This is a genomic window from Kitasatospora sp. NPDC048298 (assembly GCF_043201465.1).
In the GTDB taxonomy this organism is placed as follows: domain Bacteria; phylum Actinomycetota; class Actinomycetes; order Streptomycetales; family Streptomycetaceae; genus Kitasatospora.
The window spans coordinates 1-54,805 of sequence record NZ_JBICYZ010000014.1 but is presented as its reverse complement, the minus strand read 5'-3'; the positions used below and the strand labels follow the sequence as shown (position 1 = coordinate 54,805).

52 protein-coding genes, 1 pseudogene and 1 riboswitch (1 of these 54 cut by a window edge) are annotated in these 54,805 nt (G+C 74.2%); of the genes and pseudogenes, 25 read left to right on the top strand and 28 right to left on the bottom strand.

The genetic code is table 11. The annotated features are described in order from the left end of the window. Nucleotides 1–1,132, bottom strand: the 5' portion of a protein-coding gene (locus ACGF0D_RS14040) for an NCS2 family permease (protein WP_392915838.1). It extends 329 nt beyond the left edge of the window; the window shows 1,132 of its 1,461 coding nt (coding positions 1–1,132); its start codon is at nt 1,130–1,132; its stop codon lies off the left edge, out of view. A gap of 177 nt (nt 1,133–1,309) precedes the next feature. Here ACGF0D_RS14040 and ACGF0D_RS14035 point away from each other — a divergent pair, with 177 nt between their 5' ends. Further along, nucleotides 1,310–1,636: a DUF2530 domain-containing protein gene (locus ACGF0D_RS14035; protein WP_392915835.1), complete on the top strand. Its 327-nt coding sequence runs from the start codon at nt 1,310–1,312 to the stop codon at nt 1,634–1,636. A gap of 52 nt (nt 1,637–1,688) precedes the next feature. Further along, on the top strand, nt 1,689–4,148 hold the full coding sequence (locus tag ACGF0D_RS14030; RefSeq protein WP_392915833.1) for an HAD-IC family P-type ATPase: 2,460 nt from the start codon (nt 1,689–1,691) through the stop codon (nt 4,146–4,148). Nucleotides 4,149–4,193: 45 nt separating this feature from the next. On the opposite strand, the gene ACGF0D_RS14025 is transcribed toward ACGF0D_RS14030, so the two are convergent. Beyond that, a complete protein-coding gene (locus ACGF0D_RS14025; protein WP_392915830.1) occupies nt 4,194–7,490 on the bottom strand; it encodes a sacsin N-terminal ATP-binding-like domain-containing protein in 3,297 nt (1,098 codons plus the stop codon). A 172-nt stretch (nt 7,491–7,662) separates the two neighbouring features. After that, nucleotides 7,663–8,544, bottom strand: coding sequence for a DUF3027 domain-containing protein (locus ACGF0D_RS14020; RefSeq protein ID WP_392882693.1), 882 nt, complete (start codon nt 8,542–8,544; stop codon nt 7,663–7,665). Between the two features lie 548 nt (nt 8,545–9,092). Between ACGF0D_RS14020 and ACGF0D_RS14015 the strand changes: the two genes are divergently transcribed. From ACGF0D_RS14015 to ACGF0D_RS14000, 4 genes are all read left to right on the top strand, one after another. Further along, entirely contained in the window at nt 9,093–10,445 is a 1,353-nt protein-coding gene (locus tag ACGF0D_RS14015; RefSeq protein WP_392882696.1) for an MFS transporter, read from the top strand. A gap of 72 nt (nt 10,446–10,517) precedes the next feature. Then, on the top strand, nt 10,518–11,048 hold the full coding sequence (locus tag ACGF0D_RS14010; protein ID WP_392915828.1) for a hypothetical protein: 531 nt from the start codon (nt 10,518–10,520) through the stop codon (nt 11,046–11,048). A 10-nt stretch (nt 11,049–11,058) separates the two neighbouring features. Beyond that, nucleotides 11,059–11,850: a futalosine hydrolase gene (locus tag ACGF0D_RS14005; protein ID WP_392915826.1), complete on the top strand. Its 792-nt coding sequence runs from the start codon at nt 11,059–11,061 to the stop codon at nt 11,848–11,850. Next, entirely contained in the window at nt 11,843–12,694 is an 852-nt protein-coding gene (locus tag ACGF0D_RS14000; protein ID WP_392915823.1) for a 1,4-dihydroxy-6-naphthoate synthase, read from the top strand. Before ACGF0D_RS14005 ends, ACGF0D_RS14000 begins: the two co-directional genes overlap by 8 nt. Nucleotides 12,695–12,722: 28 nt before the next feature. On the opposite strand, the gene ACGF0D_RS13995 is transcribed toward ACGF0D_RS14000, so the two are convergent. Further along, a complete protein-coding gene (locus tag ACGF0D_RS13995; RefSeq protein WP_360348240.1) occupies nt 12,723–13,106 on the bottom strand; it encodes a cold-shock protein in 384 nt (127 codons plus the stop codon). Between the two features lie 470 nt (nt 13,107–13,576). Here ACGF0D_RS13995 and ACGF0D_RS13990 point away from each other — a divergent pair, with 470 nt between their 5' ends. Next, nucleotides 13,577–13,816, top strand: a complete 240-nt coding sequence (locus ACGF0D_RS13990; protein ID WP_392882480.1) for a hypothetical protein — start codon at nt 13,577–13,579, stop codon at nt 13,814–13,816. A gap of 31 nt (nt 13,817–13,847) precedes the next feature. Here the strand turns inward: ACGF0D_RS13990 and ACGF0D_RS13985 are convergent, their stop codons facing one another. Continuing rightward, a complete protein-coding gene (locus ACGF0D_RS13985) occupies nt 13,848–14,480 on the bottom strand; it encodes an HAD family hydrolase (RefSeq protein WP_392882483.1) in 633 nt (210 codons plus the stop codon). Between the two features lie 99 nt (nt 14,481–14,579). On the opposite strand from ACGF0D_RS13985, the gene ACGF0D_RS13980 reads away from it, so the two are divergent. The 4 genes from ACGF0D_RS13980 to ACGF0D_RS13965 all read left to right on the top strand — a co-directional run bounded on the left by ACGF0D_RS13980 (nt 14,580) and on the right by ACGF0D_RS13965 (nt 18,566). Next, the gene (locus tag ACGF0D_RS13980) at nt 14,580–15,635 is read left to right on the top strand and encodes a FecCD family ABC transporter permease (RefSeq protein ID WP_392915821.1); all 1,056 of its coding nucleotides are present in this window, start codon (nt 14,580–14,582) and stop codon (nt 15,633–15,635) included. After that, the gene (locus ACGF0D_RS13975; protein ID WP_392915818.1) at nt 15,632–16,678 is read left to right on the top strand and encodes a FecCD family ABC transporter permease; all 1,047 of its coding nucleotides are present in this window, start codon (nt 15,632–15,634) and stop codon (nt 16,676–16,678) included. The genes ACGF0D_RS13980 and ACGF0D_RS13975 overlap by 4 nt, the downstream gene beginning before the upstream one ends. After that, nucleotides 16,678–17,496 carry an ABC transporter ATP-binding protein gene (locus tag ACGF0D_RS13970; RefSeq protein WP_392882489.1) on the top strand — a complete coding sequence of 273 codons (819 nt, stop codon included), beginning with the start codon at nt 16,678–16,680 and terminating at the stop codon, nt 17,494–17,496. The genes ACGF0D_RS13975 and ACGF0D_RS13970 overlap by 1 nt, the downstream gene beginning before the upstream one ends. 83 nt (nt 17,497–17,579) lie before the next feature. Then, a complete protein-coding gene (locus ACGF0D_RS13965; RefSeq protein ID WP_392882492.1) occupies nt 17,580–18,566 on the top strand; it encodes an ABC transporter substrate-binding protein in 987 nt (328 codons plus the stop codon). Here ACGF0D_RS13965 and ACGF0D_RS13960 read toward each other — a convergent pair. The 3 genes and pseudogenes from ACGF0D_RS13960 to ACGF0D_RS13950 all read right to left on the bottom strand — a co-directional run. After that, nucleotides 18,563–18,769, bottom strand: a pseudogene (locus ACGF0D_RS13960) (helix-turn-helix domain-containing protein); the annotation flags it as partial. The gene ACGF0D_RS13965 and the pseudogene ACGF0D_RS13960 overlap by 4 nt on opposite strands. Nucleotides 18,770–18,860: 91 nt before the next feature. Beyond that, nucleotides 18,861–19,661 (bottom strand): hypothetical protein, encoded by an 801-nt coding sequence (locus ACGF0D_RS13955; RefSeq protein WP_392882494.1) that lies wholly within the window; start codon nt 19,659–19,661, stop codon nt 18,861–18,863. Between the two features lie 177 nt (nt 19,662–19,838). Continuing rightward, nucleotides 19,839–20,942 carry a fatty acid desaturase family protein gene (locus ACGF0D_RS13950; RefSeq protein ID WP_392915989.1) on the bottom strand — a complete coding sequence of 368 codons (1,104 nt, stop codon included), beginning with the start codon at nt 20,940–20,942 and terminating at the stop codon, nt 19,839–19,841. 303 nt (nt 20,943–21,245) lie between these two features. Here ACGF0D_RS13950 and ACGF0D_RS13945 point away from each other — a divergent pair, with 303 nt between their 5' ends. Beyond that, nucleotides 21,246–22,016, top strand: a complete 771-nt coding sequence (locus ACGF0D_RS13945) for a hypothetical protein (protein WP_392915817.1) — start codon at nt 21,246–21,248, stop codon at nt 22,014–22,016. Between the two features lie 19 nt (nt 22,017–22,035). Here the strand turns inward: ACGF0D_RS13945 and ACGF0D_RS13940 are convergent, their stop codons facing one another. Together ACGF0D_RS13940 and ACGF0D_RS13935 are read right to left on the bottom strand one after the other, a co-directional pair. Beyond that, the gene (locus ACGF0D_RS13940) at nt 22,036–22,665 is read right to left on the bottom strand and encodes a TetR/AcrR family transcriptional regulator (RefSeq protein ID WP_392915814.1); all 630 of its coding nucleotides are present in this window, start codon (nt 22,663–22,665) and stop codon (nt 22,036–22,038) included. Between the two features lie 176 nt (nt 22,666–22,841). Continuing rightward, nucleotides 22,842–23,615 carry an SDR family NAD(P)-dependent oxidoreductase gene (locus tag ACGF0D_RS13935; RefSeq protein WP_392915812.1) on the bottom strand — a complete coding sequence of 258 codons (774 nt, stop codon included), beginning with the start codon at nt 23,613–23,615 and terminating at the stop codon, nt 22,842–22,844. Between the two features lie 193 nt (nt 23,616–23,808). On the opposite strand from ACGF0D_RS13935, the gene ACGF0D_RS13930 reads away from it, so the two are divergent. Further along, nucleotides 23,809–24,444, top strand: coding sequence for an NAD(P)-dependent oxidoreductase (locus tag ACGF0D_RS13930; RefSeq protein WP_392915810.1), 636 nt, complete (start codon nt 23,809–23,811; stop codon nt 24,442–24,444). Nucleotides 24,445–24,528: 84 nt separating this feature from the next. Here ACGF0D_RS13930 and ACGF0D_RS13925 read toward each other — a convergent pair whose 3' ends face one another. Further along, a complete protein-coding gene (locus tag ACGF0D_RS13925; RefSeq protein ID WP_392915808.1) occupies nt 24,529–25,464 on the bottom strand; it encodes a hypothetical protein in 936 nt (311 codons plus the stop codon). A gap of 168 nt (nt 25,465–25,632) precedes the next feature. On the opposite strand from ACGF0D_RS13925, the gene ACGF0D_RS13920 reads away from it, so the two are divergent. Further along, complete coding sequence (locus tag ACGF0D_RS13920; RefSeq protein ID WP_392915806.1) at nt 25,633–28,134, top strand: helicase-associated domain-containing protein; 2,502 nt, start codon at nt 25,633–25,635, stop codon at nt 28,132–28,134. A gap of 12 nt (nt 28,135–28,146) precedes the next feature. On the opposite strand, the gene ACGF0D_RS13915 is transcribed toward ACGF0D_RS13920, so the two are convergent. Beyond that, nucleotides 28,147–28,401 carry a hypothetical protein gene (locus tag ACGF0D_RS13915; protein ID WP_392882511.1) on the bottom strand — a complete coding sequence of 85 codons (255 nt, stop codon included), beginning with the start codon at nt 28,399–28,401 and terminating at the stop codon, nt 28,147–28,149. 125 nt (nt 28,402–28,526) lie between these two features. Here ACGF0D_RS13915 and ACGF0D_RS13910 point away from each other — a divergent pair, with 125 nt between their 5' ends. Further along, nucleotides 28,527–30,164, top strand: coding sequence for a DNA repair helicase XPB (locus ACGF0D_RS13910; RefSeq protein WP_392915803.1), 1,638 nt, complete (start codon nt 28,527–28,529; stop codon nt 30,162–30,164). Between the two features lie 21 nt (nt 30,165–30,185). On the opposite strand, the gene ACGF0D_RS13905 is transcribed toward ACGF0D_RS13910, so the two are convergent. Then, nucleotides 30,186–30,347, bottom strand: a complete 162-nt coding sequence (locus ACGF0D_RS13905; RefSeq protein WP_392882516.1) for a hypothetical protein — start codon at nt 30,345–30,347, stop codon at nt 30,186–30,188. Between the two features lie 382 nt (nt 30,348–30,729). Here ACGF0D_RS13905 and ACGF0D_RS13900 point away from each other — a divergent pair, with 382 nt between their 5' ends. Next, entirely contained in the window at nt 30,730–32,790 is a 2,061-nt protein-coding gene (locus ACGF0D_RS13900; protein WP_392915800.1) for a HelD family protein, read from the top strand. 54 nt (nt 32,791–32,844) lie between these two features. Here the strand turns inward: ACGF0D_RS13900 and ACGF0D_RS13895 are convergent, their stop codons facing one another. The 3 genes from ACGF0D_RS13895 to ACGF0D_RS13885 form a co-directional block, all read right to left on the bottom strand. Then, on the bottom strand, nt 32,845–33,531 hold the full coding sequence (locus ACGF0D_RS13895) for a copper homeostasis protein CutC (protein WP_392915797.1): 687 nt from the start codon (nt 33,529–33,531) through the stop codon (nt 32,845–32,847). 136 nt (nt 33,532–33,667) lie between these two features. Then, nucleotides 33,668–34,624 (bottom strand): hypothetical protein, encoded by a 957-nt coding sequence (locus tag ACGF0D_RS13890; protein WP_392915794.1) that lies wholly within the window; start codon nt 34,622–34,624, stop codon nt 33,668–33,670. Then, nucleotides 34,621–35,004: a PadR family transcriptional regulator gene (locus ACGF0D_RS13885; RefSeq protein ID WP_392915792.1), complete on the bottom strand. Its 384-nt coding sequence runs from the start codon at nt 35,002–35,004 to the stop codon at nt 34,621–34,623. The genes ACGF0D_RS13890 and ACGF0D_RS13885 overlap by 4 nt, the downstream gene beginning before the upstream one ends. A 65-nt stretch (nt 35,005–35,069) precedes the next feature. Between ACGF0D_RS13885 and ACGF0D_RS13880 the strand changes: the two genes are divergently transcribed. Beyond that, nucleotides 35,070–35,696 (top strand): hypothetical protein, encoded by a 627-nt coding sequence (locus ACGF0D_RS13880; RefSeq protein ID WP_392915790.1) that lies wholly within the window; start codon nt 35,070–35,072, stop codon nt 35,694–35,696. Nucleotides 35,697–35,739: 43 nt separating this feature from the next. Here the strand turns inward: ACGF0D_RS13880 and ACGF0D_RS13875 are convergent, their stop codons facing one another. The 6 genes from ACGF0D_RS13875 to thrC form a co-directional block, all read right to left on the bottom strand. After that, a complete protein-coding gene (locus ACGF0D_RS13875; RefSeq protein ID WP_392915787.1) occupies nt 35,740–35,913 on the bottom strand; it encodes a hypothetical protein in 174 nt (57 codons plus the stop codon). A gap of 20 nt (nt 35,914–35,933) precedes the next feature. Continuing rightward, a complete protein-coding gene (locus tag ACGF0D_RS13870; RefSeq protein ID WP_392915786.1) occupies nt 35,934–36,290 on the bottom strand; it encodes a hypothetical protein in 357 nt (118 codons plus the stop codon). A 113-nt stretch (nt 36,291–36,403) separates the two neighbouring features. Then, the gene (gene groL / locus ACGF0D_RS13865) at nt 36,404–38,026 is read right to left on the bottom strand and encodes a chaperonin GroEL (protein WP_316526858.1); all 1,623 of its coding nucleotides are present in this window, start codon (nt 38,024–38,026) and stop codon (nt 36,404–36,406) included. 323 nt (nt 38,027–38,349) lie between these two features. Then, a complete protein-coding gene (locus ACGF0D_RS13860; protein WP_030289665.1) occupies nt 38,350–38,553 on the bottom strand; it encodes a cold-shock protein in 204 nt (67 codons plus the stop codon). Between the two features lie 534 nt (nt 38,554–39,087). After that, nucleotides 39,088–39,366, bottom strand: a complete 279-nt coding sequence (locus ACGF0D_RS13855; protein WP_392882536.1) for a MoaD/ThiS family protein — start codon at nt 39,364–39,366, stop codon at nt 39,088–39,090. Between the two features lie 26 nt (nt 39,367–39,392). Next, nucleotides 39,393–40,673, bottom strand: a complete 1,281-nt coding sequence (thrC, locus tag ACGF0D_RS13850; RefSeq protein ID WP_392882538.1) for a threonine synthase — start codon at nt 40,671–40,673, stop codon at nt 39,393–39,395. A gap of 16 nt (nt 40,674–40,689) precedes the next feature. Beyond that, a riboswitch (SAM riboswitch) is annotated at nt 40,690–40,824 on the bottom strand. 111 nt (nt 40,825–40,935) lie between these two features. Here thrC and ACGF0D_RS13845 point away from each other — a divergent pair. Both ACGF0D_RS13845 and ACGF0D_RS13840 read left to right on the top strand, forming a co-directional pair. Next, nucleotides 40,936–41,973, top strand: a complete 1,038-nt coding sequence (locus tag ACGF0D_RS13845; protein ID WP_392882540.1) for a glucosyl-3-phosphoglycerate synthase — start codon at nt 40,936–40,938, stop codon at nt 41,971–41,973. A gap of 38 nt (nt 41,974–42,011) precedes the next feature. Then, on the top strand, nt 42,012–43,505 hold the full coding sequence (locus tag ACGF0D_RS13840) for a trehalose-6-phosphate synthase (RefSeq protein ID WP_392882543.1): 1,494 nt from the start codon (nt 42,012–42,014) through the stop codon (nt 43,503–43,505). On the opposite strand, the gene otsB is transcribed toward ACGF0D_RS13840, so the two are convergent. After that, nucleotides 43,492–44,331: a trehalose-phosphatase gene (gene otsB / locus ACGF0D_RS13835; RefSeq protein ID WP_392915783.1), complete on the bottom strand. Its 840-nt coding sequence runs from the start codon at nt 44,329–44,331 to the stop codon at nt 43,492–43,494. The two genes, ACGF0D_RS13840 and otsB, sit on opposite strands and share 14 nt — an antisense overlap. A 107-nt stretch (nt 44,332–44,438) precedes the next feature. Then, nucleotides 44,439–44,666, bottom strand: a complete 228-nt coding sequence (locus tag ACGF0D_RS13830; protein WP_392882548.1) for a DUF3263 domain-containing protein — start codon at nt 44,664–44,666, stop codon at nt 44,439–44,441. Between the two features lie 102 nt (nt 44,667–44,768). Here ACGF0D_RS13830 and ACGF0D_RS13825 point away from each other — a divergent pair, with 102 nt between their 5' ends. Then, nucleotides 44,769–45,119, top strand: a complete 351-nt coding sequence (locus tag ACGF0D_RS13825; protein WP_392882550.1) for a cupin domain-containing protein — start codon at nt 44,769–44,771, stop codon at nt 45,117–45,119. Between the two features lie 49 nt (nt 45,120–45,168). On the opposite strand, the gene ACGF0D_RS13820 is transcribed toward ACGF0D_RS13825, so the two are convergent. Then, nucleotides 45,169–46,449: an extracellular solute-binding protein gene (locus ACGF0D_RS13820; RefSeq protein WP_392882553.1), complete on the bottom strand. Its 1,281-nt coding sequence runs from the start codon at nt 46,447–46,449 to the stop codon at nt 45,169–45,171. Between the two features lie 325 nt (nt 46,450–46,774). Here ACGF0D_RS13820 and ACGF0D_RS13815 point away from each other — a divergent pair, with 325 nt between their 5' ends. Then, the gene (locus tag ACGF0D_RS13815) at nt 46,775–47,722 is read left to right on the top strand and encodes an ROK family protein (protein ID WP_392882556.1); all 948 of its coding nucleotides are present in this window, start codon (nt 46,775–46,777) and stop codon (nt 47,720–47,722) included. Next, complete coding sequence (gene nagA, locus ACGF0D_RS13810) at nt 47,719–48,915, top strand: N-acetylglucosamine-6-phosphate deacetylase (RefSeq protein ID WP_392915780.1); 1,197 nt, start codon at nt 47,719–47,721, stop codon at nt 48,913–48,915. Before ACGF0D_RS13815 ends, nagA begins: the two co-directional genes overlap by 4 nt. 72 nt (nt 48,916–48,987) lie before the next feature. Here the strand turns inward: nagA and ACGF0D_RS13805 are convergent, their stop codons facing one another. Both ACGF0D_RS13805 and ACGF0D_RS13800 read right to left on the bottom strand, forming a co-directional pair. Further along, nucleotides 48,988–49,986, bottom strand: coding sequence for a hypothetical protein (locus tag ACGF0D_RS13805; RefSeq protein WP_392915777.1), 999 nt, complete (start codon nt 49,984–49,986; stop codon nt 48,988–48,990). Nucleotides 49,987–50,156: 170 nt separating this feature from the next. Then, a complete protein-coding gene (locus tag ACGF0D_RS13800) occupies nt 50,157–51,944 on the bottom strand; it encodes a diguanylate cyclase domain-containing protein (RefSeq protein WP_392915774.1) in 1,788 nt (595 codons plus the stop codon). Nucleotides 51,945–52,315: 371 nt separating this feature from the next. Between ACGF0D_RS13800 and ACGF0D_RS13795 the strand changes: the two genes are divergently transcribed. Beyond that, a complete protein-coding gene (locus ACGF0D_RS13795; RefSeq protein WP_392882567.1) occupies nt 52,316–52,843 on the top strand; it encodes a flavin reductase family protein in 528 nt (175 codons plus the stop codon). A gap of 45 nt (nt 52,844–52,888) precedes the next feature. Here ACGF0D_RS13795 and arfB read toward each other — a convergent pair whose 3' ends face one another. Beyond that, nucleotides 52,889–53,323: an alternative ribosome rescue aminoacyl-tRNA hydrolase ArfB gene (arfB, locus tag ACGF0D_RS13790; protein WP_392915771.1), complete on the bottom strand. Its 435-nt coding sequence runs from the start codon at nt 53,321–53,323 to the stop codon at nt 52,889–52,891. 135 nt (nt 53,324–53,458) lie between these two features. On the opposite strand from arfB, the gene ACGF0D_RS13785 reads away from it, so the two are divergent. Then, nucleotides 53,459–53,956 (top strand): hypothetical protein, encoded by a 498-nt coding sequence (locus tag ACGF0D_RS13785; protein ID WP_392882572.1) that lies wholly within the window; start codon nt 53,459–53,461, stop codon nt 53,954–53,956. Nucleotides 53,957–54,090: 134 nt separating this feature from the next. Next, a complete protein-coding gene (locus ACGF0D_RS13780) occupies nt 54,091–54,666 on the top strand; it encodes a TerD family protein (protein ID WP_392882574.1) in 576 nt (191 codons plus the stop codon). Nucleotides 54,667–54,805: the final 139 nt, after the last annotated feature.

Genomic DNA, 54,805 nt, shown 5'->3' with positions numbered 1-54,805 from the left:
AGAGCAGGCCGGTGACGATCGAGGCGAAGCCGGTCCTGGCGCCCTCGCCGACACCGGCGGTGGACTCGACGAAGCAGGTGTTGGCGGAGGACGAGGTGGCACCGCCGGCCGCGGTGGCGATGCCGTCCACCATCAGGACCTTGTTGATGCCGGGCAGGTCGCCCTTCGCGTCCAGCAGGTGGGCCTCGTCGGCCACGCCGAGGATGGTGCCCATCGCGTCGAAGAAGCAGGACATCAGCACGGTGAAGACGAACAGCACGCCGGTCAGCACGCCGACCTTCTCGAAGCCGCCGAACAGGCTGACCTTGCCGACCAGCCCGAAGTCCGGCGCCGAGACCGGGTTGCCCGGCCAGGTCGGGACGGTGAGGCCCCACTTGAGCGCCGGGATGTCGGCCACCTTGTCGATGATCGCGGCGAGCGCGGTGGAGACCGCGATGCTGATCAGGATGGCGCCGGGCACCTTGCGGATCAGCAGGATCAGGGTCAGCAACAGGCCGACCACGAAGATCAGCACCGGGAAGCCGAGCAGGTGCCCGTTGCCGCCGAGCTGGAGCGGGACCGTGGTGTGGGCGGCGTCCGGGATGCGGCTGACGAAGCCGGAGTCGACCAGGCCGACCAGGCTGATGAACAGGCCGATACCGATCGCGATCGCCTTGCGCAGACCGAGCGGCACGGCGTTCATGACCCGCTCGCGCAGACCGGTGGCGACCAGCAGCATGATCGCGAAACCGGCCAGCACGACCATGCCCATGGCGTCCGGCCAGGTCATCTTGGGGGCGAGCTGGAGCGCCACGATCGTGTTGACGCCGAGGCCGGCGGCCAGGCCGATCGGGACGTTGCCGACGACCCCCATCAGCAGGGTGGTCAGACCCGCGGTCAGGGCGGTCGCGGTGACCAGCTGGCCGCTGTCCAGGTGGGCCCCGGTGACGTCGGTGCCGCTGGCCAGGATGATCGGGTTCAGCACCAGGATGTACGCCATGGTGAAGAAGGTGGCGACACCACCGCGGATCTCGCGCGGCAGGGTGGAACCCCGCTCGCTGATCCGGAAGAAGCGGTCGACGGCGCTCGTGGGGGGCTTCGGCGCGGCGTCGGCGGGTTCGGGCGACTCGGTGGTCGGCTGGACCACTGGCATGTGCGTGCGTCCTCTGTGGGGGAGCTGAGGAGAGGGAGTGGACGCCCGGGGCGACGGTGGCCGGGCGCAGATCTTTAAGTATGGTTTCCGGATCGCACACGCGCTATCTTCGCGCGTAGAGCTCGCATGGGGCCGAGGGGCCCGCACAGCCGCCCGCCGCACCGTACGCTAGGCCCCATGCCCAAGACGCCACTGCACCCCTCGCCCCCTCCGCTGGAGGCCAACGACGTCGCCATCGTCGGCGGCGGCACGGTGCTGTGGTTCGTCGCCTTCCTCGCCCTGCTCCCCTTCCAGGGCACCCTCTCCGCGCACGGCCACGGCACCTGGCCGTGGATCTGCCTCTCCGGCGGCCTGCTCGGCCTGATCGGCCTCTGGTACTGCCGGGCCCGACGGGACGCGATCGCCCGCGGCCGCGCCGCCGAGGCGGCCGCGCACACGGCCGAACACACGGCCGAACACACGGCCGAGGACAACGGCCAGAACCCGGCCACCCGGTCGGACTGAATAGTCCTTTAGTAGCACGCATCGGGCATAAGGCACCCGTAGAGTCGGTGCCATGACGCAGCCTGCCCAGCCAGCGGAAGAGCGGCCGACCGACCGAGACCGACCGGACGGAGCGCACCCCCTCGGCCTGCTGCCCGGCCGGCGCGGCGGCCTGACCGCCGCCGAGGTGGCCGAGCGGGTCGCGAAGGGCCAGGTCAACGACGTCCCCGTACGGTCCAGCCGGTCCACCAGGGAGATCGTCCGGGCCAACGTCTTCACCCGCTTCAACGCCATCATCGGCGTGATGTTCGGCATCATCCTGATCGTCGGTCCGCTCCAGGACGGCCTGTTCGGCCTGGTCATCGTGGCCAACACGGCGATCGGCATCATCCAGGAGCTGCGCGCCAAGAAGACCCTGGACAGTCTGGCCCTGATCGGCGAGGCCCGCCCGCAGGTCCGCCGGGACGGCGCCGTCCAGCAGATCGGCGTCTCCGAGATCGTCCTCGACGACACGGTGCTGCTCGGCATCGGCGACAAGGTGATCGTGGACGGCGAGGTCACCGAGGCGGACGGCCTGGAGATCGACGAGTCGCTGCTGACCGGCGAGCCCGACCCGGTCCTCAAGCAGCCCGGCGACCACGTGATGTCCGGCAGCTTCGTGGTGGCCGGCGCCGGCGCGTTCACCGCCACCAAGGTCGGCCGCGAGGCCTACGCGGCCCAGCTCGCCGAGGAGGCCAGCAAGTTCACCCTGGTGAAGTCGGAGCTGCGCACCGGCATCGACAGCATCCTGCGGATCATCACCTACCTGCTGATCCCCACCGCCCTCGGTCTGATCATCAGCCAGCTGGCCGTCGAGGGCCGGGACTGGCAGGAGGCCGTCCGGCGCATGGTGGCCGGCATCGTGCCGATGGTCCCCGAGGGCCTGGTGCTGCTGACCTCGGTCGCCTTCGCGATCGGCGTGGTCCGGCTCGGCCGCAAGCAGTGCCTGGTCCAGGAGCTCCCGGCGATCGAGGGCCTGGCCCGGGTGGACACCGTCTGCCTGGACAAGACCGGCACCCTCACCGAGGGCGGCATGGACGTGATCGACCTGCGGGTGCTCTCGAACGGGGAGCCCGCCGCCGTCGCCCCGGAGACCGTCAAGCACGCGCTGGCCGTGATGGCCGGCGCCGACGCCCGCCCCAACCCGTCCATGCAGGCGGTCATCGACGCGTACGGGCGCGGCGACGGCGGCGCCTCCTCGGGCCGCGACGGCTGGCGGGTGATCGAGGCGATGCCCTTCTCCTCCGCCCGCAAGTGGAGCGGGGTGCAGCTGCTGGAGCCGCAGGGCGGCGAGGCCAGCTGGCTGCTCGGCGCGCCCGACGTGCTGCTGCCCGCCGGGCACCCGGCCCTGGCCGAGGTGGACGAACTGGGCGCCCGCGGCCTGCGGGTACTGCTGCTCGGCCGCACCACCGTCCCGCTGGACGCCCCCGACCCGGCGGCCGACCTCACCCCGCTCGCCCTGGTGGTGCTCCAGCAGCGGCTGCGCTCGGACGCCGCCGAGACCCTGCGCTACTTCGAGGGCCAGCGGGTCCGGGCCAAGGTCATCTCCGGCGACGCGGCGGTCTCGGTCGGCGCGGTGGCCGGCCACCTGGGCCTGCCCGGCGCCGACCACCCGCTGGACGCCCGCACCCTGCCCGCCGACCCGGAGGAACTCGCCGAGACCGCCGACCGGACCAGCGTCTTCGGCCGGGTCACCCCCCAGCAGAAGCGCCAGCTGGTCGGGGCGCTGCAGTCCCGCGGCCACACCGTGGCGATGACCGGCGACGGCGTCAACGACGTGCTCGCGCTCAAGGACGCCGACATCGGCGTGGCGATGGGCACCGGCTCGGACGCCACCAAGGCGGTCGCCCAGATCGTGCTGCTGAACGACTCCTTCGCCTCGCTGCCCTCCGTGGTGGCCGAGGGCCGCCGGGTCATCGGCAACATCGAGCGGGTCGCTTCACTCTTCCTGGTGAAGACCGTCTACTCGGTCCTGCTGGCCCTCCTGGTGATCTTCACCCATTCGCCGTACCCGTTCCTGCCCCGGCACTCCACCGTGCTGTCCTCACTGACCATCGGCATCCCGGCGTTCTTCCTCGCGCTCGCCCCCAACAACGAGCGGGCCCGCACCGGCTTCGTGAAGCGGGTGCTGCGGCTGGCGATCCCCGGCGGCGTCATCGCCGGCACCGGCACCTTCGTCGCCTACACGCTCGCCCGCACCGACCACGCGACCGACCTCAAGGCCGACACCAGTGTGGCCACCCTGACGCTCTTCCTGATCGCCATCTGGGTCCTCGCCATCGTCGCCCGCCCGTACAACTGGTGGCGCCTGCTGCTGATCGGCAGCATGTGCGGCGCCTTCGCGCTGGTGCTGGTGGTGCCCCCGCTGAAGACCTTCTTCGACCTCTCGCTGGTCGGCTACCGCGACCCGCTGACGGGCGTCGCCATCGCGGTGGTCTGCGGCATCGCCCTGGAGATCACCTGGCGCGTCATGAAGCGCCGCGGCATGGAGTGACCCTCCCGTGGGCCCGCCGCCCGGGGCGGGCCCACGGGGCGCGGCTCAGCCCTCGAAGTCCCGGGCGGCCGAGAGCTCGTAGGCGCGGTCCGGCTCGCTGAGGGCGGCCAGCACCTCGAAGCGGCGGTGCCACTGCCCGACCGACCAGGCCAGCCCGGCGGCGAGGCCCTCCGGGGTGGCCGCGTGCAGCAGCCCGGGCACCGGCGGGACCTCGAACTCGTCGTCCTCGTCGCCGGCCTCGGCCAGCTCCGGGTCGTACGGCGGCTCCGGGGCCCGCGCCCCGGTGTCCCAGCGCCAGTCCACCGCCGCCTCGCCGCCGTCCGGCCCGACGACCAGCAGCTCCTCGTGCTCCTCGTACGCCACCGGGCAGCCGGGCAGCAGCTCCCGCACCACCGCCGGCACCCGGTGCAGCACGCCCTCGGACAGCACCCGGCCACCCGCCACCTCGCTGGCCAGCGACACCTGCAGCCGCTCGGCGAGGTCGGCGGCCAGCGCCGGGGCGACCGGCAGCAGCGGGTACGGGTGCAGCAGCTGGACCAGGTCGGGGGCGTCGGCGACGACCGCCTCGGCGGCGTCCACCACCACGGTGTGGGCCGGCCGGCGCCCGGTCTCCGGGTCCAGCGGCGGCAGCGCCCGCACCACGTCCAGCGGCTCGATCCGGTCGCGGTCCACCCGGGCCAGCGCGGTGTGGATGCCGTACAGCTGGCGGTGGCCGACCTCGGCGTCCGGGTCGGTCATCCGGTCCAGCACCTCGTCAGGACCGTGCGGCTCGGCGAGCAGCGCGGCCAGCGTGGTGCGCACCCCGAGCGCGTGCAGGAACTGCTCGTCCAGGGTGGTGCGGGCCTCGTCGTACAGGCCGCGCAGCAGCGGGTCCGCCCCGGCGGCGCGCAGGCCGGCCGGCTCGCGGCCCGCCAGCACCGGGTGGTCGCGCAGCCACCACGCGGTGTACGGCGGCAGGTCGGCGTACGAGCCGTCCGGCAGCAGGGTGCGCACCGGGCCGACCACGGCGTCCCGGTACGGCGGGCGGGCCAGCGCGGCGAGCGCCTGGGGCCAGGCGTCGTCGTCCACCAGGTCGAGGTCGCGCACGGCCAGCAGCTCGGCGGCCACCGGCGGGACGCCGATCGCCTCGTCGGCCTGCAGCGCCTCCAGCGCGTCCTCGGCCCACTCGGCGAGCCCGTCCGGGGCCTCGTCCAGCAGGCCGGTGGGGTGGCCGCCGGCCGCGCGGTCGGCCGGCGCGGTCGGGTCGAGCCGCTCCAGGTCGTCCGGGTCGAGCACCACGTCCTCGGCGCGCACCAGCACGAAGTCGGCCAGCACGCCGACGGCGGCGAGCACCTCCGGGCCCCAGCGCTCCAGCAGCTCGTCGTCCACCCAGCCGGCGTCCTCCTCGCGGGCGAGCGCGGCGAACGGGCTTCCGGGCAGCACGAGTTCACCGGCCCGGGCGGGCTCGCCCTCGTCGTCGAGCAGCGCCAGCCTGGCCAGCCACGGGTGGGCGCCCGGCTCCGGGGCGGCGGCCTTCACCAACGCCAGGACGGCGTCGGCGAGTTCGAGCGCCGCGTCCAGGTCGTCCTCGGCCAGCTCGTAGGAGCGGGCGACGGCGGCCCGCACCTCGGGGGTGTCCAGCACCCCGGCCGGGGTGGCGGTGCCGGCGCCGAGCTTGGCCAGCAGCGGGTGGGCGGCCTCGGGGTGGGCCAGGCGCAGGTCCAGCGCGGCGAGCGCGCCCGCCAGCGACTCGGGGTAGCCGGGGAAGGCCGCCCAGTCGGCGTCCTCGGAGGGCAGCAGGACGCGCCGCGGCCCGGTGACCGTCCGCCCGTCGGCCAGCGGGACGGGCAGCGCGCCGAGCGCCTCCGGGTCGGCCGCGCCGAGCGCCGCGTAGAGGTTGCGCCACCACGCGGGCTCGCGGTCCAGGCCGCCGAGCTGGTCCACCACCTCGGCCAGCGGCACCCGGCGCACGTTCAGCACCCGCAGCTCGGTGCGGCGCTCCAGGCCGGCCGGCAGCAGCCCGGGGAAGATCGGCGAGAGCGCCTCGACCACCGAGCCGTCCGCGCCCTCCAGCAGCGTCGCGTCCCGGGGCCGCAGCGCGGGCGTGCCCTCCTCGACCGGCGCCGGGTGCGGCAGGAACGGCGTGCCCGGCAGCCGGGAGAGCACCGCGGCGCGCAGCGCGTTGTCCAGCGCGCCCTGGCCGAGCGGGGCGGGAACGAGGCCGAGCGAGCCGAGGTCGGCGCCGCGGGCGCGCAGCAGCTCGGCGTAGCTGTCGGCGGCGCGCTCGGTGAGGAAGTCGGCCAGCGGACCGGGCGCGACGTGCCGGCGGGTGGAGTCCAGCGGGTAGGAGGCGATCAGCAGCGCGGGCAGACCGACCGGCTCGTCGCTGGGGGTCGGCGCGTGCAGCACGGAGGCGATCGCGGGCCGCTGCGGGGCGCCGTCCGGGCCGACCGGGACGGCCCAGGTCACCGTCCAGTACGGGCGCGAGCGTTCCTCGGTGGGCCGGTCGAGCAGCAGCTCGGCCGCGAGCGTGCCGGAGGCGCCGACGGTCTGCCAGACCGTCCGCCGCGGCCGGCCGCCCGCGTCGTCGGTGACGGTGACCTCGGTGACCCCGTCCGGGCGGGCCTCGGCGGCCTCCCGGGTGAGCGTGCGGGTGCCGTCCGGCGTCTCCACCACGACCTCGCGCAGGCCGGGCAGGGTGAGCAGCAGCGCGTCGTCGATCCCGGCCAGCAGACGGCGGGTCAGGTCCTCGGCGGCGGCGTCCCGCAGCGGCAGCACCACCACCGTGTCGTAACCCGCCGGGGCCGGCCCCTCGGCCGCGAACGGCAGCCGCAGCAGCGGCACGTGGCCGTCCCGGCGGCGCAGCTCGTCGGCCAGCTCGGGCTGGGCCCCGGCCAGCGCCCGGGCCTCGCCGAGCGACCAGCGCACCCCGCCGGTGGCACTCAGCACGGCGGGCTCGTCGGTCACGGCGAGGACGGCCGCGAAGCCGACCCCGAACCGGCCGACGGCGGGCTCCTCGCCGCGCTTGGAGGAGGCGCGCAGGGTGGACAGCGACTCGACGGCGGCCGCGTCCAGCGGGGCGCCGGTGTTGGCGGCGGCGAGCACGCCGTCGGCGAGGGTCAGCCGCAGCCGGCCGGGGCCCTGGCCGGCCCGGACCGCGGCGTCGGCCGCGTTCTGCGCCAACTCGACCACCAGGCGGTCCCGGTAGCCGCCGAGCGCCAGCTCCTCCTCGGCGTTGGCGTCCTCCCGGAACCGGGCCGGCGAGGCGGCCCAGGCGGCCAGCACCCGTCGGCGCAGCGCGGCGCTGCCGAAGGGGTCCGCGAGGTGCTCGTCCGTGCCGCTGCCGATGATCCGAGGTTCCACTGGACCTGCCGCCTTCCGCTGCCCTGTTCGTCGTAGGGCATTCTTCCCTGCCCCACTGACTGCTCCCGACCACGCACCCCGCCGCCGCCGGCCCCGGCGGCCCCCCGCCGCCCGGAAAAGCACCGCGGCCCGCGCCGGTCGGTGACCGGGCGGGCCGCGGAGGGCACGGGGCTCAGGAGTGGCCGAGCTCCTCGGCGGGGGCGTCGGGCTCGACGGAGCCGGAGGCGCGGTCGGGGTGCAGCGGGAGCGGCTCGACCACCAGCTCGTCCAGGATCAGCTCGGACGGCGCCGGCGGGGCCGGGATCACGGCCGCCTCGGAGTGCCCGCCGCAGCCGTACGCGAAGGAGACGATCTGGCCGTCGGCCGGGCCGAACTCGTTGCCGCACACGCCGAAGGCCTGCCCGAGCGAGCCTCCGATCGGGACCAGGAAGCCGCAGCTCGCGCACGAGGCCGGGGCGGCCTGCGCCATCGCGGTCTGCGGGCCGTGGGACTTCTCCCAGCGCTCGGCGGCCAGGTGCATCCCGAGCCGGGAGAGCACCCGGCTGCGGCCCAGGCCCAGCTCCTCGGCGACGGCGTTGATCCGGGCGCGGGCCGGGGCGGGCTCGACGTGCGGGTCGGTGACGACCATGTCCTCGTCGTCCGCCAGGGCGACCGCGGAGTTCGGCGCGGGCTCGTCCTCGCCCGTCCAGCCGGGCTCCAGCCGCAGGTCGTCGGCGCCGGTGGGCAGCAGGTCGCCCGGGCCCATGTCGCCGGGCCGCAGCCGGTCGCTCCACGGCACCCACTCCGGGGCGAGCACCGCGTCGTCGCCGGGCAGCAGCACGACCTCGTCCAGGGTGACGTTCTTGGCGCGCGGCGCACGCGCGACGGTGACCGCCCAGTGCCAGCCGCGGTAGGCCGCGTCAAGGCACTCGAAGGTGTGGGTGACGACGCGGTCGGCGTCCGCGTGGGCACCCAGGTGCGGCCCGACGGCCTCCGCACCGACGGCCTCCTCGGCGGCCTGGCGGGCGAGTTCGACGGCCTCGGCACAGAGCCGGTCGGGGGTACGGCTTCGCATCGCAGCACTCACGGCGTCGATTCTCTCCCAGTTCTTCTGTCGCCCACGGCGTGTTGCCTGTTCCGTCGCGGCTTGGTGTCCCACGTCCATTCTGCGCGACCGGGAGCCCCCTCGGGTACCGGCCGCGCCGCTCGACCGGCCTGCCGGCGCCCCGGCGCTCCGGCGGGTCGACCTTGGGCAGGCTACCCGCCGGTCGGTGCCCCGGCACAGTCCGGGGCGGACACGGCCGTTCCGGGGCCGCGCCGAACGGAGCCCGGTCCCGCGTCGGCTCGGCGATTCTGGGGCAGGATGGGCTTGTGGCGGACCCCGAACCGTCGCAGCACGTACTGCGTGTCCCGCAGGCCGGCAGCCCCGACCAGACGGACGCCGTGCCGCGGCAGCAGCCTCCGGTCCCCGGCGCGGGCGAACCGCCGCCGGCGGACGGCGCCGAGGCGTCCGCCGAATCCGCGGACCGGTCCGCGGCCGGGGCCCCCGACGCCCCCGCCGCCCTCGACCTGGCCCCGGAGGAGCCGGAGGAGCCGGAGACCCCCGAGCCCCGCCGGCACTTCCTGGTCCGCACCGCCTCCGCCGCCGGCTCCCGCACCGGCAAGGTGGTGCACGGCACCGGCCGCCGGATCCGCCGGGCCACCGCCGCCGAGGGCGCGGGCGAGTCCGGCCTCGCGAAGCTGATCGAGCTGCACGCGCTGAACTCCTTCGGCGACATGCTGATCACCGTCGCACTGGCGTCCACCATCTTCTTCTCGGTGCCCACCGGCGAGGCCCGCGGCCGGGTCGCGCTCTACCTGCTGATCACGATGGCCCCGTTCGCGCTGCTGGCCCCGGTGGTCGGCCCGCTGCTGGACCGGCTGCCGCACGGCCGCCGGGCGGCCATGGCGACGGCCATGCTGGCCCGGGCCGTGCTCGCCTGGACGATGGCCGGGGTGATCGCCGGCGGCGGCATCGCGCTCTACCCGGAGGCGCTCGGCGTGCTGGTCGCGTCCAAGGCGTACGGCGTGGTGCGCAGCGTGGTGGTGCCCCGGCTGCTGCCGAGCCGGCTGTCCCTGGTGAAGGCGAACTCCAGGGTCACCCTGGCCGGGCTGCTGGCCACCGGCGTGGCGGCCGCGGTCGGCGGGCTGCTGCACCTGCTCGGGCCCGGCTGGCCGCTGCGCGGGGCCTTCCTGGTGTTCGTGATCGGCACCCTGATGGCCTTCCACCTGCCGCCCGCGGTGGACTCGGCCAAGGGCGAGCAGCGCGCCGTCCTGCACGCCGAGGTGCACGGCGAGGGCTCGCACCTGATCCACCACAGGCCGCCGCCGGTCAAGGCCTCGCTGCGCACCGTCGGCCCTTCGGTGATCCTGGCGCTGCGGGCGATGTCGGCGATGAAGTGGCTGGTCGGCTTCCTGGTGATGTTCCTGGCCTTCCTGCTGCGGGAGGAGCCGATCGGCGGGCTGCGGCCGACCGCGGCGCTGGGCCTGGTGGCGCTGGCGGCCGGGACGGGCAACGCGCTGGGCTCGGTGCTCGGCTCCTGGCTGCGCACCCGGGGCCCGGAGGCGACGGTCACCGCGATGCTGCTGCTGGCGACCTGCGTCACGGCGGCGGCCGCGCTCTGGTACGGCGTGGTGACGGTGGTTCTGGTCGCCGGGACTGCCGGGATGGCGGCGTCACTGGGCAAGCTGGCGCTGGACGCGCTGATCCAGCGGGACGTCCCGGAGGCGGTGCGGACCTCGGCGTTCGCCCGTTCGGAGACCCTGATGCAGCTGTGCTGGGTGGCCGGCGGCGCGGTCGGCATCCTGCTGCCGCTGAACGGGAAGCTGGGCCTGTCGATCGCCGCCGGGGTGGTCGGCGTGGTGCTGCTGTGGACGCTGCGCTCGCTGTTCCGGGTGGGTCTGCGGCGGCACCCGGCGGCGCCCCGGGTGGCCTGACCGGGGCCCGGGGCAACACGCGGTGCCGACCCCCGCGTCGCGTGATCGGCCAGGCCCGGTAGATTCTGACGCATGAGCCTCAATACCCGTGCCATCGCCGCCCTCAGCGTCGTCGTCGTGGTCGGCGCCGCCACGGTGGGCACCTCCGTCGCCATCGCCGCCGGCCAGACCGAGCACAGCTCCCACCGTGCCACCCTCACGGTCGGCAACTCCTCGATCGTCGCGGACCCGCTGTGCTGGAACGGCGGCAGCCCGATCACCGAGGAGCTCCAGGAGCAGTGCCAGGACAAGGCCACCGAGGCCCTGAAGAACGGCACGCTGCCCACCAAGGACGTGGTGGGCAGCGACCGGGTCGGCGTCGGGGTCTCCCCGAACGTGGCCGAGACCGGCTGGTGGGCCTTCACCAACGGCGGCTCGACCGGCCAGGGCGGGCGCTTCAGCCTGTTCTCGTACGCCAAGGGCCCGACCTGGTCGGGTTCCCAGCAGGCGAACAAGGTGCTGAACGCCAGCGGCAAGACCCTGGTCACCGTGGTCGAGGGCGACAAGAACTCGGACAACCCGGTCGCCGTCTGGTACTTCCAGCTGAACACCCAGGACAGCTGACGGTCCTGCGATGACCGCACACGCCGTCACCGACGGCCAGGGCGAGCAGTCGGGCACCGCACGGGCCCGGCTGCTCGTCGTCGTCGCGGTGGCCGCCGAGGCCGAGGCCGTGCTCCGCGGCCTGCCCGGCGGGTCCGCCGCGCTGCCGCTGCCCGGCGGCACGCTGCACCGGGCCGAGCGGGTGCCGGTGGACGTGCTGGCCGCCGGGGTCGGCCCGGCCGCCGCCGCGGCCGGCGCCGCCGCCGCGCTGGCGGCGCACCCGTACGCCCTGGCCGTCTCGGCCGGGATCGCCGGCGGCTTCGCCCCGCTCGCCCCGGTCGGCGCCACCGTGCTGGCCGACGCCATCGTGGCCGCGGACCTCGGCGCCCAGACCCCCGACGGCTTCGCCGACGTCACCGAACTGGGCTTCGGCACCGTCCGGCACACCCCGCCCCCGGCCGCCGTCGCCCTGGTCGCGCGGGCACTGGGCCCCGGCCTCGCCGTCGGCCCGGTGCTGACCGTCTCCACCGTCACCGGCAGCGCCGAGCGGGCCACCGAGCTGGCGGCCCGCCACCCGGGCGCCGCCGCCGAGGCGATGGAGGGCTTCGGCGTGGCCGAGGCCGCCGCCCGGTACGGCGTGCCGGCCCTCGAACTGCGCACCGTGTCCAACCCGGTGGGCCCGCGCGACCGGTCCGCCTGGCGGATCGGCGAGGCGCTGGCCGCCCTGGAACGGGCCTTCGCCGCGCTGCCCGTCCGGGAACTGGCCGCGGCGCACGAACCGGCCGCGCGGCACCAACCGACTGAGGAGGCCGGCCGTGGCTGAACGGCTGAGCATCGCGTACTCGCCCTGCCCGAACGACACCTTCGTCTTCCACGCCTGGGCGCACGGCCTGGTGCCCGGGGTGGACGCCCCCGAGGTGACCTTCGCCGACATCGACGTCACCAACGGCCAGGCCGAACGCGGCGAGCTGGACGTGCTGAAGATCAGCTACGGCGCGCTGCCCTGGGTCCTGGACGAGTACACCCTGCTGCCCTGCGGCGGCGCGCTGGGCCGCGGCTGCGGCCCGCTGGTGCTCACCCTGCCGGGCGTGGACTCCCCCGCCGACCTCGCCGGGAAGACCGTCGCGGTGCCCTCCGAGCGCTCCACCGCCTACCTGCTGTTCCGGCTCTGGGCGGCGCGGGCGGTGCCGGGCGGCTTCGGCGAGATCGTCGTCCTGCCGTTCCACGAGATCATGCCCGCCGTCCGGGACGGCCGGGTGGACGCCGGCCTGGTGATCCACGAGGCCCGCTTCACGTACCGGCAGTACGGCCTGCACAGCCTGGCCGACATGGGCGAGGCCTGGGAGCAGGAGACCGGCCTGCCGATCCCGCTGGGCGCGATCGTCGCCAGGCGCTCGCTCGGCGCCGAGCGGCTGCGGGAGATCTCCGACGCGATCCGCGCCTCCGTCCGGCAAGCCTGGGCGGACCCGGCGGCGAGTCGCGAGTACGTACTGGCGCACGCCCAGGAGATGGACCTGACCGTCGCCGAGCAGCACATCGGGCTGTACGTCACCGAGTTCTCCGAGGACCTCGGCGAGGAGGGCTACGCGGCCGTCCACGCGCTGCTCACCCGGGCCGCGGCGGAGGGGCTGGTGCCCCCGCTCGACCCGGGTGCGCTCGCGTTCTAGCCGGCCCGCGTTCCCACGTGCCCGTCGGTCAGACGTCGAACTGGTCGGCCACCGCGCGCAGCAGGCCGGCCAGCTTCTGGCCGGTCGGCTTGGCGGGGTAGCGCCCGCGCTGCAGGCCGGGCAGCACCGCGTCCAGCGTGGTGATCAGGTCCTGGACGATCGGTGCCATGTCGTCGGCGCTGCGGCGCTGGGCGGCGGCCACCGAGGGCAGCGCGTCCAGCAGCTGCACGGCCATCGCCTGGTCCCCGCGGTGGCCGGCGACCACGCCGAACTCGACCCGCTGACCCGGCTTCAGCGACGTGACACCGGCGGGCAGCGCCTTGGTGTGGACGAAGACGTCGCCGCCGTCGTCGCGCGACAGGAAGCCGAAGCCCTTCGTCTCGTTGAACCACTTGACCTGGCCGGTGGGCATCTCGAACAGTCCTCGAATGGGTGTGAGGGATCCCGGCCCTGGCCGGGGATCACTGGGTGGTGGGGAAAGGCGACCGACCCCGCTTCGGCGCCCTTGGGCGCTCGTGGTCGGCACGCGGTCAGGAGCAGACTAACCGTCCGTCACTGCCTCATCCGCGTTCCGCGAGGGATCCGCGTTCCGAGGCCCGGTCGGGGCGGCGGGAACGGGATCTCGCGGTCACGGGCAACCCGGCATCGGCACGGCCGGGGCGCGGCTCCACGCGGTCCATCGGCTCACACCCCCGGGTCTGAGGACGCGGGGCGCACCTGTAGCGCCCCTCGGCACCCCGTGCATACCCCCGCCCAACAGGGATCAAAACGTTCAGCTGCCGGGAAACTGCGCAACGTGACCGACCCGCTCCGGTGGGCCCGCCCGCAGGCCGCTCTGCCAGACTGGGAGAAGTCCCGACCGGCCAGGAGGAGTGAGCAGACGTGAGCAGCCAGAGCGCCGACCCCGGTGACGTGTACGTCAAGGCCGGGGCGATCGTCTTCGGCCTCGGGGCACTCGCCACCCTGGTCACCTTCGTCCCGCTGTTCCTGCACCTGACGCCGCTGCCGACGGCCGCGTACTGGCTGAGCATGCTGATGCCGGCCGGCTTCCTGGCCGCGCTGACCGGGCTGCTGCTGAACGCCCGGGCCCAGCGCCGCCGGACCGGGCCCGTCGGCTCCTGACGGCCGCCGACGGCCGCCGCGGGCCTGCGCGCTAGCCCCGCTCGGCCAGGTGCCCGGCGAGCCAGTCCGGGAAGCCGGTGAGGTCCGCCAGCACCACGTCCGCCCCCGCCTCGCGCAGCTCCCGCGCGCTGTACGGGCCGGTGGGCACGCAGACCGCGAGGGCGTCCGCGAACCGGGCGCCCCTGATGTCGCCGAGGTGGTCGCCGACGTAGACGCTCGCGCCGTGCTCGCGCAGCGCCACGCCCTTGGTCTCCGCCCACAGGTCGCCGATCACGGTGTCCGCGGCCAGCCCGGCGTGCTCCAGGTGGAGGCGGGCGTTCGGCTCGTACTTGCCGGTGATCACCGCGACCCGGCCGCCGTGGGCGCGGACCGCCTCGACGGCGGCGTGCGCGCCGGGCAGGGCCACGGTCGGCGCGAAGGCGTGGTCCCGGTAGAGCTCGCGGTAGCGGTCGACGGCCCGCTCCACCTCGCCCTCCGGGAACCAGTTGCGCATCTCGTCCAGCAGCGGCGGGCCGAGCCGGGTGACCACCAGGTCGGCGTCGATGTGGGTGCCGGTCTCGGCGGAGAGCGCCAGGTAGGTGGCGCGGATACCCGGCCGGGTGTCCAGCAGCGTCATGTCGAGGTCGAAGCCGACGGTGAGCGGAGCGGGTGAGGTCGCGGGCATGCCGTCAGGCTACCCAACGGGGGCCTCGGGCCACGAGGCAATTTGCCCGGGCTTCACGGGGGAACTTAGGTTTACCTGAGTTGTCTGCGGAGAGGGCCCATGACCGACACCAGCGCACCGCCCGGTGCGCCCCGCGCGCCGTACCGCGCGCCGTACCGCGCGCCGCGGCGCCGAATACTGTGGCTCGCCGCCGCACTCGCCGTCCTGGCCGCCGCGGTGCTGCTCAGCCTGGCGGTCGGCAGCCGGACCATCCCGTTCGGCGGCACGCTGGACGCCCTGCTGCACGGTGGCGACACTGCCGACGCCGTGGTGGTCCGCGAGCTGCGGGTGCCGCGCACGGTCGTCGGGCTGGCCGTCGGCGCGGCGCTCGGCCTGGCCGGGGCCGTCATGCAGGGCCTGACCCGCAATCCGATCGCCGACCCCGGCATCCTCGGCGTCTCCCAGGGGGCGGCGGCCGGTGTGGTGGTCGCCATCTCCGGCTTCGGCGTCTCCACCCTCACGGGGTACGTCTGGTTCGGCTTCGCGGGCGCGGTGATCGCCACCGTGCTGGTGTACGGGCTCGCCGGGCGCGGCCGGGGCGGGGCCACGCCGATCAAGCTGGCGCTGGCCGGCTCGGCCGCGTCCGCCTTCATCGCCTCGCTCAACACCCTGGTGCTGACCACCGACTCGGCCACCATGGACCAGTTCCGCTTCTGGCACGTCGGCTCGCTCTCCGGGCGGACCTCGGACGTGGCCTGGCAGCTGCTGCCGTTCCTGGCCGTCGGCACGGTGCTGGTGGTCGCGGTGGCGCGCGGACTGGACGCGCTGGCGCTCGGCGACGACACCGCCAAGGGGCTGGGCGCCAGGACCGGCCTGGTCCGGGCCGTCGGCGCGCTCGGCGCGACCGTCCTGACCGGCTCGGCGGTCGCGGCGGCCGGCCCGATCGCCTTCGTCGGCCTCGCCGTCCCGCACGCGGCCCGCGCGGTGGCCGGCGCCGACCACCGCTGGATCCTCGCCTTCTCCGCCGTCCTCGGCCCGGCACTGCTGCTGCTCGCCGACACCCTCGGCCGGGTCCTGTTCCCGCCGTCCGAGGTCCCGGCGGGCGTGATGACGGCCCTCGTCGGCGTCCCGGTGCTGGTGGCCCTGGTCCGCCGCCGGAAGGTGGTGGCGGCATGACGTCGGTGTCGCTGCGCGGCTACTCGGCCGTCCGGGCCGGGCGGGTGTCGTTCCTGGTGCACCGGCGCTCGGTGGCCGTCACCGCCGGGCTGCTGATGGCGCTGGCGGCGACCGCGGTGGCCTCGCTCTGCCTGGGCGAGTCCACGGTGGCGCCGGGCGAGGTGGTCAAGGTGGTGCTCGGGCAGCCGAGCCCGCACGAGCTGGTGGTCGGCGAGTTCCGGCTGCCCCGGGTGGTGGTCGGGCTGCTGGTCGGCCTGGCGCTCGGGCTGGCCGGGGCGCTGATCCAGACCGTCGCCCGCAATCCGCTGGCCAGCCCCGACGTGGTGGGCGTGACCTGGGGCGCCACCGCGACCGTGGTCGGCCTGACGGCGTACGGCGTGGTCGGCTCGACCGGCCAGGCCCCGTACGCGGCGGTGGCCGGCGGTCTGGTGGCCGGGCTGCTGGTGTACGCGCTGGCCTGGCGGCGCGGCCTGCACGCCCAGCGCTTCGTGCTGATCGGCATCGGCGTCAGCGTCGCGCTGTCCTCCCTGACCTCCGTCTTCCTCACCAAGGGCGACGGCTTCCAGGCCCAGGCCGCCAAGGTCTGGATGACCGGCAGCCTGAACGGCGCCGGCTACGACCAGGCCGACCGGCTCGCCTGGGTGCTGCTCGCGGCCCTGCCCGCCGCGCTGTGGGCCGCCCGCGCCCAGCGGTCGATCTCCTTCGACGACGCCACCGCCGTCGGCCTCGGCCTGCGCCTGGACCGGATCCGCCTCGGCATGGCCCTGCTGGGCATCGTGCTGGCCTCGTGCGCGGCCGGGGCCGCCGGGCCGGTGGACTTCGTCGCGCTGATGGCCCCGCAGATCGCGCTGCGGCTGGCCCGCTCGGCGCAGGTCCCGCTGTTCTGCTCGGCGCTGACCGGCGCGCTGGTGGTGGTCCTCGCCGACCTGATCGCCCGACGGCTGCTGGCCCCGACGGAGCTGCCGGTGGGCGTGGTGACCGGCCTGGTCGGCGCGCCGTACCTGATGTGGCTGCTGATCCGATCCCGCCGTGGAGGTTCCTGATGTCCGATCACCGTCTGGAGGCCCGGGGCCTCACCCTGGCCTACGAGGCGCGCACGGTCGTCGAGGGCCTGGACGTGAGCGTCCCGGACGGGCGGGTGACGGTGATCGTCGGCCCGAACGCCTGCGGCAAGTCGACCCTGCTGCGGGCCCTCGGCCGACTGCTGAAGCCGGTCCGGGGCGCCGTGCTGCTGGACGGCGAGGAGCTGGCGCGGATCCCGACCAAGCGGATCGCCCAGCGGCTCGGCCTGCTGCCGCAGTCGCCGACCGCCCCCGAGGGCATCTCGGTGGCGGACCTGGTCGCGCGCGGCCGCCAGCCGCACCAGAGCTGGTGGCGGCAGTGGTCGCCGGAGGACGAGGCGGCGGTCGCGGAGGCGCTGGAGCGCACCTCCACCGCCGAGCTGGCCGAGCGGAGCATGGACGAACTGTCCGGCGGCCAGCGCCAGCGCGCCTGGATCGCGATGGCGCTCGCCCAGGGCACCGACATCCTGCTGCTGGACGAGCCGACCACCTACCTGGACATCGCGCACCAGGTGGAGGTGCTGGACCTGGTCCGGCGACTGAACGTCGAACGCGGCCGGACCGTCGTCGCGGTGCTGCACGACCTCAACCAGGCCGCCCGGTACGCGGACCACCTGGTGGCGATGCGGGACGGCCGGGTGGTGGCGCAGGGCGCGCCCGGGGACGTGGTGACGGCCGAGCTGGTGCGGGAGGTGTTCGGGCTGGACTCGGTGGTGGTGCCGGACCCGGTGACCGGCACGCCGCTGGTCGTGCCGGGCGCCCCGTGGTCGGCGCTCACCCCGGACGGCGCTCCCGCCTGACGGCGTCCTTAACGGCACTTTAGCTGCCATTTCGGACATAATCGACGGCGCCCCGACCCCGCCGCGACGCCAGAGGACCGCCGATGCCCCGGATCTCCCGCCGCACCCTCCTCACCGGCCTCGGCGCCACCGCGCTCGCGACGGCCACCGGCTGCACCGACCACCACCCGGCCCCGGCGACCACGGACGGCCTCGCCCCCGGCGCCACGCCGTCCCCGACCCCGCTGCCGCCGGTGACGGTGAACGCCGCCACCGGACCGGTGGTGGTGCCGGGCGCGCCGATGCGGGTGGTCGTGCTGGACACCGACGTGCTCGACTCGGCGCTGACCCTAGGCATCACCCCGGTCGGCGCCGCGCTGCCGGCCCGCGACACCAGCTACCCCGGGTACTGGCCGGCCTCCCGGACGGCCGGGATCCGACTGGTCGGCCCGGCGGGCGCACCCGACCTGCCGACCGTACGGGCGCTGCGGCCGGACCTGATCCTCTCCAACCAGGCCCGCGACGGCGACCGCTACGAGCAGCTGCGGGGCATCGCCCCGACCGTGCTCACCCAGACCACCGGGGCGCCGTGGAAGGCCGACTTCCAGCTGCACGCCCAGGCGCTGAGCCGGGAGGCGGCCGCGGCGGCCTTCGCCGGCTCGTACCAGAGGCACGTCGGGCAGGTGGTGCAGGCGCTGGCGGCGGCGAAGCTGTCGGGGCGCAAGGTGAGCCTGGTGCGGTTCGTGGAGGGCGGCGGCATCCGACTGTTCGGCCGGCAGAGCTTTCCCGGCACCGTGCTCGCCGACGCCCAGGTGGGCCGGCCGGACGCGCAGAACGTCGACCAGTCGGACTTCGAGATCCCGGCGGACCAGCTCGCCAGGGCCGACGGCGATCTGCTGCTGTACGCGACCTACGGCGATCCGGGGCGCTCGGGCACCACCTCGGTGCTGGCGAGCCCTGGTTGGCAGGCGCTGGGGGCGGTCAAGGGGCACCGGGCGTTCCCGGTGGACGACCAGCTGTGGTTCCAGGGGATCGGGTACACCGGCGCCAACTACATGCTGGACGAGCTGCAGCGCTTCCTCGGAGCCTAGGGCCGGCGCGCCCCCGCGTAGCGGGCCGGGGAAACACCCACGGCGGCGGTGAAATCCCTGGTCAGGTGCGCCTGGTCGGCGTAGCCCAGCTCGGCGGCGAGCCCGGCCAGATCCAACCCGCCGTCCGCGGCGGCGCGTTCGGCGGCCTCGTGGAGCCGGGCACGGCGCAGCACCCACTTCGGGGAGGCGCCGACGTACTCGGCGGCGGGCCCGCCCGTCGGCACTGCCGGCGGGCGGGCCCGGTGCGCGTGGGGGCGGGCCCGGGCGCGGTGGCCACGGACGGCACGGCGGGGGCTACGGCGTTCCGTGCTTCTCCGTGTACCTGGTGGTGAAGCCGAGGACCACCACGTACCGCCCCTCGGCCGCCCTGGTGACCTCGCTCGGCCGCACGGGCTGCCAGGTCAGGTACTCGGACCGCTGCCCCTCGTCGTTCCGGTAGCGCCGGCTGCCGTACTTCTCGTACCAGTAGTCCTCGCCGGAGGTCAGGCGTTCGGGCCCCGGCGGCCGGGCGACGCTCACGACCAGCTCCGTCCGCACCGCCTCGTCCGTCGCCGCCTCGAACTCCACGGACGGGGTGATCGGCCTGGCCGCCGCCTCCTGCGCCTCCTCCGGGGCCGGGTCGGCGGGCGGCAGGTGGTCGTACTCGTCGGCCGCGACCAGGCCCTTCCACCGCTGCGCGCTCCGCCAGCCCTGGCCGTCCAGGTAGCCGTCCAGATCGGCCAGCCGGGCACGGACGTCGGCCCCGTCGAAGGCCAGGTACACGTTCACGGTCCGCTCGCAGGCCGTCGGCAGCCACTTGCCCCGGATCCAGAGGTCGCCGCGGTAGTCGGTCCGGCACACGTCGACCGTGGACCGCCCCAACCCCTGCGCCCACGGCAGCAGTTCGGGCAGCCGGTCGATCCGGTCCGCCATCCGCCCCTCGGCCGCCCGGCGGGCCTCGGCGGTGTCCGCGGCCCGCGCCAGGCCCGGGACGTCCGGCGGGGCCGGAATGGCCGTGTCGCGGTAGAGCCGCCACCCCGCCCAGCTGCCGAACACGACGGCCGCCCCGAGGACCGCGACCAGCACCCACCTCAGCCAGAACCGAACCACACCCACCCCCGGCGTCCGCCCACCCCCCGCTCGGGCATCGTACGGGCGCGGACGCGCGAACGCGCGAGTGGCCGGGCGGTACCGCCGGAAAACGGTCCGGCACGGGAGGTCGGCGGATCCGACTTCCCGTGCGGGACAAGGGCGTTCAGGACCTCAGGCCGTCACGTCGCGAAAGCCGGGCCTTCACGCGCCAGAACCGGAGCGGATCGGCTCACCCGTCCGGTGCAGGTGGGCGAAAATCTCCCGGTAGGAGCGGAACAGGCCCGTCTCGTAGTACGGGACGCCCTTCTCGGCGCAGAACTCCCTGGTGATCCGGGCCGCCCGTCCGAGGGCCGGGGTCGGCATGCTGGGGAACAGGTGGTGCTCCACCTGGTAGTTGAGGCCGCCCATCACCGAGTCGACGACCGGCCCGCCACGGACGTTGCGCGAGGTGAGCACCTGGCGGCGCAGGAAGTCGAGCTTCATCCCGGGCGTCACCATCAGCATCCCCTTGTGGTTCGGGGCGAAGACGGAGCCCAGGTAGACGCCGAGCAGCGCCTGGTGCACGGCGAGGAACGCGACCGCCTTGCCCGCCGGGAGCGCGGCGAACACCAGGCCGAGATAGCCGACGAAGTGGACCACCAGCAGCACGCCTTCCAGCACCGGGCGCTTCATCGCGGGGCTGCGCAGCGCACGGAAGCTGTTGAAGCTGAGGTTGAGGCCCTCCAGCAGGAGCAACGGGACGAACAGGTACGCCTGCCGGCGGCCGATGAACCGGGCGAGGCCGCTCGCCCGCCGGGCCTGCCGCCCGGACCACACCAGGAGATCGGGGGCGACGTCCGGGTCCCGCTCCTCGTGGTTCGGGTTGGCGTGGTGGCGGGTGTGCTTGTTCATCCACCAGCCGTAACTCATGCCCATCAGCAGGTTGGCGGCGATCCGGCCGCCGATCTCGCTCGGCACCCGCCGGTCGAAGACCTGGCGGTGCGCCAGGTCGTGGGAGAGCAGGCCGACCTGGGCGAAGACGACGGCCATCGCCGCCGCCAGGCCGAGCTGCCACCAGGTGTCGCCCAGCGCGAACAGGGCGCACCAGCCGCCGAGGAAGGCGGCGAGCACCAGGCCCGCGCGGACGGCGTAGTAGCCGGGGCGCCGGTCGAGCAGGCCCTCGGCGGCTATCCGGCGGGTCAACTCGGCGAAGTCGCTGCCGCCGTTCCCGGACCGCGGGGCGGCGCGGGCGTCGGGCGCTCCAGGCACTGCGGGGACTTCGCGGGCTTCGGGTGCTGCGACGACTGAGTGGGCTTCGGGCGTCATCACGGGCTGCGCGGGCATGCCCAGAGTCTGGCCGCGGCCGGGCGGCCCGCAGAACGGGGAAAGCACCCGTCCCGTACGGGTGTTAACCCCCTGCCCGCACGGGGTGCCGGCCCGCCGCGCCGCTCCGACGGCGGCCCGGCAGCCGGGTCGATCCGGCTCCCCCGTGGTCGGCGATGGCCGGACACGCCGGTCGTTCAGGTGAAGTTGCCGCGCGCCGGCCGGGGACACCGAGCTCCCGGGGAAGCCTCCTGCATGACGACCGCTCGCTCAGAACGGCCGCAGCACAGCACGGAGACCCCCCTCATGCTCCTCTTCCCACGCTTCGCCGCGCTCGCCGGCGCGGCGATGTCCCTCGCCGCGTCGGCCGGCCCGGCTCCCACTGCCGTCGCCGGCGCCGTCAACACCGTCGCCACCGCCGACACCGCTCCGCCGCCCCCCGCGGGCCGGTACCTGAACCTTCACCAGTGCGTCTACAACGGTCCTTTCCTGCCGAACAGCTTCGACCTCATGACCACCCTGGTCCCGAGCAGGGACGGGCGGTTCAGCGCCGGGACGAACATCTCCGACACCCCCGTCGCGGCCGCCGTGTGCGGCCCCGGGGACGGGAACTACGAGCCCAACGTCTACACGGCCGCCGAAGGCTACGACCTCACGGCCGGGCGCTACCTGAACCTGCACCAGTGCGTCTTCTGGAGCGACTTCGACCAGGACCACCTCACCACGGTGGTCGGGACCACCGACGTCAAGTTCGTCGCCGACACCAACGTCTCCAACTCCCGTGACACCGCCCCGAACTGCGGCGGCGGAGGCACCGACCACCCCATCCCCCTGCTGTCGAGTGCCACGCCGCTGGACCTGACCGCCGGGCGGTACCTGAACCTGCACCAGTGCATGTACTACTACGACGGCTACCACGACCACTTCACGACCTTCGCCCGGAGCGGGGACGGGCGGTTCGGTGCGGGGACGAACATCTCCGACACCCCCGACACCAGGCCCTCCTGCGGCGCCGGGGACGGCCGGTTCCAGCTCATCCCGGTGCTCTCGGGCGTCAAGGCGCTCCCCCTGAACTGAGGCCCGCGGGCCTCGCCCCCTACAGCGCGTCCCCCGGCCCGACCAGGGCGGCGCGGACCAGGCGGATGACGGTCGCGGTGGCCACCGTCAGGTCTCCGACGCCGCCCGACGCCCCCTCCTCCGCCGCGGCCTCCGCCTCCGTCGCCAGCGCGTCGTAGGTCTCGAAGGCGGTGAGGACGAACAGCAGGCTCGCCGCGTCCGGCGGGGCGGCGGGCAGGCGGCCGGACAGAACGGCGGCCCCCTGGCGGCGGCGGGCGTCACGGTCGGCGATGACCCGGCCCACCTCCTCGTCGAGCGCGGCGAGCGCCCGCAGGCGGCGGGTGCAGACCCGGTCGAACGCCCAGAAGCCGCCCATCACCTCGACGAAGCGGTCCACCGCCGCCCAGGGGTCGGCCAGGGTGAAGGCCTCGGCGAGCCGGGCCATGCCGCCCTGCTCGGCGAGGGCGTCGCAGACCGCCTCCAGCAGGCCCACCTTGGAGCCGAACTGGTAGTAGACGGTCGCCCGGGCGACGTCCGCGCGGCGGGCGACCGCGTCCAGCGAGACCCCGCCGGTCTCGGCCAGGTGCGCGCGGGCGGCCGCGACGATCCGGGCGCGGGTCTCGTCGACCTCCGCCTGCCGCTGTCCCATCCGGTAGGACCGGGGGCTCATCCCGCTCGCCTCCACTCGTTCCGCGTGAACTGGCAGTATCGCCGATCGGTTCACCCGGGCCGGGCGGCGCCCGCCTCCGACCGGGCCGCCCCGGCGCCCGGCGGGACGGCCCCGCGGCACCGGCGCCCGGCGGGACGGCCCGGCTGCACCGGCACCCGGCGGGACGGCCCCGCAGCTCAGAGCATGATCCGCCCGCCGCTGACGTCCAGGGTCTGCCCGGTGATCCAGGAGGACGCGTCGGAGGCCAGGAAGAGCGCGGCCGAGGCGATGTCCACCGGCTCGCCGAGCCGGCCCAGCGGGTGCGCGGCGGCGACCGTGGCCTGCACCTCGGGCGGCATCCGCGCGGCGGTCCGCTCGGTGCGGACGGCACCCGGCGCGACGGCGTTGACCCGTACGCCCTCGTCGGCGACCTCCAGCGCGAGGTGCCGGGTGAACATCAGCACCCCCGCCTTGGCCGTGGCGTACGCCGCGGAGGCTCCGCTGGGCAGCCGGCCCGCCGTGGAGGCCATGGTGACGATCGAGCCGCCGCCGCGGACCAGCAGGCCGGGCAGGAAGGCCTGGACGGTGAGGAAGGTGGCGGTGAGGTTGCCGTCCAGCACCGCCCGCCAGTGCTCCTCGGTCTCGTGGACGGTCGACACCGGGTAGCCGTCGCCGCCGGCGAAGGCGGCCAGGACGGAGACCGGGCCGAGGTCCTGGCCGATCCTGGCGGCGGCGGAGCCGAGCGCCGCCGCGTCCGTGCAGTCGGCGACCAGCCCGAGTGCCCGGGCCCCCTCCGCCCGCAGCTGTTCGGCCACCGCCGTCAGCGCCGCCTCGTCGCGGCCGAGGACGGCGACGGCCGCGCCCTGCCGGGCGAAGGCGCGGGCGGTCTCCGCACCGATGCCACGGCTGCCGCCGGTGATCACGACCACCCGGCCGTCCAGGTCGGGGTACTGAGCCTGTCGAACTCCCATGTCCCATCGCTCCTTTGGGCTTGCGCTCGGGGCGTGCTGTGGTTCACTTGATTTCATTCATACAGCTCGTCTGAATGAATGACAACCGCTGCCGGACCCAGGGCCGGGCCCAGGCCCGGGCCGAGCCCGAACCCCGAGCCCGAACCCCCGAGTCCCGGGCATCCCGAGTCCCGGGCATCCCGAGGAGGAACCGATGAGGATCGCAGTCGTGGGAGCCACCGGGCGCACCGGCCGCCTGGTGGTCGACCTCGCGCTGGCCGCCGGACACACCGTGACCGCCGTCGTCCGCGACCCCGCCCGGCTGCCGGACTTCCCGCACGGCACCCCGCTCACCGCACGGGCCGACGTCGGCCGGCCGGGCTCCCTGCACGGCCCGCTGTACGGCCAGGACGCCGTCGTCGCCACCCTCGGCACCACCGGCCGCCGGGCCACCTCCGTCTTCTCCGACGGCGCCCGCGAGCTGACCGCGGCGCTGCGGGCCAGCGGCGCCGGGCACCTGGTGACGATGAGCTCGGCGGGCCTGGACACCAGCCGGCTCCCGTTGGCCCAGCGGATGGTGGCCACGCTGGTGGTCGACCGACTGTACCGGGAGATCCACCACGACCTCGCCCGGATGGAGGCGGTGCTCGCCGGGTCCGACACCGCCTGGACGGTGGTCCGGGTGCCGATGCTCAAGGACGGACCGCCGGCCCCGGGCCCCCAGGTCTCGTACGACCGGCCGCTCCCCCGCGCCGGCACCGTCACCCGCGCCACCGTCGCCCGGTGGATCGTCGGCCACCTCGGCGACCCGGAGACCTTCCGCCGCCTCGTCCACCTCGCCGACGACTGACCCGGCCGCCGACGCGCAGCCGGAGCGGTACGGCGTCGGCTCAGGCCCCGGCCGCCCCGGGAGGACCGCCGGTACGGCCCCGGCTCAGCCCTCCTGCGGCGGGCGGCGGCGCATGGCGAGCAGCAGCAGGACCACCGCCGACAGCACGGCGGACACCCGCAGCACGGTCGGGGCCGACGACCAGCTGATCTCGCCCAGCGGCGAGCCCGTCTGGAGGCCGCCGCCCTGTCCCCCGCCCTGCTTGGCCCGCTGCATGGAGTAGAGGGTGGTCGCGCTCATCGTGACCAGCGGAATGCCGAGGATCACGAACTTGCGCATCAGCTCGGAGATCCGGCGGGACAGATACCCGAGGCCCCAGCCGGCCAGCATCGCCGGGAAGAACCCGGAGACCGCCCCGCCCACCAGCAGGAGGCAGGAGAGCAGGATCAGCGGGGAGGGCTTGCGGGCGGACGCGTCCTTCTCCGCCACCTTGCCCTTGCCCTTGCCCCTGACCTTGCGCCCGGCCTTCCCGGCCGGGGCCTGGGGCGGCACGGGGGGAGCGGCGGGGGCCGGAGCCGGCCTGAACAGGCCCCGGCGCGGCTTCTTCCTCAGGTCCGCGGGCTTCGCCGGCTCCGCCGCGGGCGCGGCCGCTGCCGCCGCCTCCTCGGCCGTGCGCTGCTCGGGGATCGGCTTCGGCGCGGGCCGCGGCCCGTCCGAGAAGTCGAAGAGCGTCATCGTCCACGGGCCGGTGCTCGACACCGTCGGCGGCGGGATCGCGTCCGACCGCTCCTCGACGGCGGCCAGGTCCGGCAGGTCCAGCGGCACCGACGGGATGCCGGCCGCGCTCGGCGCCGGCGGGTCGTACACGCTGTCGGGGTCATGCTCCGGGGCCGGGGCGGGGGCGGACGGCGCCTCCGGGGCGCCGCCGGAAGCGGCCCCGCCCGGGCCGGCGTCCGGGCCGACGTCCGAACGGTCCGCCGAACCGCCGCCGGAACGCTCGCTCCACGGCCCGCTCTTGCGCCACCACTCGCCGTCCGTCACACCGACCACCCCGCCTCGCCCGTACCGGCCGCCACCGAACCGCCCTCGGCGTGACGCTACCCACCCCGCCCCCGCCCGCGCGAGTCCGTCCGCGCCCCCGGCGGTGCGTCGGAGGTGCGGCGGCCGAGGGACACCGCGCCGTCCTCTCGCCCGACTAACCTAGGTCGAATGACCACACAGCAGGGCCCTCAACGCCGGGGCAGGTCCGCCACCGGCCCGCGCACCCTCGCCGAGGAGCTGCGCTCCCGTCCCGACGACGCGCTCGCCGCCCTGCTCCGCTCCCGCCCCGACCTGCTGAACCCCGTCCCCGGGGACCTCACCCAGCTGTCCGCCCGGCTCTCCTCGCGCGCCTCCGCGCTGCGCGCCCTGGAGCGGCTCGACCGCTTCACCCTCCAGGTCGCCGAGGCGCTGGCCACCGCCCCGGACGGTACCTCGCTGAGCACCGTCCGCACCCTGCTGACCGGCCCGGCGAAGGTCAAGCCGCACCCCGGCGCGACCCCGCTCACCCCGGCCGACCGGTCCGCCGTCGCCACCGCCCTGCCGCGCGCGATCGCCACCCTGCGCGACCGGGCGCTGCTCTGGGGCCCGGACAACGGGCTGCGGCTGGTCCTCGCCGTCCGCGAGGCGCTCGCCCCGACCGCCACCAACCCGGGCCGCACCGGACTCGGCCCCACCCTCGCCGACGCCACCGTCGGCACGTCCCCGGCCCGGCTGCAGCAGCTGCTCGCCTCGGCCGGGCAGCCCGCCACCCCGGACCCGGTCAGCGCCGTCGCCGCGCTCACCGCGCTGCTCACCGACCGCACCCGCTGCGCCGCACTGCTCGCCACCGCGCCCGAGGCCGCGCTGCGGCTGCTGGAACGGCTGGTCTGGGGCCCGCCCACCGGCACCGTCCCGGACGCCACCCGCCCGGTCACCGCCGAGGACGCCCAGAGCCCGGTCGAGTGGCTGCTCGCCCGCGGCCTGCTGCTGCCCACCAGCCCCGGCAGCGTCGTCCTGCCCCGCGAGCTCGCGCTGCACCTGCGTGGCGGCCGCACCCACCGCACCGTCGAACCGGTCCAGCCCGAGCCGGTGCCCGCCGCCGCCCCGCGCGACCCAGGGGCCGTGGACGGCGCCGCGGCCGGCCAGGCGCACACCGCGGTCAAGACCGTCGAGGAGCTGCTGGACGGCTGGGGACTCACCCCGCCGCTGACCCTGCGCGCCGGCGGCCTCGGTGTCCGCGACCTCAAGCGCACCGCCCAGGCCCTGGAGAACACCGAGCAGCAGACCGCCTTCTGGCTCGAACTCGCCTACACCGCGGGGCTGCTGGCCCCCGACGGCGAGGTGGACGAACGCTGGGCCCCCACCCCGGGGTACGACGCCTGGCTGCACCTGGACACCGCCGAGCGCTGGTCCGTACTGGCCACCGCCTGGCTCGCCGCCACCCGCGTCCCCGCCCTCACCGGCACCCCGGACGGCCGGGGCAAGCCGCGCGCCGCCCTCGGCCCCGAACTCGACCGCACCCTCGCCCCGTCCGTCCGCCGCGCCGCCCTCGCCCTGCTCGCCGAACTCCCGCCCGGCACCCCGGCCACCGCCGAGGAACTGCTCCCCACCCTGCGCTGGCAGCGCCCGCTGCGCGGCGGCCCCACCGGCCCGGACGGCCGCGAACTGCGCGACGAACTCACCGCCTGGACCCTCGACGAGGCCGAACTCCTCGGCATCACCGGCCGCGGCGCCCTGGCCGCCCCCGCCCGCGCGCTGCTCACCGCCGAGTCCGACCCGGCCGAGGTGCTCGCCCCGCTGCTCCCGCAGCCACTGGACCACGTGATCCTCCAGCCGGACCTCACCGCGATCGCCCCCGGCCCGCTGCTCACCCCGCTCGCCCAGGCCCTCGCCCTGTGCGCCGACATCGAGTCCAAGGGCGGCGCCACCGTCTACCGCTTCACCCCGGCCTCGGTCCGCCGCGCCCTCGACGCCGGCCGCACCGCCACCGACCTGCGGACCTTCCTGGAGCAGCACAGCCGCACACCCGTCCCGCAGCCGCTCGCCTACCTGATCGACGACGTCGCCCGCCGGCACGGCGTCCTGCGGGTCGGCGCCGCCTCCTCCTACCTGCGCTGCGACGACCCGTCACTGCTCGGCGAGGTGCTCGCCGACCGCCGCTCCGCCGACCTGCGGCTCCGGCTGCTCGCCCCCACCGTCCTCGCCGCCCAGGCCGCCCCGGACGTCCTGCTCGCCGCCCTGCGCACCATGGGCTACGCCCCGGCCGCCGAGTCCGCCGAAGGCGACGTACTGATCACCCGCCCGGACAGCCACCGCACCCCGCCCCGGACCGCCCCCGTGCCCGTCCCCGACGGGCCGCCCGCCCCCGACGACACCCTGCTCGCGGCCGCCATCAAGGCCATCCGGGCCGGCGACCGCGCCGCCACCGCCACCCGCCGCGAGCCCACCCCCGACCCGCGCCACCTCCCCCGCACCGCCGCCGCGGAGACCCTGGCCGCCCTCCAGACGGCCGTCCTGCTCGGCGAACGCATGTGGATCGGCTACCTCAACGCCGAGGGCATCGCCAGCCAGCGGATCATCGACCCGGTCAAGGTCGAAGGCGGCTTCGTCACCGCCTTCGACCACCACGCCGACGAACTCCGCACCTTCGCCCTGCACCGCATCACCGGCGTCGCGGAACTCGACGAGTGACCCCTGGGGCGCTCAGTGCCCCTGCTGCGCCTCCTTCATCTTCTCCTGCACGGCCTTGTCCGCCAGGCTGCCGATCTGCCCCTGCCCGACCGGCATCGCACCCCCGGTGACGGTGTCCGCCAACAGGAACCCGGGCGCCGCGAGCAGCCCGCCGGGCCCCTCCCCGATGCCCGCGAGGGCATGCGCCGAACCGGCCGAGGACGCGGTGGCCGCGAAGGCCGAGCCCATCAGGGCGAGGGCGGTGAGAACACGCTTCGACTTCTTCATGACCAGCTCAACGAGCGAGCACGCACCGTGGTCACTCCGAGCGGCCTCCCGCGCAGCCCCCGCGATGCGCGACACTGAAGGGTCTGCGTCAATCCACCCTGTCAGCCAGTGGAGGGCTCCCCCGCGTGAACGACGGACCGCTCATCGTCCAGAGCGACAAAACTCTTCTCCTGGAGATCGACCACCCCAGGGCCGCCGACTGCCGTCGCGCCATCGCGCCGTTCGCCGAGTTGGAGCGGGCGCCCGAGCACGTGCACACGTACCGGGTGACGCCGCTCGGGCTGTGGAACGCGCGGGCGGCCGGGCACGACGCCGAGCAGGTGGTGGACGCCCTGGTGACGTACTCGCGCTACCCGGTGCCGCACGCGCTGCTGGTGGACGTGGCGGACACCATGGGCCGGTACGGGCGGCTCCAGCTGCTCAAGCACCCGACCCACGGGCTGGTGCTCACCACCACCGACCGACCGGTGCTGGAGGAGGTGCTGCGCTCCAAGAAGATCGTCCCGCTGGTCGGCGCCCGGGTCGACCCGGACACCGTGGTGGTCCACCCCTCCGAGCGCGGGCAGATCAAGCAGGTGCTGCTCAAGCTCGGCTGGCCCGCCGAGGACTTCGCCGGGTACGTCGACGGCGAGGCGCACCCGATCCACCTGGAGGAGGACGGCTGGCAGCTGCGCCCGTACCAGGCGCAGGCCGTCGAGGGCTTCTGGCACGGCGGCTCGGGCGTGGTCGTGCTGCCCTGCGGCGCCGGCAAGACGCTGGTCGGCGCGGCGGCGATGGCGCAGGCCAAGTCGACCACGCTGATCCTGGTCACCAACACCGTCTCGGCCCGCCAGTGGAAGCACGAGCTGGTCAAGCGCACCTCGCTCACCGAGGACGAGATCGGCGAGTACAGCGGGACGCGGAAGGAGATCCGCCCGGTCACCATCGCCACCTACCAGGTGATGACGACCAAGCGGAAGGGCGTCTACGCCCACCTGGAGCTGTTCGACGCCCGCAACTGGGGCCTGGTGGTCTACGACGAGGTGCACCTGCTGCCCGCGCCGGTGTTCAAGTTCACCGCCGACCTCCAGGCCCGCCGCCGGCTCGGCCTGACCGCCACGCTGGTGCGCGAGGACGGCCGCGAGGGCGACGTGTTCAGCCTGATCGGCCCCAAGCGCTTCGACGCGCCGTGGAAGGAGATCGAGGCGCAGGGCTACATCGCGCCGGCCGACTGCTGCGAGGTGCGGGTCACCCTGACCGACTCCGAGCGGCTCGCCTACGCGACCGCCGAGCCGGAGGAGCGCTACCGCTTCTGCGCCACCACGGCGACCAAGCGGCGGGTGGTGGAGGCGCTGGTCAGGAAGCACGAGAAGGACCAGACGCTGATCATCGGCCAGTACATCGACCAGTTGGACGAGCTCGGCGAGGCCCTGGACGCCCCGGTGATCAAGGGCGAGACCAGCAACGCCCAGCGCGAGAGGCTCTTCGACGCCTTCCGGAACAAGGAGATCGGCGTCCTGGTGGTCTCCAAGGTCGCGAACTTCTCGATCGACCTGCCCGAGGCCACCGTCGCCATCCAGGTCTCCGGGACCTTCGGTTCCCGCCAGGAGGAGGCCCAGCGCCTCGGCCGGGTGCTGCGCCCCAAGGCGGACGGCCACGCGGCGCACTTCTACTCGGTGGTCGCCCGGGACACCGTGGACCAGGACTTCGCCGCCCACCGGCAGCGCTTCCTGGCCGAGCAGGGCTACGCGTACCGGATCATCGACGCGGACGACGTGCTGTAGGGCGCGTCAGTACCGGGCATTTCAGTACCGGACACCGTCGCGCCCGAGGAAGATCACGCGCGCGGCGGTGTCCAGGGCGATGCCGACGTTGCGGACGGCGGTGCTGAGCGGGTTGCGGTGATGCCCGGAGACGGCGGTGGCGCCGGACGGGCCGGATCGGGGGGTTCGGTTCGTGGTGCTCATGTCTTCAACGGTAGGCACCCGGACTGCCGTCGGCATCACTCCAAAGGCCGTATCCGCAGGTACGCGGGTCGTCCTGCGGGTGTACGGCGGACCCCGGGGCCGGGGTAGGGCGAACCCCGAGGCCCGCACGGCCGGAACCCCGAGACCGGCGCGCCCCGAACCCCGGGACCGGTGCGGCTCGAACCCCGGGAGGGGCACGGCTGGAACCCCGGGGCGGACGGGTCTAAGATCGTCCGTCTGCCCCCTCCCGAACCGTGGTACCTGCTGAAGTCCCGCAGGCAGCCGGGGGAGGTGCCGACCGCACGGCAACCGGTCGGCGTGCCCACCGTGAGCTCCTACGATCCGCTGCACCCGCCACCGGGGGCAGCCGGGAAGGTTCGCTGTGCCCGCCACCCCCATCACCGACCCCCTCCAGCGCGAACGCGACCACCTGGCCGCGTCCCGGGCCGCGCTGCGCGCCATGCGCGAGGACGTCGAGTCGCTCGACATCCGCGACGTGACCGGCACCTGGGTCACCACCCTCGTCCTGCAGAACCAGATCGAGGCCAGGATCGCCGCACTGGCCGACCTCTCGCACACCCCGCTGTTCTTCGGCCGCCTCGACTACCTCCACGCGATCAGCGAGGAACTGTCCGAGGGCAGCGGAGGCGAGAGCTTCTACATCGGCCGCCGGCACGTCCACGACGCCGACGGCGACCCGATGGTGATCGACTGGCGCGCGCCGGTCTCCCAGCCGTTCTACCGGGCCAGCCGCACCGAGCCGATGGACGTCGAGCGCCGCCGCCGCTTCGGCTACACCGGCGGCGAGCTCACCGCCTACGAGGACGAGCACCTCACCGACCCGGCCGAGACGGAGCAGACCTCCGCCCTGCTGGCCGCCGAGATCGAGAAGCCCCGCGTCGGCCCGATGCGCGACATCGTCGCCACCATCCAGCCCGAGCAGGACGAGATCGTCCGCTCCGACATCACGGGCACGATCTGCGTCCAGGGGGCGCCCGGCACCGGGAAGACCGCCGTCGGCCTGCACCGCGTCGCGTACCTGCTGTACGCGCACCGCGAGCGCCTGGCCCGTACCGGCACCCTGGTGATCGGGCCGAACAACGCCTTCCTCTCCTACATCGAGCAGGTGCTCCCGGCCCTCGGCGAGCTGGACGTCGCCCAGGCCACCGTGCAGCAATTGGTCGGACACGTCGAGGTGAGGGGCGAGGACACCCCGGAGGCGGCCCGGCTGAAGGGCGACGCCCGGATGGCCGAGGTGCTGCGCCGGGCCGTGCGCTCGGGCATCTCGCTGCCCACCGAGCCCTGCGTGGTGGTCCGCGGCTCCCGCCGCTGGCGCGTGCCGGTGTACGAACTGGTCGAGATCATCGAGGAGTTGAAGGGCCGCGAGGTCCGTTACGGCGCGTCCAGGGACGCCCTGCCGCAGCGCATCGCGCACGCCGTGCTGCTGAAGATGGAGCAGGGCGGCGAGGCCCCGGACGACCGGGTGCAGGACGCGGTGGCCCGCAACAGCGCCGTCAAGGCGGTGGTCAAGGAGTGCTGGCCGGCCGTCGACCCGGCGAAGCTGGTCCTGCGGCTGCTCTCCGAGCCGGAGTTCCTGGCCGAGTGCGCCGAGGGCGTGCTGACGCCCGAGGAGCAGCGGGCGGTGCTGTGGCCCAAGCCCGGCCGCTCGGTGAAGACGGCCCGCTGGACGGCGGCCGACGCCGTCCTGGTGGACGAGGCGACCGACCTGGTGCAGCGCACCCCCTCGCTCGGGCACGTGGTGCTGGACGAGGCCCAGGACCTCTCCCCGATGCAGTACCGCGCGGTCGGCCGCCGCTGCACCACCGGCTCGGCGACCGTCCTCGGCGACCTCGCCCAGGGCACCACCCCGTGGGCGACGGCGAGTTGGCCGGAGGCGCTGCGCCACCTGGGCAAGCCGGAGGCGCACATCGAGGAGCTGACCAAGGGCTTCCGGGTGCCGGAGGAGGTCATCGCGTACGCCTCCCGGCTGCTCCCGGCGATCGCCCCCGGCCTGGCCCCTGCCTCCTCGGTCCGCGAGGCGCCCGGCTCGCTGACGATCCGTCCGATCGCGGACGGGGACGGCACGGACGGCACGGAGGCGGTCCTCGCGGCCTGCCGGGAGGCGCTGGAACACGAGGGCTCGACCGGCCTGATCGCCGCCGACGCCCGCATCCCGCGGTTCGCCGAGGCGCTCACCGCGGCCGGCCTGCCGTACCTCTCCCCCGGCGCCGAGACCAGCGCGGAGGCCCGGCTCACCCTCGTCCCCGCCTCGCTGGCCAAGGGTCTGGAGTACGACTACGTGGTGCTGGACGAGCCGGCCGCGGTGATCGCCGGGGAGCCGGACGAGCGGACCGGACTGCGGCGGCTGTACGTGGCGCTGACCCGTGCCGTCTCCGGGCTGACGGTGCTGCACGGCGAGCCGCTGCCCGAGCAGTTGCGGTAACGGCTCGCCCACCCGGAGGGGCCGGCCCGCGGACCGGCCCCTCCGGGCACGCGCTCAGGCGTCGATCAGTGCCCGCCACTCGGCGACCCTGGCCGCGTCCACCGGCGTCCGCCAGCCGTCGACCCGCACCGCGCCGCCGACGTGGAAGGCGTCGAAGCCCTCCGCCCGCAGCTCCTTCAGGTGCTCGGCCCGCAGACCGCCACCGATCAGGATCCGCTGCCGGTACCCGGGCTCGCCGGCCCGGGCCAGCTCGGCCGACAGCACCTCGCGCCCGGCGTCCACCCCGGCGGCCGCGCCGGAGGTGAGGAAGGTGTCCAGGCCGGGCAGCCCGCCGACGGCGGCCCGCAGGGCGGCCCGGTCGGCGCTGTGGTCGATCGCCCGGTGGAAGGTCCAACGGCAGCCGGCGATCGTCTCGGCGACGGCGGTGGTGGCGGCCAGGTCGACGGCGCCGTCGGCGTCGAGGAAGCCGAGGACGAACTCCTCGGCGCCCTCGGCCCGCAGCGCGGCGGCCCGGGCGCACAGCTCGTCCACGTCGCCGAGGGCGAAGCCGTCCCGGATCCGCAGCATGACCCGCAGCGGGATGCCGACGGCGGCCCGGATCCGGCCGAAGTCCTCGACGGACGGGGTGAGCCCGTCGGCGGCCATGTCGGTGACCAGTTCGAGCCGGTCGGCGCCGCCCGACTCGGCGGCCTGGGCGTCCTGGGGCGTCAGCGCGATGACTTCGAAAATTGGTCTAGACATATTCGACAGACTGCCACATCCGGCGGAGCCCGGCGACCCCCGGTGACCCCCAGGGGGCCGATCCGGTCACGCCGGAACGACCCCCGGAGCCGCCCGGTCCCGCCGCCCCACCCCACCTGCCCTCACGCCGCCGCCGTCACGCCGCTCCGTGGACCACCCCGACCGCCTCCCGCCGCCCGGACCGGTGCACCACCACCGCCACCAGCACCAGCAGCGCCACCGTCGGCGCCGCCACCGGAAGCAGGTGCGAGAGCCCCCGGGACTCACGCCAGATGTTGAACAGGCAGCCCGGCCCGGTCAGCACCAGCACCGCCACCCCCGCGGCCGCCGGGGCCGCCCGCCCGCGCAGCCCGGCGAAGGTCAGCAGCAGCGGGAGGACCAGCATCGCCACGACCCACGGCAGGTCCAGCGGGAAGGTGGTGTCGTCCCAGTTCTGCGCCGTCTCCAGCAGCCCGCCCACGACCGCCGACGCCAGCACCAGCCCGCCGACGCGCCAGGTCGGCCGGGCCAGCAGGTCGGTCGGCGCCGCGGCCAGCAGCAGCGCGGCCAGCACCAACGGCAGCGAGGCCATCCCGATGTAGCCGCTCCACCACGCGTCGAAGGAGGAGACCCACACGGCCTCCACCAGCTCGTACAGCCCCACCGCGCCCAGGACCAGCGCGCTGCCCCGCACCGCCGTCCACCGCCCGAGGAGCACCGCCACCAGGAGCAGCGCGGCGGCCACCGGCCGGGAGAGCAACTCGGCGTAGGTGCCGTACGAGCCGTCCCAGGAGAGCCGGTTGGCGACCCGGTCCGCGGTGGTCACCCAGGCCACCAGCGCGGCGCCGGCCACCGCGCCGGCGAGCATCGGCGCGACCAGCGCCAGCAGCCGCCCGGCCGGCGAGGCCCCGGTCAGCCCGAGCCGCACCCGCAGCCCGTACACCGCCAGGCCGAGGAGCTCCCGGGTGACCGCCAGGCGGCCGCCCTCCGCCGTCGTGTCGGCGAACACCTCGGCCAGTTCCTCGCCGCGCTCGCGGCGGTACCGCTCCGGGTAGAACCGGAGCGCGGTCCGCAGCGCCACCGAGGGCCCCGCGCCGATCGCCGGTGCGCTCATGAGAGTCCTCCCCCCGCCGCGGGCCGCCCCTGCGACCCGGTCCCGCCCGGAAGCACCGACCGGATCTCGGCCAGTCGGCGCTCGGCCTCGGTGGCGACCGCCCGCAGCCGCTCCGCCTCGGCGGCCAGCGCGTCCCGGCCGGCCCCGGTCAGCGCGTAGCTGCGCCGGGCCCGACCGTCCACCACCTCCTCGGCGGCGACCTCGATCAGCCCCTGGCCGAGCAGCCGGTCGAGTGCCCCGTAGAGCGTGCCGGTGCGCATCTTGACCCGGCCGTCCGAGATCGCGGCGACCTCCTGGATCAGCGCGTAACCGTGTCTCGGCGCGTCGGCCAGGGCGGTGAGCAGCAGCAGCGTGGGCTCCTGCATGGAGCGTTCAGTCATACGACTACATATATCGCCAACCTACCTATAGGTCCAGGGCCGGGCCCGTCCGCCACAATGTGCCCATGCCGACCGAGGACCTGCTCGCCGCCTGGACCGCCCTGCTGCACCGCTGCGGCGCCGCCGTCGACCCCGAGCCGTACGGCCGGGAGCTGCTGCGCCGCTGGTCGGAGCCGCAGCGCAGGTACCACACCGTCGCGCACCTGCGCGCGGTGCTGCGGCACGTCGACGAGCTGGCCGGGCACGCCGCCGACCCGGAGGCCGTCCGCCTCGCGGCCTGGTTCCACGACGCCGTCTACCGGCCCGACCGCACCGAGAACGAGGAGCGCAGCGCCGCCCTCGCCGTCCGCGCGCTGACCGCCGCCGGGCTGCCCGCCGAGCGGGTCGCCGAGGTCGAGCGCCTCGTGCTGCTCACCGTCGGCCACGACCCCGCCCCCGGCGACCGCAACGGCGAGGTGCTCTGCGACGCGGACCTCGCCGTCCTCGGCGGCACCCCCGAGGCGTACGCGGCGTACGCGGCCGCCGTCCGCGAGGAGTACGGCTTCGTCCCCGCACCGGACTTCACGGCCGGCCGGGCCGCCGTACTGCGCCACCTGCTCGCCCTGCCCGGGCTCTACCGCACGCCCGCCGCCCGCGAGCGCTTCACGGCGGCCGCCCACGCCAACCTGACGGCCGAGCTCGGCGCCCTCTGACGCGCGCCCCCCACGCGCGCCCGTCAACCCGCCCGACCGCCCGTCAGCCCCGCCGCGCGATCACCCGGTCCGCGGCGGCCATCCCCGCCAGCACGGCGGGAACGCGCCCTGTCACGGCCCACCACACGTCCTGGTCGGCCACCGTCACCTCCACCAGGCCCCACCACAACCCGAGCCCGCAGCACCCGCCGACCACACCCCACACCCAGCGCCCCATGCGGGCACCGTACCCACCCGTCAGGAAAGCTCCCCCACCGGAGCCACCACCGCGCCCCGCTTGCCGCACACCCAGTGCGGCTCCGGCCCCAACTCGGGCTCCACGCTCAGCGCGTGCGGATCCCCGTCGGCCGCGCAGTCGGTGCACAGCGGCCAGCGGCCGTACGCCTCCAGCAGCGCGTCCTGGACGTCCTGGGCGACCAGTCCGAGCACGTAGTCGGTGCCGTCGGGCCACTGCTCCAGCCACCAGCGGCGGTGCGTCACGGCCTGCTCCACCAGCGAGACGACGGCGGCGTCCACCACGTCCCGCGCGGTGAGGTCGGCCAGGATCAGTGCCCGCGCGTTGTGCAGGGCGGTCTCGATGTCGTCAGCAGCCATCCGTCCATCCTCTCCTCAACTCCCCCGAACGCCGAAACGCCGCGTGGGCGGCCCCCCGAAGGGAGCCGCCCACACGGACGGGGAACCAGCCGATCCGATCGAAGCGATCAGGATCAGAAGTCCATGTCACCGCCCGGCATGCCGCCGCCGGCGGCCGCGGCGGCCTTCTCCGGCTTGTCGGCGATGACGGCCTCGGTGGTGAGGAACAGCGCCGCGATGGAGGCGGCGTTCTGCAACGCGGAGCGGGTGACCTTGGCCGGGTCGATGATGCCCTCGGCGACCAGGTCGACGTACTCGTTGGTGGCGGCGTTCAGGCCGTGACCGGCGGGGAGGTTGCGCACCTTCTCCACCACGACGCCACCCTCCAGGCCGGCGTTGGTCGCGATCTGCTTGATCGGGGCCTCCAGCGCGACCTTGACGATGTTGGCACCGGTGGCCTCGTCGCCGTCCAGCTCCAGCTTGTCGAAGGCGACACCGGCCTGCAGCAGGGCGACGCCACCACCGGCGACGATGCCCTCCTCGACGGCGGCCTTGGCGTTGCGGACGGCGTCCTCGATGCGGTGCTTGCGCTCCTTGAGCTCCACCTCGGTGGCCGCGCCGGCCTTGATGACGGCCACGCCGCCGGCCAGCTTGGCGAGGCGCTCCTGGAGCTTCTCGCGGTCGTAGTCCGAGTCGCTGTTCTCGATCTCGGCGCGGATCTGGTTCACGCGGCCCGCGACCTGCTCGCTGTCGCCGCCACCGTCGACGATGGTGGTCTCGTCCTTGGTGATGACCACCTTGCGGGCGGTGCCCAGCAGGTCGATGCCGGCGCTCTCCAGCTTCAGGCCGACCTCCTCGGAGATGACGGTGCCACCGGTGAGGATGGCGATGTCGCCGAGCATGGCCTTGCGGCGGTCACCGAAGCCCGGGGCCTTGACGGCGACGGACTTGAAGGTGCCACGGATCTTGTTCACGACCAGGGTCGACAGGGCCTCGCCCTCGACGTCCTCGGCGATGATGACCAGCGGCTTGCCGCTCTGCATGACCTTCTCCAGCAGCGGGAGCAGGTCCTTGACCGAGCCGATCTTGGAGTTGGCGATGAGGATGTACGGGTCCTCGAAGGTCGCCTCCATGCGCTCCAGGTCGGTGGCGAAGTAGGCGGAGATGTAACCCTTGTCGAAGCGCATGCCCTCGGTGAGCTCGAGCTCCAGGCCGAAGGTGTTGCTCTCCTCGACGGTGATGACGCCTTCCTTGCCGACCTTGTCCATGGCCTCGGCGATCAGCTCGCCGATCTGGGTGTCGGCGGCGGAGATGGAGGCGGTGGAGGCGATCTGCTCCTTGGTCTCCACGTCCTTGGCCTGGGCCAGCAGCTGGTCGGAGACGGCCGCGACGGCCTTCTCGATGCCGCGCTTCAGGGCCATCGGGTTGGCGCCGGCGGCGACGTTGCGCAGACCCTCGCGAACCAGGGCCTGGGCGAGCACGGTGGCGGTGGTGGTGCCGTCACCCGCGACGTCGTCCGTCTTCTTGGCGACCTCCTTGACGAGCTCCGCACCGATCTTCTCGTACGGGTCCTCGAGCTCGATCTCCTTGGCGATGGAGACACCGTCGTTGGTGATCGTGGGGGCGCCCCACTTCTTCTCCAGCACGACGTTGCGACCCTTGGGGCCGAGCGTGACCTTCACTGCGTCGGCGAGCTGGTTCATGCCACGCTCAAGGCCGCGGCGAGCTTCCTCATCAAAGGCGATGATCTTGGCCATCAGAAGTGGTCCTCCGGGACACGGTCGACTGCTCGGACCAAGGGGTGCCCGCGACGGACGGCCCTGGTGCGCGGAGGTCCATTCCCCTACCGCTCCCGGGGGCCTCACCGACCCGGTCCGCTGTCACTCTCACACTGTGAGTGCTAACGCCAATGATTAGCACTCCGGGTGGTCGAGTGCAAGCCCAATCGGCAATCAGCGAGCCGCCGCGGGAGCCGCCCGGGAACGCCGACGGGCCCGTGCGACACACGTCGCACGGGCCCGTCGAGAAGCGAGAGGTCACCAGCCGTGGGGCCGCGCCGAGCTCCTGGGGTCGGAAGGGGTCAGACCGCCGCGCGGACCATGTCCGCCTGCGGGCCCTTCTGTCCCTGGGAGATCTCGAACTCGACCCGCTGGCCCTCCTCGAGGGTGCGGTAGCCGTCCATCTGGATCGCGCTGTAGTGGACGAAGACGTCCGCACCACCGTCGACCGCGATGAAGCCGTAGCCCTTCTCCGCGTTGAACCACTTGACGGTGCCCTGAGCCATTCCGAACTCCCCTAGTGCTGTGCTGGCCCTTCACGCGCCCGCAGGTCGCGGGCCCGGGTTGGTTGAAGGCCGGCCCGGGGAACCCCCCCTGGGCGCAGCCGTGCACGCCGCAACCCTCCGCACAGGACGCCAGGCGGCTTCCGGTGAGCGGGTGATTGCGTCGACCGCCGCTGAATGTATCCGGACCGACGCCCTCTGCAACAGGGCCAACCACCGGTAATTCCGGCACGGCGTCAAGGGACAGGACGGACCGAATCGGGATGTTCTCGGCATTTAACGCCGGACATAGCGGACGAATTACCCAAATGCCTGCGGTAATTCTGACATCCGCCTGACAGGTTTCACGGGCCGGTCCCATCGGCCGGACGCCCCGGGCCGAGCACTGCGGGGCCGAAAGGGAAACCCTGTTCCCAGCCGAGCGACACTCTACTCCGACTCGACCCGGAAATATTCCCGCAGGAATGCGAGCGGTCGCCCGCGCATACGGACAGCGGAATTCCGTACGCGCGGGCGACCGCGGGTTCTCTTGCGGGCTCAGCAGCCGCCGGCCACCGCCGGGATGATCGAGATGCTGGCGCCGTCCCCGATCTCGGTCGCCAGGCCCTCGGCGAAGCGCACGTCGTCGTCGTTCACGTACACGTTCACGAAGCGGCGCAGCTTGCCCGTGTCGTCCAGGATGCGGGCCGAGATGCCCGCGTGGTTCTTCTCCAGGTCGGCGACGACCTCGGCCAGGGTGGCGCCCTCGGCGGTCACCTCGGCGGCGCCGGAGGTGTAGGTGCGCAGGATGGTGGGGATGCGGACGTTGGCGCTCATGAATTCTCCTTGCGGGGGCGGGTGGTTCAGGCGGACACGAGGCCGGCGGCGCGGAACGAGTCCAGCGTCGGGCGGATGACGGCGGTCATCCCGGCGTCGGAGACGGCGTCCAGGGTCTTCAGGCCGTCGCCGGTGTTGATCGCGACGGTCTCCTTCGACGGGTCCAGCTGCCCGGTCTCGACCAGCTTCTTCAGCACGCCGACGGTCACCCCGCCCGCGGTCTCGGCGAAGATGCCCTCGGTCCGCGCCAGCAGCCGGATCGCCGCCACGACCTCGGCGTCCGTGACGTCCTCCACCGCGCCACCGGTGCGGCGGGCGATGTCCAGCACGTACGGGCCGTCGGCCGGGTTGCCGATCGCCAGCGACTTGGCGATGGTGTCCGGCTTGACCGGCTTGATCACGTCCCGGCCGGCCTTGAACGCGGCCGACACCGGCGAGCAGCCCTCGGCCTGGGCACCGAAGATCCGGTACGGCCGGTCCTCGACCAGGCCCAGCCTGATCAGCTCCTGGAGACCCTTGTCGATCTTCGTCAGCTGCGAGCCCGAGGCGATCGGGATCACGATCTGCTCCGGCAGCCGCCAGCCGAGCTGCTCGCAGATCTCGTACGCCAGCGTCTTGGAGCCCTCGCCGTAGTACGGCCGCAGGTTCACGTTGACGAAGCCCCAGCCCTCGCCGGCCGGATCGCCGATCAGCTCCGAACAGAAGCGGTTCACGTCGTCGTAGTTGCCCTCGATGCCGACCAGCTCACCGCCGTACACCCCGGCCATGACGACCTTGCCCTGCTCCAGGTCGTGCGGGATGAACACGCAGGACCGGAACCCGGCCCGGGCCGCCGCCGCACCCACCGCGCCGGCCAGGTTGCCGGTGGAGGAGCAGGACAGCGTGGTGTAGCCGAACGCCCGGGCCGCCTCGATCGCGCACGCGACCACCCGGTCCTTGAAGGAGTGCGTCGGGTTCCCGGAGTCGTCCTTGACGTGCAGTTGGGCGGTGAACCCGAGCTCCCGGCCCAGGTTGTCCGCCTTCACCAGCGGGGTCCACCCCGGGTTCAGGTTCGGCTTCGAGGCCACGTCCGCCGGAACGGGCAGCAGCGGCGCGTACCGCCAGATGGACGCCGGACCGGCCTCGATCCGCTTGCGCAGCTCCTCGGCGCCCTCGCTGCCGAACTCGTAGGCGATCTCCAGCGGGCCGAAGCACTCCAGGCAGGCGAAGCTGGGGCCGAGCGGGAAGCGGGTGCCGCACTCGCGACAGGACAGCGCGGTGGCGGGGCCGAGGTCGACGGAAACGGGTGCGGCAGTGTCGATAGCCATGATGGCGAGGCCTCTCTCCTCATCTTCCCCGTGACGCGGTCGCGCACGGGCCGGAATTGGCACCTGTCCCGCCGGGGCCTGTCGACGACAGCCGCGCGAGAAGGTTGCCGGGACGTCAACGGGCCGTTCCCTCAGTCCCTCTGGATGAGCTTGTGAAATTGTGGTGCTGCTCAACGGCGACCCCGGCGTGCAAAGGTCCGACCGCTGTACGAAGACTGTATCCGAAGGCGCCAATCCTGAACGGGACCGTCCGCCACGCGAGATGACAGATTCCACCGACCCCGCCGAGGAGACCTCCGTGCCCGCCGAACCGACTCCCGAGCTCCTCCCGCAGGTGGCGTCCTGGCTCCGCCGCCGCTCCTGGAGCGCGGCCGACCGGCCGGTCCGCACCCTCCTCGACGCCAAGGAACGCACCGGCCGCACCGTCAGCGTGGTCCTCCCCGCCCTGGACGAGGAGGCCACCGTCGGCGACATCGTCCGCACCGTCCGCCGCGAGCTGATGGAACGCCTCCCGCTCGTCGACGAACTCGTCGTCGTCGACTCCGGCTCCACCGACGCCACCGCCGCCGTCGCCGCCGAGGCCGGCGCCCGGGTGGAACACCGCGACCGGATCCTCCCCCGGCTGCCCGCCGTCCCGGGCAAGGGCGAGGTGCTCTGGCGCTCCCTGCTGGTCACCCACGGCGACATCGTCTGCTTCGTCGACGCCGACCTGCGCGAGTTCGACCCGACCTTCGTCTCCGGCATCGTCGGCCCGCTGCTCACCGACGAGTCCATCCAGCTGGTCAAGGCCATGTACGACCGCCCGCTGGAGTCGGACGGCGCCGTCCTGCCCGCCGGCGGCGGCCGGGTCACCGAACTCGTCGCCCGCCCCCTGCTCAACCTCCACTGGCCGGAACTCGCCGGCTTCGTCCAGCCCCTCGGCGGCGAGTACGCGGCCCGCCGCTCACTGCTCGAACGGCTGCCCTTCCCCACCGGCTACGGCGTCGAACTCGGCCTGCTGGTCGACGCCCTGGAAGTGGCCGGCCTCGACGCCCTGGCCCAGGTGGACGTCGGCGTCCGGCACCACCGCCACCAGGACGGCCAGGCCCTCGGCCGGATGGCCGCCACCATCTACCGGACCGCCCTGGAACGCCTCGACCGCACCCACCGCCTCAAGGCCTCGGCCGACCTCGTCCACCCCCACCTCACCCAGTTCACCCGCGACCCGGAAACCCGCGCCTTCACCGCGCACACCCACCCGGTGACCGCCCTGGAACGCCCCCCGATGCACACCGTGCCGGAATACGCCACCCGTCATTGACGGGTTTGCCACGCCGAGCCCCCGGCAAGATGCCAACCATGGGCGATCTCACGACCAACCGTTCGAACGCGACCGGCACCGCCCCCGTCCTGGTGGCCTCCAACCGGGGACCGGTGTCATTCAGCACCGCCGACGACGGCACGCTGACCCTGCGGCGGGGCGGCGGCGGCCTGGTCTCCGGCCTCTCCGCGATCGAGGACCCGAACGCCGTCTGGGTCTGCGCCGCCCTCAACGACTCCGACCGCAGAGCCGCCGCCGAGGCCCCCCACGGCCGCCTCGACCTGGCCGGCCACGAGGTCGGCGGCCAGGCCGTACGGATGCTGGACCTCGACCCGCAGACCTTCGCCCGCGCCTACAACGGCGTCGCCAACTCCACCCTCTGGTTCGTCCACCACCTGCTCTACGCGACCCCCACCGCCCCCGCCTTCGACGCCGGCTTCCGCACCGAGTGGGCCGCCTACCAGGCCTACAACGAGGCCTTCGCCGAAGCCCTGGCCGCCGAAGCCGCCCCGAACGCCGCGGTGCTCGTCCAGGACTACCACCTCTCCCTGGTCCCGGCCCTGCTCCGGGAGGCCCGCCCCGACCTGCGGATCGGCCACTTCTCGCACACCCCCTGGGCCCCGCCCGAGTACTACCGGCTGCTGCCCGACGACGTCGCCCGGGCCGTCCTCACCGGCATCCTGGGCGCCGACCGGGCCGGCTTCCTCACCGAACGCTGGGCCCGCGCCTTCGCCGCCTGCTGCGAGGACCTCCTCGGCGCCACCGTCGACCACGACGCGCTCTCCGTCACGCTCGACGGCCGCACCACCGGGGGGACCCCCACTCGGCGGACCACCCGCCTCGGCGTGCACGCCCTCGGCGCCGACGCCGACTTCCTGCGCGAGCGCGCCCACCGCCCCGACGTCGACGAACGCCTCGCCGCCCTCCGCGCGGCCGTCGGCGACCGCCGCACCATCGTCCGGGTCGACCGCACCGAGCTGAGCAAGAACATCGTCCGCGGCCTGCTGGCCTACCGGCACCTGCTCCGCACCCGCCCGCAGTGGCACGACCGGGTGGTGCACATCGCCTTCGCCTACCCGTCCCGGACCGACCTCGCCGAGTACCGCGACTACACGGCACAGGTCCAGGACCTCGCCGTTGCCGTCAACTCGGAGTTCGCCACCCCCACCTGGCAACCGCTGATCCTGCACGTCGACGACGACTTCCCGCGCTCCCTCGCCGCCTACCGCCTCGCCGACGTCGCCCTGGTCAACCCCATCCGCGACGGCATGAACCTGGTCGCCAAGGAGGTCCCCGTGGTCTCCGACCACGGCTGCGCCCTCGTCCTCTCCCGCGAGGCCGGCGCCCACGCCGAACTCAAGGACGACGCCCTCACCGTCAACCCCTACGACGTCATCGCCACCGCCGACGCCCTCCACGCCGGCCTCACCATGAGCCCGGAGGAGCGCGCCGACCGCACCAAGCGCCTGGCGGCGGCGGCCACCGCACTCCCCCCGCAGCAGTGGTTCCTGGACCAGCTCAACGCGCTGTGAGCGCGTCCCCCAAAGCCCCCAGCAGTTCCACCACACCCTCCGGCCCGGCGACCACCAGGTCCGCCCGGTCGGCCAGCTCCCGCACCGGCGCGTCCCCCACCGCGCCGGCGCACACCAGCACCCCCGCGACACCCTCGCCGCGCAGCTTCTCCACCGCGGCGAAGGCCGCCACGTCCCCCAGGTCGTCCCCCGCGTAGAGCACCGAACGGGCGCCCCGCTCGCGCAGGAAGCCGGTCAGCGCCGCCCCCTTGTCCACCCCCGGCGGCCGCAGCTCCAGCACCAGCCGCCCGGGCTCCACCACCAGCCCGTGCTCGGCCGCCAACTCCCCCACCGGCGCCCGCAACAGCTCCAACGCCTCCTGCGGCGCCGCCGTCCGCCGGGTGTGCACGGCCACCGCCCGCCCCTTGTCCTCCACCCACGTCCCCCCGGGCGCCCCCACCCGCTCCAGCACCCCCGGCAACTCCTCCCGCACCCGCGCCACCCCCGGATGCGCCTCCGGCGCCGACAGTTCCCCGTCCTCCCACCGCTCGGCCCCGTAGTGCCCCAGCACCACCACCCCCGGCAGCCCCGCGAACCCCCCGTACTCCACCGCCACCCCGGCCGGCCGCCCCGTCACCACCACCACGCCACCCACCACCGGAGCCAGCCGCCGCAACGCCCCCACCACCCCGGGATGCGCCCGCGCCCGCTCCGGATCCGCCACGATCGGCGCCAACGTCCCGTCGAAGTCCAACCCGATCACGGCGTCCCCGGGCGCCGCCAGGACGGCCCGCACCCCGTCCCGTCCAGCCCCGGTCGCCGGCACGAACATCTCTTCAAAGCCCATACCGGAGCCCTACCCCCGAGCACCCCGCTCCGCACTCCCCCGGCCCGCGGGCGCGCGCGGAAGCCCCCCCCCACCCTCCCGAGAGCCCCCGTCGATCACCGAGCCGATCAGCGGGCCCCCCGCCGAGCCTCCCGCACCCGCCGCAGTCGATTCACCAACACCGGCGCGTGCGCCAGCGCCTCCTCCCGGTCCAGCAGAGCGTTCAGCACCTGGTAGTACCGCGTGGAGGAGAGCCCCAGCTCCTCCCGGATCGCCCGCTCCTTGGCCCCCGCCGTACGCCACTGCCGCCCCTCCAGCGCCAGCACCGCCCGTTCCCGCTCACTCAGCTCGCCCACCGCGCACACCTCCGCCCGCCACTACGGAGTGTCATTCTCCCGCGCGACCCCGACACACACTGCTCGCCCCACCGTCCCCCCGGCCGCACTAACGTCACCCCCATGACCACGCCCAGCTTCGCCCTGCACATCCCGACCGCCGACCTCGACCCCGACCCGCTGGACCCCTCCCAGATCGTCTCCGGCACCCCCGAGGTCACCGGCAGGGTGCTGTCCGAGTCCGCCGACGGCCGCCACCTGCGCGGCCTCTGGCAGATCACCCCCGGCGTGGTCACCGACGTCGAGGCCGACGAGATGTTCGTGGTGCTCAGCGGCCGGGCCACCATCGAGATCGAGGGCGGCCCGACGCTGGAGGTCGGCCCCGGCGACTGCGCGGTCCTGCGCGAGGGCGACCGCACCACCTGGACGGTCCACGAGACCCTCCGCAAGGCCTACGCCATCACGCTCCCGTAGGAGCCGGACGACCCCGCCGGGGCCGGTCCCCCGGCCCGGCCCCGGCCCCCTACTTGCGGACCGCCGCCGCCTCCTTCACCGCCGCGTCCTGCAGCCCCCCGAGCACCTGCTTCGGATCCCCCGTCACCGCCTGCCCGATCCCCGCCTTGATCCGGTCGCTGACCTCGCCCCAGGCCGGGTCCCCGAACGGGTAGAAGCTCGCGTTGGTCAGCCCGACCGCGAACTGCTTGAGGTCCTCGTGCTTCGGGTCCGTCGACATCTGCGCGAACGCGTCCTGGGTGACCGGCAGGAGGTTGTACTGCTCGTCGAACTTCAGCTGGTTGTCCTTGTCGTAGACGAACGACAGGAACTTCTTGATCTCGTTCTTGTGCCCGTTCGCCTTGAACGCCATCATCCAGTCCGCGACCCCGAGGCTCCCCGTGCGCCCGAGCCCGTCCCGCTTCGGGATCGGCGCCGTCCCGAACTCGACCTTCCCGGCGGTCGCCATCCGCAGCAGCGTCGGATGCCCGTTCAGCATCGCCACCTTCCCCGCGGCGAAGTCCTGGAACACCGGGGTGCGGTTCATCTTGCCGGGGTCCGGGTACGTCAGCCCGGTGGCCACCAGGTTGCTCTTCAGCCAGCTGAAGGTCGCCTGGTTCTGGGCGCTGTCGATGGTGTAGTTGCCGACGTCGTCGGAGATGCTGCCGCCGCCGCTCAGCGTCCACAGCATCGACTCGGCCGGCGCCTCCTCCGGTCCCAGCGGCAGCCCGTACGGGGTCACCCCCGGCACCTTGGCCTTGATCTTCTCCGCGTCCTGCCGCAGCTCGTTCCAGGTGGCCGGCGGCTGGGCGATCCCGGCCTGCCGGAACATCGCCTTGTTGTAGAAGAGCACCCGCGACGAGGAGACGAACGGGATCCCGTACTGCGTCCCGAGCACCTGTCCGGCGTGCGCGAAGGTCTCCAGGAACCTGGCCTGGGTCTCCACCGAGAGCACGTCGGACGCCGGGTAGAGCCGCTCCGCCGCCACCTGGTCGGCGAAGCCGCCGGTCTGCAGCAGGTCCGGCGACTTGCCGGCCGCGATCATGTCCTCGACCTTCTTGCCGATCTCGGTCCAGCTGTCCACCTCGACGCTGACCTTGATCCCGGGGTTGGCCGCCTCGAAGTCCCTGGCGACCGCGTCCCAGTAGCGCTGGGAGTTGGTCTCGGGGCTCTCCCCGTAGTCGGCCGCGACCAGCTTGAGGGTGACGGGCCCGCCGTCCTGCCCGGCGCAGGCACTGGCCGCGGTGAGGACCAGTGTTCCGGCCAGCACACCGCCGAGCACACGGGTGGGAACGTGGACGCGCCTGTTCAACGCGGGTACCGCCTTCGGGGGGATGAATTCGGCCGGAACGGGGGATTCCGGCAGGGGACGCGCCACACTGCCAAACCCGCCGACCGCCGGTCCACACCACCGACCGGGCCCGCCCGAGTAGTTATCGAAGTGCTCCGAGTCATTGCACAATGCGCAACAAAACCCCCGCGCACCCCGGTCCGCACCCACCCCGGCTCCCGGCCCCGCGCCCCGCCGCAAAGCCCCGCACACCCCCGCAGCTGCGACAAAGCTCACCCAGTATGGACCAGACCAATCCGACAACTGGACTAGACCTCTTCGACCCGCCCAAGGGAAACTGTCCTCCGTGAAGCACGTCATCGCACTCGATGTAGGCGGCACCGGCATGAAGGCCGCGCTGCTCGCCCAGGACGGCTCCGTGCTGTTCGAAGCACGCCGACCGACCGGGCGGGAGCACGGCACCGACGCCGTCGTCACCGCCATCCTCGACTTCGCCACCGACCTGGCGGACGAGGGCCGCAGCCGCTTCGGCGTCGCCCCGCTCGCGGCCGGCGTCGCCGTCCCGGGCACGATCGACGAGAAGAACGGCATCGCGGTCTACTCCGCCAACCTCGGCTGGCGCGACCTCCCGCTGCGCAAGCTGCTCGGCGAGCGCCTGGCCGGGCCGCAGGGCGGCGCGATGCCGGTGGCCCTCGGCCACGACGTGCGCTCCGGCGGCCTGGCCGAGGGCCGGATCGGAGCCGGCCGGGGCGTCGACCGCTTCCTGTTCATCGCCCTCGGCACCGGCATCGCCGGCGCCATCGGCATCGACGGCCGGATCGAGGCCGGCGCGCACGGCTACGGCGGCGAGATCGGCCACGTCGTGGTCCGCCCTGGCGGCCCGCTGTGCGGCTGCGGCGCCCGCGGCTGCCTGGAGACACTGGCCTCCGCCTCCGCCGTCTCCCGCGCCTGGGCCGAGGCCAGCGGTGACCCCGACGCCGACGCGGCATCCTGCGCCGCCGCGGTGGACGCCGGGAACGACCGCGCCGTCGCGGTCTGGCAGCGGGCCGTCGACGCCCTGGCGGACGGCATCGTCCTGGCCCAGAGCCTGCTCGACCCGTCGACGGTGATCGTCGGCGGTGGGCTGGCCGAGGCCGCCGACACGCTCTTCACCCCGCTGCGCGCGGCGGTCGCCGAGCGACTGACCTTCCAGATGCCCCCGAAGGTCGTGCCCGCCATGCTCAAAGACACCGCCGCATCCCTGGGCGCGGGCCTGCTCGCCTGGGATCTGCTCTCCTTGGAGGTGACCGCGTGACCACCGCGGACCGTGACCGTACTGCCCTGGCCGGCGCCCGACTGGTCCTGCCCGGCGGCGTCGTCGAGGGCGGCCGCCTCACCGTCGACGGCGAGCGCATCGCCGCCGTCGGGAGTGGGGCGGGTGGCGGCGACAGCGAGCCCGGCGATCTCGACCTGACCGGGTACACCGTCGTGCCCGGCTTCGTCGACCTGCACGTCCACGGCGGCGGCGGTGCCTCGTACACCTCCGGCATCGCCGAGGAGGCGCTGCTGGCCGCCCGCACCCACCTGGAGCACGGCACCACCACCACGGTGGCCTCCACCGTCACCGGCGAGATCGACGAGGTCGCGCGCCAGGCGCACGTCCTGTCCGAACTCGTCGAGGACGGCGTCCTGGCCGGCATCCACTTCGAGGGCCCGTTCATCTCGCCGGGCCGCTGCGGCGCCCACCGCCCCGACCTGCTGCGGGACCCCGACCCGGCGCTGGTGCGCAAGCTGGTCGACGCCGCCCGCGGCCACGCCAGGATGGTCACCCTGGCCCCCGAACTGCCCGGCGGCCTGGACTCGGTGCGGATGCTCGCCGACCTCGGCGTGATCGCCGCCGTCGGCCACACCGACTCCGACTACGCCACCACCCTGGAGGCGATCGAGGCCGGCGCCACCGTCGCCACCCACCTGTTCAACGCCATGCCCGGCATCGCCCACCGCGCGCCCGGCCCGATCGTGGCGCTGCTGGAGGACGAGCGGGTCACCGTCGAACTGATCAACGACGGCGTGCACCTGCACCCCTCCGTGCTGGACCTCGCCTACGGCACCGCCGGCGCGCAGCGGGTCGCCCTGATCACCGACGCGATGGGCGCGGCCGGCATGGGCGACGGCCTCTACCCGCTCGGCCCGCTCCAGGTCGAGGTCAAGGACGGCGTGGCCCGGCTGGTCGAGGGCGGCGCGATCGCCGGATCCACCCTCACCCTGGACGTGGCGTTCAAGCGCTCGGTCACCGTCAACGGGCTGAGCCTGAACCAGACCGTCGAGTCGCTGTCCGCCACCCCGGCCCGCCTCCTCGGCCTGAGCGACTCGATCGGCTCGCTGGAATCCGGCAAGCTCGCCGACCTGGTCGTGGTCGACTCCGAGAGCTACGACCTGGTCGCCGTGATGCGCCGCGGCCGGTGGGTCCTCGGCGGCGAGCGGTTCCGGCCCGTGAAGGCCGACTGACCGGAGCCCGCCGACACGACGGCCGCCCGCCCCCGGGAGGGGACGGGCGGCCGTGTCGCGTCCGGGGCGGCGTCAGCCGCTCGGCTCGATGGTGATCTGGTCGATCAGGATCGGCCCGGAGGGCACCGTGAAGGTCACCGAGTTCGTCCCGGCCTGGAACTGCGGGAGTATCCAGGTGGAGAACCAGGCGGAGGTCTGGTCCTTGGGGGGCGCCCCGTAGATCTTGTAGGTCACCCCGCTCGGCCAGTCCTTGCCGTTCACCACGACGCTGCCCTTGATATCGGCACCCGTGTAGTTGTAGTGCACGGACAGCTTGTACGTCCCGGCCGTGGCGATCTCGCCGGTCCAGGTCACCGAGCCGCCCGGCTGCAGCGTCAGGTAGCTGCCGTCGGCCGACTTGGCGCCCTTGACGCTGTTGCCCACCGGCGCGTTCTGCGCCTGGAACTGGCCGGCGTCCACGTTCGTCGGGCCGGTGATCGCGGCGGCGCTCGCCGACGGGGCGGCGCTCGCGGACGTGGCCGTCGGAACCGGGGTGGTGGGGGCCGGCGGTGCGGCGGTCGCGGCGCCGCCCTTGCCGCCCTTGTCGTCCGGGTCCCCGGTGGAGAGCGCTATGCCGGCCCCGATCGCTATCGCCGCGACCACGGCCACCGCGCCGATCACCGCGCCCTTGCTGCGGCCGCTGCTGCGGGGCTCCTCCCCCGGCTGCGGCCGGGAGTGCTCCGCGTAGCGGGTCTGCTGGGTGGGCACGGCACCGTACTCGGGCTGCTGCGGCTGGCCGGGCTGGCCGCCGTACGGGGCCTGCGGCTGGCCGCCCGAGTACCCCTGCGGCTGACCGCCCTGCTGGCCGTACGGCTGCTGCTGTTGCTGCTGTGCCCGCGGCGGGTAGCCGTACTGCGCGCGCCCGACCTCCATCGGACGGCTGTACGACGTGCGCGGGACCCCCTGCTGCGGCTCGGCCGGCTGCCCGGTGGAACCGTCGGCCGGGCGGTACAGGTAGCCGAACGGGTCGTCGTCCTGCGGGGCACCGCCCCCCTGGCCCTCGGGCACTCCGTTGCTGCCGGCGGTCGTCACGGTGGTCTGCTCCCCCATCCGGTGCGCCGCCGGCTGCGGGCGGCACAGATCATGGACGCTGTCGTACCGGGAACCCTACCTGCCGTACGTGACAGCGGGAAAAGACGCCTTGACAACTCACGGGTAACCTGGCGCGACCGGGGCCCGCACCCGCGGTGCTCGGCGCCCGCTCAGCCCGCGCGCCGGTGCGAGCGCTCGCCGCGCGCCCCGCGCACCGCCCCGCCCCGGGCCCGCTTCTCGTCGTACATCCGCTCGTCCGCGGTGTGCAGCACCTCCTCGATGCTCATCCCGCAGCCGGCCCAGCCGACCCCGAGGCTCACCCCCACCCGCATCGCCCGACCGTCGATCCGCATCGGCGGGATGATGGCGCCCCGCAGCCGGTGGGCGAGGTCCTTGGCCTCCTCGCGGCCGATCCCGTCGGCCAGCACCACGAACTCGTCACCGCCGAGCCGGGCCACCGTGTCGCCGTCCCGGACGGCCTGGCTCAGCCGCTGGGCGACCTCGACCAGCACCGCGTCACCCGCGTTGTGGCCGAACCGGTCGTTGATCGACTTGAAGCCGTCCAGGTCGCAGAAGAGCACCGCGAGCCCCTTCTCCACCGCCGCCGCGCCGCCGGAGCGGAACGGCACCGACCAGGCCTCGCCGCCCGGCCCGTACTCGGCGGGGACCACCGCGTGCACGTGCTCCCCGTAGCCCGGGCCGATCCCGCCCGGCACGCCCTCGTACATCCCGTAGCCGTGCACCGCCCCGGCGTACGGGTCCGTGCCCTGCGCCCCGGCGTACTCCCTGTGCACGGCGTAGGAGTCGGCCGGGTAGCCGTACGGCTGGGGGTAGGCCACCTCGACCTGGCCGGCGGCGGCGCCGACCGGCTGCGGCTGGGCGCAGAGCCGGCGGGCCAGCCTGGCCTTGAGCTCGGCGCCGTTCGGCAGCCCGGTGAGCGCGTCGTGGCTGGCCCGGTGGGCGAGCTGGAACTCGTGCCGCTTGCGGTCCTCGATGTCCTCGACGTGGGTGAGCAGGAAGCTCGGGCCCTCGGCCGCGTCCGCGACGATCGAGTTGCGCAGGCAGACCCACTGGTAGCCGCCGTCCCGCCGGGACAGCCGCAGCTCGGCGCGGCCGCTCTCGGCGCTGGTGCGCTCCAGCAGCGCCCGGTCCTCGGGGTGCACGAGGTCGGCGAAACTCTGCTGGCGCAGCACCGCCCGGGGTCGGCCGAGCAGCCGGCAGAGCGCGTCGTTGACCCTGGTCAGCTGGCCGCGCCCGGCACCGTGCAGCTCGGTGATCGCCATCCCGCTGGGCGCGTACTCGAACGCCTGGCGGAAGCTCTCCTCGCTGGCCCGCAGCGCCTGCTGCTCCTTCTCCAGGCGGGCCAGCGCGCGCTGCATCTCGGCCCGCAGCCGGGCGTTGCCGATCGCGATGGAGGCCTGCAGCGAGAACATCTCCAGCGCCTCGCGGGTCCACGCCCCGGGCCGTTTGCCGCTGCGCGGCCGGTCCACCGAGAGGACGCCGAGGAGGTCGCCGCCGGCGCTGTACATCGGGGCGAGCAGCCCGTCGGCGGGGTGCCAGTCGTTGGCGTACACCGGCAGCGGACCGTCCCCGATCCAGCGCGGGATGTCGCTGGCGACGGCCCAGCCGCGGTCGTACGGCAGGAAGCGCAGGGTGCCCCAGTGGTCGCTGACGCCGAGCAGCCGGTCCCAGGACTCCCGGGAGCCGACCTGGCCGAGCAGAACGGAGGGGCCGCCCATCGGGCTCTCCTCCAGCTCCCAGACGGCCGCCACCACCAGGTCGCCGTCCGGCCGGACCAGGCTGACCGCGGCGGCGTCGAAGCCGAGCCCGTGTACCGCGCCTTCGACAACGGCCTGGAGCGTGCCAGCGAGGCTGCGGGCAGCGTTGAGGTCCGCCACGACCCGGTGCAAGGTGCGGAGGGTCGCGAGACGGACGTACGGCTCCGACTCGGCTTCCATGCGGGGGCTCCCCGGCTGCTTCGGATAGTTCTTGATTGGTTATCGTCCGATTGCCAGAAGAACTGAATCACAGGGAGCACAGCGCTCGGCACGCTCGGTCAGCAATAGGCCATCACTTGTGACTTAAATCACACGACACTAATGCGCCCTTAATCAGTTCATCTGTCCCATAGCGGGACATAAAGCGCCATCGGAACATTTCTCGTGGTCGACCGCATTGGCCGCGGGCTGAAGCCCAGTGCGCCCGCCACTCCGGCCGCTTCACTCCTACGGGTGAGTTCGGCCACCGAGCGCAACCCTTCGGCCTGACCTCCGGTCCTACGACCAAGGCCCGATGCCGTTTCTCCCAGGTGACGACTACCGTGCGGTACGTGTACCCGTCCCCGCAGCCCGAAGCTGCCCCCCACGCCACGCCCGACGAGTTCCGGGCTGCCCTCTCCCAGCTCGCCGCCGGCGTGAGCCTGGTGACCGTCCACGACCCGGAGGACGGCGAGGACGTCGGCATGACCGCCACGTCCTTCCTCTCGGTGTCGCTGGAGCCGCCGCTGGTGCTGATCTCGGTCCGCGAGGACTCCCGGATGGACGACGTGCTCTCCCGGGCGGACACCTGGGCGGTCTCGGTGCTGGCCGAGGGGCAGAAGACGCTCGGCTCCCGGTTCGCCATGAAGGGCCGGCTCAGCGACCGGCTGCTGTTCGCGGACACCCCGCACCACCGCGGCCCGCACACCGACGCCCCGCTGATCACCGGGGCGCTGGCCACCGTCGAGTGCCGCACCGAACAGCGGATACCGGCCGGGGACCACACCTTGCTGCTCGGCCGCGTCCTGGAGGCCGTGGTGCCCGACCCCGGCGGCCGCCCGCTGCTCTACTTCCGCGGCGGCTACCGCACCCTCGGCTAGGACGTGTCCGCACGGCCACGGCCCGTCCGCCCGCCCAGGGCGCGTCTACTCGCCGCCGCGCGGCGCCCGACGGCCCTGCTTCAGCTCGGAGCGGTGCCGCTTGTTGTACAGCCGCCGCTCGACCATCCCCCGGCTCGGCCTGGTCGCCCGCCGGGTCTTCGGCGGCGGTGCGCACGCCTCGCTCAGCAGCGCCGACAGCCGGGCCGCGGCCGCCTCCCGGTTGCGCCACTGCGAGCGGAACTCCGAGGCCTGGACCACCAGCACCCGCCCGTCCACCAGCCGACCGGCCAGCCGCTCCAGCGCGCGCTCGCGCCAGACCTCGGGCAGCGCATTGGTCGACGCCAGGTCGAAGCGCAGCTCGGCCTTGGAGTCGGAGGTGTTGACGTGCTGGCCGCCGGGGCCTGAGGAACGCGAGAAGCGCCAGACGAGCTCGGCGTCGGGGACGACCACCGACCCCCGTACGCGGATGGGCTCGGACATGCGTCCATCATCCCGTGCGCGGCCCACCCGGTCACGCCGTTATTCGCCCCCGCCCCTCCGGCTCGGGGCGGCACGGCCCGCGGGCCCCGTCGCCCGTCCGGCCCCGGTTCCCCCCGGGCGTCCGGAGCCCCGACAATGGCGTACGTGATCGAGCTCGGCTACTCCCTCTCCAACCGTTTCCCCGACCCCCCGCAGACGGACTACCGCACCGCGTCCGTGCACGCCCTGCGGTACGACCTGTTCTGCGGCGACGTCTACCTGGACGACGAGGGCTCGGAGCTGTCCACCGCCTGGGGCTGGGTGCCGGTGCTCGACTTCGCGTGGGCGCTGTGCGACATCGCCGAGCTGCTGGACCGCGACCCGGACGGCGTCCGGGCCGCCCGGGTGCAGACCGCCGACCTCGACTTCACCCAGAACACCGAGCTGCTGCGCTTCGCCCGCCGCTTCAACTGGGTCGAGGTCACCGCCACCTGGCTGCCGGACGAACCGCCGGTGGTCGTCCGGCACGGCGAACTGCGGCGCGAGGCCCGGGACTTCCTCCAGGACACCCTGGCCGACCTCTTCGACATGCACCCCGATCTGGCCGACAACCCGAACATCTGGACGCTGCAGGGACGGTTCCGCCGGATCTGACACCGGCTTTGCCGGGGCTTTGCCAGCCGATTGGCGCCCACGAAGAATTCACGGGCTCTGCGGAACCAAGCCCCCGGACTATTGCGTTGTCCCGGGAAATAGCGAACGAAAGCAACGAAGGGACTGCAATCGTCATGCCAGTGAGCCTCTCCAAGGGTGGCAACGTCTCGCTGACCAAGGAGGCCCCCGGCCTGTCCGCGGTCTCCGTCGGCCTGGGTTGGGACGTCCGCACCACGACCGGCGCCGAGTTCGACCTCGACGCCAGCGCGATCGTCCTGAACGCGGACGGCAAGGTGCTGTCCAACGCCCACTTCGTCTTCTTCAACAACACCAGCACGCCGGACAACACCGTCGTGCACACCGGTGACAACCGCACCGGCGAGGGTGCGGGCGACGATGAGTCGATCAACGTCAACCTGGCCGGCCTGCCGGCCGAGGCCGTCAAGATCACCTTCCCGGTCACCATCTACGACGGCGTCGCCCGCGGCCAGAACTTCGGCCAGGTCCGCAACGCCTACATCCGCGTGGTGAACGCGGCCGGCGGCTCCGAGATCGCCCGCTACGACCTCTCCGAGGACGCCGCCACCGAGACCGCGATGATCTTCGGCGAGCTCTACCGCAACGGCGCGGAGTGGAAGTTCCGCGCCGTCGGCCAGGGCTACGCCTCCGGCCTGGCGGGCATCGCCCAGGACTTCGGCGTCCAGATCTGACGCACCCGCGGAAAACACCGCGGCGGGGGGGGGGGGGGGGGGGGGGGGGGGGGGGGGGCCGGGGGGGGGGGGGGGGGGGGGGGGGGGGGGGCGGGCGGGCGGGCGGGCGGGCGGGGCGCGGGCGGGGGGGGGCGCGCGG

Bases quoted from the DNA above. Each gene is read 5' to 3' on its own strand.
- ACGF0D_RS13840 (WP_392882543.1), top strand. From the start codon at position 42,012: ATGGGCGATCTCACGACCAACCGTTCGAACGCGACCGGCACCGCCCCC.
- ACGF0D_RS13860 (WP_030289665.1), bottom strand. From the start codon at position 38,553: ATGGCTCAGGGCACCGTCAAGTGGTTCAACGCGGAGAAGGGCTACGGC.
- ACGF0D_RS13950 (WP_392915989.1), bottom strand. From the start codon at position 20,942: ATGACGCCCGAAGCCCACTCAGTCGTCGCAGCACCCGAAGCCCGCGAA.
- ACGF0D_RS13785 (WP_392882572.1), top strand. From the start codon at position 53,459: ATGGCGTACGTGATCGAGCTCGGCTACTCCCTCTCCAACCGTTTCCCC.
- ACGF0D_RS13970 (WP_392882489.1), top strand. From the start codon at position 16,678: ATGTCCGATCACCGTCTGGAGGCCCGGGGCCTCACCCTGGCCTACGAG.
- ACGF0D_RS13940 (WP_392915814.1), bottom strand. From the start codon at position 22,665: ATGAGCCCCCGGTCCTACCGGATGGGACAGCGGCAGGCGGAGGTCGAC.
- ACGF0D_RS13995 (WP_360348240.1), bottom strand. From the start codon at position 13,106: ATGCCCACCGGCCAGGTCAAGTGGTTCAACGAGACGAAGGGCTTCGGC.
- ACGF0D_RS13880 (WP_392915790.1), top strand. From the start codon at position 35,070: ATGCCGACCGAGGACCTGCTCGCCGCCTGGACCGCCCTGCTGCACCGC.
- ACGF0D_RS13885 (WP_392915792.1), bottom strand. From the start codon at position 35,004: ATGACTGAACGCTCCATGCAGGAGCCCACGCTGCTGCTGCTCACCGCC.
- ACGF0D_RS13845 (WP_392882540.1), top strand. From the start codon at position 40,936: ATGACAGATTCCACCGACCCCGCCGAGGAGACCTCCGTGCCCGCCGAA.
- ACGF0D_RS13870 (WP_392915786.1), bottom strand. From the start codon at position 36,290: ATGGCTGCTGACGACATCGAGACCGCCCTGCACAACGCGCGGGCACTG.
- ACGF0D_RS13875 (WP_392915787.1), bottom strand. From the start codon at position 35,913: ATGGGGCGCTGGGTGTGGGGTGTGGTCGGCGGGTGCTGCGGGCTCGGG.
- ACGF0D_RS13825 (WP_392882550.1), top strand. From the start codon at position 44,769: ATGACCACGCCCAGCTTCGCCCTGCACATCCCGACCGCCGACCTCGAC.
- ACGF0D_RS13780 (WP_392882574.1), top strand. From the start codon at position 54,091: ATGCCAGTGAGCCTCTCCAAGGGTGGCAACGTCTCGCTGACCAAGGAG.
- ACGF0D_RS13930 (WP_392915810.1), top strand. From the start codon at position 23,809: ATGAGGATCGCAGTCGTGGGAGCCACCGGGCGCACCGGCCGCCTGGTG.
- ACGF0D_RS13965 (WP_392882492.1), top strand. From the start codon at position 17,580: ATGCCCCGGATCTCCCGCCGCACCCTCCTCACCGGCCTCGGCGCCACC.
- ACGF0D_RS13920 (WP_392915806.1), top strand. From the start codon at position 25,633: ATGACCACACAGCAGGGCCCTCAACGCCGGGGCAGGTCCGCCACCGGC.
- ACGF0D_RS14010 (WP_392915828.1), top strand. From the start codon at position 10,518: ATGAGCCTCAATACCCGTGCCATCGCCGCCCTCAGCGTCGTCGTCGTG.
- ACGF0D_RS13975 (WP_392915818.1), top strand. From the start codon at position 15,632: ATGACGTCGGTGTCGCTGCGCGGCTACTCGGCCGTCCGGGCCGGGCGG.
- ACGF0D_RS13985 (WP_392882483.1), bottom strand. From the start codon at position 14,480: ATGCCCGCGACCTCACCCGCTCCGCTCACCGTCGGCTTCGACCTCGAC.
- ACGF0D_RS13855 (WP_392882536.1), bottom strand. From the start codon at position 39,366: ATGAGCGCCAACGTCCGCATCCCCACCATCCTGCGCACCTACACCTCC.
- groL (WP_316526858.1), bottom strand. From the start codon at position 38,026: ATGGCCAAGATCATCGCCTTTGATGAGGAAGCTCGCCGCGGCCTTGAG.
- ACGF0D_RS14030 (WP_392915833.1), top strand. From the start codon at position 1,689: ATGACGCAGCCTGCCCAGCCAGCGGAAGAGCGGCCGACCGACCGAGAC.
- ACGF0D_RS14005 (WP_392915826.1), top strand. From the start codon at position 11,059: ATGACCGCACACGCCGTCACCGACGGCCAGGGCGAGCAGTCGGGCACC.
- ACGF0D_RS13935 (WP_392915812.1), bottom strand. From the start codon at position 23,615: ATGGGAGTTCGACAGGCTCAGTACCCCGACCTGGACGGCCGGGTGGTC.
- arfB (WP_392915771.1), bottom strand. From the start codon at position 53,323: ATGTCCGAGCCCATCCGCGTACGGGGGTCGGTGGTCGTCCCCGACGCC.
- otsB (WP_392915783.1), bottom strand. From the start codon at position 44,331: ATGGGCTTTGAAGAGATGTTCGTGCCGGCGACCGGGGCTGGACGGGAC.
- ACGF0D_RS13980 (WP_392915821.1), top strand. From the start codon at position 14,580: ATGACCGACACCAGCGCACCGCCCGGTGCGCCCCGCGCGCCGTACCGC.
- ACGF0D_RS13945 (WP_392915817.1), top strand. From the start codon at position 21,246: ATGCTCCTCTTCCCACGCTTCGCCGCGCTCGCCGGCGCGGCGATGTCC.
- ACGF0D_RS14035 (WP_392915835.1), top strand. From the start codon at position 1,310: ATGCCCAAGACGCCACTGCACCCCTCGCCCCCTCCGCTGGAGGCCAAC.
- ACGF0D_RS14020 (WP_392882693.1), bottom strand. From the start codon at position 8,544: ATGCGAAGCCGTACCCCCGACCGGCTCTGTGCCGAGGCCGTCGAACTC.
- ACGF0D_RS13895 (WP_392915797.1), bottom strand. From the start codon at position 33,531: ATGTCTAGACCAATTTTCGAAGTCATCGCGCTGACGCCCCAGGACGCC.
- ACGF0D_RS13905 (WP_392882516.1), bottom strand. From the start codon at position 30,347: ATGAGCACCACGAACCGAACCCCCCGATCCGGCCCGTCCGGCGCCACC.
- thrC (WP_392882538.1), bottom strand. From the start codon at position 40,673: ATGGCTATCGACACTGCCGCACCCGTTTCCGTCGACCTCGGCCCCGCC.
- ACGF0D_RS13800 (WP_392915774.1), bottom strand. From the start codon at position 51,944: ATGGAAGCCGAGTCGGAGCCGTACGTCCGTCTCGCGACCCTCCGCACC.
- ACGF0D_RS13890 (WP_392915794.1), bottom strand. From the start codon at position 34,624: ATGAGCGCACCGGCGATCGGCGCGGGGCCCTCGGTGGCGCTGCGGACC.
- ACGF0D_RS13915 (WP_392882511.1), bottom strand. From the start codon at position 28,401: ATGAAGAAGTCGAAGCGTGTTCTCACCGCCCTCGCCCTGATGGGCTCG.